This window comes from Nostoc sp., from assembly GCF_036917935.1.
Classification (GTDB): domain Bacteria; phylum Cyanobacteriota; class Cyanobacteriia; order Cyanobacteriales; family Nostocaceae; genus Nostoc.
Genome location: NZ_JBALEL010000033.1, coordinates 115,343 through 173,013 on the forward strand (window position 1 = coordinate 115,343; position 57,671 = coordinate 173,013).

Consider the following 57,671-nt stretch of genomic DNA (forward strand, 5'->3'; position numbering starts at 1 on the left):
TTCAATCCTCAGTTCATCTGTAGCGATACCTATGTTTCCAGCAATTGTTTCTACCTGAGTTGCTTGAGCTGATAAGCCTACCGGAGGTACTTCACTGCCAGTCTCAGCACCAAGCTTAGTAAGATCAGGGTACTTATTGCCGCTTAACACTACAGAAGCTGCCCTTACAATCACATCTCCAGCCGGACGTAATTTACTCAATGTACTTGCAGTTATCACTGAGTCTGTAACATTAACAGAACTGCCTATGAGGCTGATAGTAGGCGTAAACTCAATTTCTTGGCCTCCCGCACCCTCTAGTACTCTGCTGCTAATTATGCTGTCTTTAATAGCAACAGCGCCTGTAGCCTTCAAAGATATAGACCCTGGAGGCGCTTGCGCTGGTAAAATAGTTGCCGCAGTCAACAGAGAACTTTCAATTTTAATTTCGCCATTAGAAAATATTTCAATGCCATCATCTGGATTAGGCAGCAAATTACTATTCACATTTCTAACAGTACTTACACTGCTATTTTGAATAGTTATGTTGTTAGCAGTTTTTGTATTTCCTATAAAGATACGTCCAACTACACCTTCGCTCTGAATATTACTTTGATTAATCTCAATACTCTTACCATTGATGCTGATATCTCCTGCAAAACCTGAACCAGTATTAGTTGTGCTCAATCCAGCATTGTTGAGAGAAACTTTTCCTTGTGAGGAATTGATATTAATTATGCGAAAGTCACTAGAATCACTATTACTAGTGGCAGTTATGGATCTATTAATAACATTGACATCTCGAAATGCATCAATATTGACATTACCGGCTGTTCCTAAATTAGCAAAGGTTTCTATTTCACCAATAGAAATACCTCCAGCCAGAGCATTCAGGGTAATATTCCCAGCAAAAACATTCTCAGTAGAAGAGATGAGTTTGCCTGCGGTGGTGTTAATCAAACCATTTCGACTGGTAATGCTGATATCTCTTGAATTACCATTTTTTGAAAAGCTTCTGATTCCAGCAGTGGAAATATCTTTATCAGCATCCAGGATAACATTGCCTCCAAATCCAGTTACTGTAGAAGCGTCTAAAGTTCCCTCGGTAGTAATAGAACCATTTCGACTGGTAATGCTGATATTTCTTGAATCACCATTTGTTGAAAAGCTTCTGATTTCAGCAGTGGAAATATCTTTATCAGCAATCAGGGTAACATCGCCTCCAAATCCAGTTTCCGTAGAAGCGTTTAGAATCCCGGTGGTAGTATTAATCAAACCGTTTTCGCTGAATAGGCTAATATTTCCAGCATTGCCATTTTGCCCCGCGGGGACAAAGGTATTAATTTCACCAGTGGTATTGATGTCACCCAGAGCATCAACAATAACATTCCCCTGTGTAGTATTATTGATAACAATCACATTAATGTTGCCAATTGTAATGATGCCGTTTGGTAGAGCTGTTGCATTCCGGTTATAACGATTCGTAAGAAATACTAAGGAATTTGAAGAATTGTTGTTAACACTAGCAATTGAGATATTGGCAGTAGTTACTGTAGGGGGAACATCAAATTGTGGTCGTGGATTGACAGTGTCTATAACTTGATTTCCTGGAAAACCCCCAAACTGTGTCCAATCAATTCCAGACCTCACATCAAGGGTCTGTTGAGCATTGCCATTAATAGTTAGAGAAGTTCCATCTAATAAGGTGACAGTAGCCAAGTTTGGGGTTGAAGTTGGGTTAATCGTGTTGGCTGTCTTATCTGGCGCGTTGATAGTAACGTTACCAAGATTGACACTACCACCCGCCAAAATGTGTAGCGAAGCGCCTGTATAATCACCTAAAGTCACATTTCCGTTGGCTAGCACTACGGGATCGTAAGGACTAAACAAATTTCCTGGGCTACCATCCAACTGTTCAATCCGAAAATTGCCCCCCGCCCAATAGTGAGCATCGCCTCCCACTGTATTAGCCGATCGCAACACTAAATCCCCTCCCGAAAAGAGTCCACTCGAAGGGTGATTTAAAGCAAAAATATCAACTCCTTGCTTACCCTGAACTAATAACTGCCCTCCAGCTTGAGCCACAAAGGGATTCGCGACACTATCACGCACCCGTACTGTATCCCCTGCTAGCAGGTTCAAATCTCCAGTTGTACCGATCTGACTCTCTACCAAAGTTAGATTGTGATGCGCTGTGAGGGTTGCTGTCTGGGCTGTAACGTTCTTGGCTACTACATCACCATTCACTACAGGTAAGCCTGATCCCGCCAACTCCACCTGTCCGTTGCTGTTCAGCGTCAGCCCTGGATACGATCGCTGCTCACTATTTACCAACAACTCAGTCAGAGAAGACGAACCTTCACCTATTCCTATTGAAGAAGTACCAATATTTAGTAATTGTGCCGATGAATTTAGATTCACCACACTACTACCTGGCACTGCTGCAACACTAACCTGCCCTCCTGGTGCTGACAACTGCCCTGTACTCACTACCGTACCTCCTAATAGAGTCAGGTTTTGCCCTGTACCTACTGATAGGTTTGCAGAATTAGCGATCGCACTTGGTTGTTGTTGGTTAAATTGCACTCCCAAAGGTACTGCCACAGTTAGTAATGGCGGGGCTGTAGGATTGGTGGCACTAAACTCTTTCCCACCACCAAAATTCAAACTGTTTGCCGTACTACCTACAAACGAACCTTTAATATCTAACGAGGCATTGGGGCCAAAAATAATTCCGTTGGGGTTGAGCAAAAATAGATTGGCATTACCCAGTACTCCGAGTTTCCCATAAATATTTGAGGCATTGTTCCCCGTCACCCGACTGAAAATGCTTTCAATCCCAGCTGGATTGTTAAAATAAGCTCCTCGCCCTTCTCTGACATTGAATTCCAGAAAACTATGGAAGAGGTTAGTACTACGAATCGCCCCGCCATCAATGCGATCGCTCAACACACCTTTAATATCAACATTCGGTGTGACAACAGTTTTTTCAGCACCTAGAGTGTTATCAGGAACAATTTGCGCGATCGCACTATTCCCAGACAAAATCGCTCCGCTAGTTGCAGCCACCATAATCCCTATCTGCGAGAACTTGAAGATGTTGCTGCGATCGCTCAAATCACCCCTAACCATGTTTTCGGGTTGAATATTTGCCACACTCCAAAATCTGTACAATGTCTGCAAGCAACACAATTTAACCGTGATTTTCATGGTTTAACTGCCATTATGTAGATCAAATTTTTCACTGCAACTATCAGGGGAAAGAACGTTAGTGCTGTACACATGTCTTTTCCCCAACCATCAACTTCAGCTTTCAATTTATTTGAAAGCTGAAGTTGATGAATTTTTATATAGTACTTAGGCAGGTTGATAATATAGTGCCTAATGTAACTAGAAAGTTAATTTATGCTAAACTAATCAGGTTAATTTTTTATCCAACCTCACGGATATTACCATAGACCCCTGACGGAATCAAGCAGCAAATATTAGCACGCTGCTGATCCGAAGATTGTGACTATGGCTGATATGGGATTTTCTCATCCTAGTTAAATTTGGCTAAAAATTCTATAAATATTAAATATTTCATGGCAATGAATCTAATTCAAACTCGAAGTAGCAATAATCCACTTTTTAAAGCTTCATTCCACAGAGATAATTTTTGAATTTCTAGCAAAGAAAGAGGCTGATTTGCAGATAGGGGTAGCTCTTGTTGCAGAGATAGTTGCCACCATCCGACATCATTAAATCACTAAATTTATACCCAACTCCGCGAAATACACCTACAGGCGAAAAACCGACAGCCTCATGCATGGCGATACTTGCTGGGTTGGGTAAAGCGATGCCTACGGCGGGCTACGCCAACGCAGCAAAAACGTTATAAAATCCTTGAAGTTGCAGCAACCCAAAAAGGGAAGTGTACAAAGCTTTAGCAACTCCTTTTCTGCGATGTTCAAGATTTACGTACACGGATGATTCTACAGACCATTGGTAAGCAGCACGAGTCCGGTAGGGAGTAGCATAGGCATAACCTAAAAGCTCATCGTTAATTTCACACACTAGCCAAGGCATCTGCTGTTGATAGTTCTTGATGCGTCCTTCAAATTCCGTTTTGCTGGGAGGCTCTATCTCAAAAGAAATTGAAGTTTCCCGCACAACTGGTGCATAAATTGCCAGCATTTTTAACTATTACACCGTAATAGTTAAAGATTACTTCACAAAAAACGAAGCAATAATCTAGCTTCGTCTGCCAGTTCTAATGCATGGGTAATGGCGATCGCTCTCGATGTGATAATCTCGTCAAAAGTTCGCCCAAAGCGCTGCTCAAGCCAACTGTGACGAGATTCGTTGTGTACTAGTTTTAACAACCTACCTGCTATTAGACCAAAATGAAGTGCCGCGAAAGCAGCATAGGTAAAGCGCACCACACGCTCATCCCCATTCCACCCAGCCGAACGCAACCCCGCCAAGTATCCCTCAAGCACAAGTTTTTCCAGCGTTATCAGTGATGAACCATCGACGAACAGCAAGAAAACGCTGTCTAGCACAAGATTTACGATATCCTCTCCCAGCACACCATAACCAACAAAAGACCAATCGATGAGAACGGTTTGGTCATCGCCATGCACATTATGCCGAGCAAACAAATTGTTGGGCGTAATATCAAAGTGACAGAGTGTACGGGGTGCTTTCTCCACAGCGTCGAAGAGGATGTGGCGATCGCTCCATAAGTTCATCACCTGATCGGCTATAGTTGGGGAAAATATCTCTTTTAGAAGTGGATGCTGCCATATCGTCGGTTCTCGCCAAGCTTCTAGAGCAGTATTATCGATATTGGACACCCATGCTCGATGCCAGCCACGACTCAGCCAAGGCTCAGAAGGCAATGATTGCGCCATTACATAGCTTCCTTGCAAATAGCCAAGGTGACGGGCCGCCACACCAAAGCGCTCCAAGGGCCAAGCGGTGCCAGGAATGCCCTGAATCTCTTCCAACCACAGCCAGACGACATTGGCAGACGGCTCTGTAACAGCAAAGCAACGGGGGGCTACTAAGTCGCCAGTCAAATTATCGAGGATTCCCGATGTATATATCAACGCCTCGCGCTGCCAGTAATTCCAGTGTGTAGGGTCTTGAGAAGAATTGAAAATAGAGCCAGCATCCTCTGGTTGGAGGTGCAAAATTTTCAAAATTACTGACCAAGATAGTTGCTCGCTGCAATCGTCAGCAATACCAGTGATGCGTTGCAAACCAGCTGTGACATTATTAATAACATGGTGAGCGATCGCTTGAGCTTGCCATTCGCCCAGAGTGGCAGTTGTGCTGTCGAGTATGCGACGTACAACAGTTGTTAGTGTTACCTCATCAATTAGCAGATGTGCCGAAGGTGAATTCATTGGATCAATTACTTGATGTTGGTGTAGATGGAAACAATCTCTGAATACTGAATCAATAGACCTCTTGCAAAAGTCCCTAACACTCCACCCGGCTTGCTCTTAGGGGAGACAAAGCGTAGCTTTGGCGGGGTGGGGTTATTATTTTAGATTTATGCAAGAGGTCTAATGTTCTAGTAGAGTTTTACCCCTTGGTTATAAGCATCTACAAAACTCCTGTAATCATATTCGACTTGAGTTGCATAGTCCACTGCAAAGTCAACAATTTCGTCTTTGAATACAGCTGTGTTACCGCTCACAATATCAGTCACTTCTTTGTCAACGCTGACAGAAACAATTGCAGCATCGTAGTCTTGATCGGAGATTGCATGGTTCTTGGCAACAACCTTCCCCGCATATCCCATCGCATCCATGAATTTTGACTTGGTGGTTAACAACTTATAGTCAAAGTCCACTTGGTAGGGTGATTTTTCATGTACCATAAAGGGGATGCTACTGACCATAGTGTAGCCAACTAAGGGATCAGTATTGGATAGCATCGCTTTCGTGGCGATTGTCACCCTCGCCCCTTCTTGGTTTCCGTAGATTGAACTTGGCAGCAGACCTGGAACTGCGATCGCAACTGCGCTACTGCCTTCCTGCTTCATCTCCAAAATGCGATCGTTGTCGGTTGCTGAACTTGGGCCCTCAATCAGCAAGTAATATCGGTACTTACCAAGACTACCAATACCTGAACCTAATTTAAGCCGAATGTCCTTGAGGGTGTAGTAACTCTTGTTGTAGCGCTTACTGCTAGGAATTGAGGCGATGTAGCTGCTCATAGCCCCAGCAATCTCAGAATAGGTGCTGTTGGATACAGGCTGGAGTTTTGAGGCTGTCTGGAAAACGCGATTGTTACTGTTCTTTAGCAGTGTGTACTTTTTTAAAAGCTTAGAACGGCTCTTATCTGATGCCTTTTGAATCAGGTCTTTGACTACACCGTCCGTATTGCTGGATTCCAAACGGTATGACAATTCATCATTGCTTCCCTTAAAGTCGTTCATCTTGTTGAGGTAAGCATCCAAGAAATTTCGGACAATATCTTGACCATCAGTTGAGTTAAGACCATTGTTTTTAGCTGACAACAGAATGGAGACTACCATCCGTCGCAAGTCCCAAACGTAAGGGCCAAGATAGCTTTCATCAAAGTCGGTGGTGTCAAAAACGTTGTTGTCGTTGCTATCTCTCATCCCTCCAAGATTTTGCAGATGCATATCTCCTTCTAACCAGATGGCTGAGGTTGAAGAATTTACAAACCCTGAACTTGCTAAAGTCTGCATATCACGATAAAAAATGTGAGCCGTCCCCCGATAAAAGGTGAAAGGGCTAGCTATATCTGCCATCTTTTGCATCTTCGTTGCCAGTTCTTGAGGCAACGAAGATGCAAAGGGATGATTGTATTGGTAAATTTCATTCACCACCCAAGTTGAACGGGGAGTTGCAGCTTCAACTGGAGATGCAAACCCCAAAATTAAAATTAAGACAAATACGACGATTGCAGATATGTGTTTGGGCATGATAGTTTCTTAGGCGTAAAAAATAAACTCTTGTGTAGAGAGAATCATCCAACAACAATTTTTACCACCTTCAGCCATAGTTTAGAAAGTGATTTAAAGCACAACGCAACAACTGTTCATAGCAAAGGATTCAAAAAGGTAAAATTATAAAGAACCGTCAGAACGTAATCATGTCAGCTATCCAAACAACTGTGGTTCTTGCCATGACGGCCGATGGAAAAATTAGCGCCGTAGATCCTAAAGCACCTCGTGAATCGGATGCAGCCGATCAAGCACACTTGGAGTATCAAGCCTCCCTTGCTGATTTACTTCTTGTAGGAGCAGGGACAATTCGGGCTGAGGGGGGAACCTTTACAATTCGCAATCCCGAACTGTTGGCAGCACGTGAGGTTCGAGGTCAGTCTCCCCAGCCGATTACTTGCGTTGTCTCAGGTTCCCTTGACCTATCGCTGGACTTGCCTTTTTTGAATCAGGACATTGAGCGATGGATATTTACGACACGGACGGGTTTGAAGCGCAGTTCTGATACAACAACCTTGCAAAAACTGGCTGAATTAATTGATTTGGGAGATACAGACCTGGACTGGGATCGAGCCTACACCTTGATGGCAGAGCGGGGTATTCACAAAGTCGTTGCTTTGGGAGGCGGCTCTTTAACAGCTGCTCTAGTGCAGGCAGGGCGAATTGACGATTGGTGGTTGACCATTTGGCCGGTCATTTATGGAGGAAAGCACGCCCCTAGCCCAGTGGAGGGAGAGGGTTTTGTTCCCAATGCTGCTCCTCATCTCCAACTCATTGAAACTCGTCAGGTTGGAAGTCAGTTGTTTTTACACTACCGCATAGTCAACTGAAAACGCGCTGCCAGAATTAAAAAGTGCCCTCCCAATCTGGGAGAGCGCTTTTTGATTTAGTTAAACTTCACAATTAACCGTTGATAGCAGGAGCGGTTAGAGCCACAGGAGCAACATCACGAACTAAAATTGATCAACCAGGGGGCCAGTCTAACTGCCGTCCTCCCAAAATATGCAAATGTAAGTGATGAACTGTTTGACCGCCGTCATCACCAGCATTGATCACAACTCGATAACCATTTTTTAGTCCAGCTTCTTCTGCAACACGTTTAGCAGTTAACAAAAGATGCCCCAATAGAGCATGATCCTCTGATTCAGCGTCAGCTAGTGTAGCAATGGTTTTTTTGGGAATGATCAGGATATGAACGGGCGCTTGGGGATGGATGTCTTTGAATGCCAGGGCTAAATTATCCTCATAAACAATATCAGCGGGAATTTCCCGACTAATGATTTTGCTGAAAATCGTTTCTGTACTTTCACTCATGCCAATCTACCTACTAATCTGCTAGAAATTTTATATTAAGTCCGCCTAATTACTTCTCATTGACAAAATTTGATTGTGCGGGTACACCCCTATTTACTGTTCGGTTAGGTTTTTTCAGGTATAAAGCTATGAAAAAACCTGCCAATCTTTTAAAAAGACTAGCAGGTATGGCTTATCATCAATCGGAGCGGCGGGATTCGAACCCACGACCTCCACTACCCCAAAGTGGCGCGCTACCAAGCTGCGCTACGCCCCGGTCAGAATTACTATTATATAGCAAAATTTTAGAAAAATCAAGAGGGAAATTTAAAAAACCTTAAGCATCCCAGTCGCTTGCAGTAGATATGGAACAGCAGAAGCATTCCATTTACCTTCTACACATCGCCCTGTATTCAAGATGAAGCGCAGACTGTAATCATCAGCATAGCCTTCCACTTCCATCCATAATAAATCGCTTTCGGCTTCACAAGTAATTTTTTCCTCTTCCATCAATTCAGTTGCGAGTTGCTTCATGGTATCTGCTAGCTGTGCTAATAGACGACAAAAATCATTTAACTCGGCTTCGGTTAACTCAATTGCCCAATCATCTGTACCGACTAAACCTCTAAATTCATCTGCATCGGGGTTCCAGCCAATACGCCAACCCGATCCGGTTTTGACAAGGCGTTCCATAGTTTAGTTTTTTAAACGCAGAGGGACGCAAAGGAAATTTTGTCATTTTAGTAGTTCGGCACCTCCTCGTTGCGGTGGCTGTGGGGTAGTTGATCTAGTTGGATTGGGTGGAGTATTGGGGTTAGGGGATCGGGTATTTTGGGAAGTAGGATTAAATATATTGACTAAGACTTGCACTAGGGCATCTCGCTGGCTGCGGGTGAGACTCTTGATGGCTTTGCGATCGCCTTCTATGGGATTTTCCCGTAGTGAATCATTTCCTGGATAGGTAGTATCATACATAATTTCATTCGCACCCAGGTAATCAGCTAAAGTCAGCTTCCAATCCAAGCGATAAATTGGGGCACGCCCTTTGGTATAAATGTGATATCTAATTAGGCGATTTGCTAAGGTGTTGTTTTCGGCAACTTTCCCATTTTCTTTGCTGATATACTTATTTTCCGGTGGGAAATCTGGCAATTGCTGATATACTTGCTGCCAAACATCGCCAGGAGTGATTCTCTGAGCATAAGCAGGTTGGATACTAAATAAATTTGTATATATTGATTTATTCGCCCCGGAACGCAAAACAATTACACTCACTACTATTAAGGTAAGCAGTATTGGTGAGTAGTGAGTTGTGAGTTGTGAGAAAATTGATTTAAACAGAAATTTTTTCTTTTTCATAGAACAATATTTTGGGTGTTGCTGAGTGAAAATATGAATTTGCCTTATTCAGAATTCAGCACTCAGCACTCAATTTTATAGTTCGCCGATAATTTCTGGCTGAGTCAATTCATCAGACATTTCGATAATTGCCCTTAGCACTGGCTTCATCATTGCATCTTCGTTACTTTCAAAGTCTTCGTAACGCCGACGTTTAGCACGATTTGCTACCTGAACCGTAATGCGGTAACGATTTGAGGCTGCACTAATCAGATCCTCAGCACGGTGCATAATCTGAGACTGAGTTGTCTCGAACTTAGAACGCTTTAGCATAATCACTGGTTCTTGGGGTCATTCTCCAGTGTAACAGCACTAAATCAGTCTGCTGCGGTCTGTTTAATCGCCGGCAACCTCTCTATTGATAGAGGCTAAGATATTTTAGTCACTTTATAAGTAACTTGTAGTATTAGATAACGCACCTCATGGCTGACCTTGTGGAAACTGCGATCGCAGCAGGTAATTTCAATACCCTAATAGAGGCTGCTAAAGCTGTAAATTTCATAGAAACTTTGAAAAGCCCTGGTTCTTTTACACTTTTTGCACCGACTGACGAAGCTTTTGCTAATCTCCCAGAGGGAACTTTAGATTTGTTATTACAAGATATTCCCAAGCTCAGGAAAATTGTGGCGTATCATATCGCTAGTGGGGATGTCAGGTCTGATGATTTGGTACAAATTAACGAGGCAGAGACGCTTGAGGGGTCAATTGTAGCCATTGAATCTGCCAACGGTAAATTTAAGGTGAATAACGCCAATGTCCTGAAAACAGATATTCTAACAGACAATGGCGTGATCCACGTTATTGATGCAGTGTTGATGCCTGCAATGGTGGCGGGAAGCTAATTTATGGGGCATGGGGCATGGGGCATTGGGCATTGGTTATTCTCCTAGTCTCCCTCATCTTCCCAGTCCCCAATCCCCAATCCCTACTCCCCTACTCCCAGAATGCACCCACTGCGTGCCGGAACAGTCAATGACAACTGCTGAGTTTCTCCTTTACCATTCCACTCAATTTCAGCATTACCATATAAAAGCTTGTTGGGTTGAGTATGCAAAGTGGCGACATATGCATTCGCTGTTGCCGAACTTGTACCAGCGTTGACAGCAATTATCAATTCTTCTGTGCCCAAAGTTCGCGCAAAGATATAAAGTTGTCCTTGAGCATGGAGAACTTGGTAATCACCTGTACGCAAGGCTGGGTAAGTTTGACGTAGGGCAATTAATTGACGGTGAGTATTAAAAATTTCTTGATTCCACTTGGCTTCTAAAGGAAAGCCACGGCGTGAGTCGGGATCTATGCCACCAGGTAAACCAACTTCATCACCGTAGTAGATGCTGGGGGCACCGGGAAAGGTGAGTAGTAGTAGAGTTGATAATTCTACACTGGCTATATCGCCGCCTGCAATCGTCATCAATCGGGCTGTATCGTGACTTGCGAGCAAATTGAGTTGAGTTAGCTGAATTTCCCAAGGGTAAAGTTGCAGTACTTCTTGGATTTTGGTGGCGTACTCGGTGGCAAACAAGGGTGGATAAGGTTGATAGTCGCGGCTTTGGACTTGTTCTAAGACTACGCGATCGCCAGCTGCAAAAGCAATTGTCGGCCCGGCAAATAGATAATTCATCACGCCGTCAAATTGCGTTCCATCTAGCCACTGGCGGGAATCTCCCCACACTTCACCCACAATGTAAGCATCGGGATTGACTGCCTTAACGCGATCGCGAAATTCCTGCCAAAAGCCAGGAGTTTTTATTTCAAATGGTACATCCAATCGCCAACCATCAATGCCGAATTTAATCCAATATTCGGCAATTTCCATAATATATTCTCGTACTTCTGGATTATCGTGGTTAAATTCTGGCAAGGCACGATTTCCAACCCAACCCGTGTAGTTAGCAGGGAATTCCCCATTATATGGGGCCAGAGGCCAGCCTTCTATTTTGAACCAATTTACCCAAGGTGAATGGGGGCCATTTTCTAAAACGTCGTGGAAAAAGAAAAAGCCTCGGCTGGAATGGTTAAACACTCCATCCAGAACAACTTTGATATTCCGTTGATGGGCTGCATCAAGCAATTCTTTAAAAGCTTTGTTGCCCCCTAACATCGGATCAACTTGATAATAATCGTGGGTATGATAGCGGTGATTGCTGGCGGATTGAAAAATGGGTGTGAAATAAATCGCGTTAATCCCCAAATTCTGGATGTAGTCTAAATCCTCCATGATGCCCCATAAATCGCCGCCTTTATAACCTTGTAGGGTTGGCATTGAGTCCCAATCTTCCCAACGGGCTTCCTGTAATAACCGTTTACGCGGCTGTTTGCTTCTGGCAAAGCGATCTGGGAAGATTTGGTAGAAAACAGCGTGCTTAACCCAGTCTGGTGTTTGAATTTGCATGAATAACTTTTTGTACCTTCAGAAGCGATCGTTGCAAATATTAGCTTCTTTATGGCTCTTACTTATGATAGAGAATCTGTCATTTGTCAGTATTCATTAGCTATTTAGCCTTTTTCATGCTGTTTTATACGCAAATGTTATCAGTCTTAACTATTTTGACTACAATTTGTTTTAGTTTTTAACAGATCAACAAGATAGACGCGCCACTGATTGCATTCTGACTACTAAATTCTGCTTCAATAAATTTATCTTTTTTATTTATTACTTAATTATTCTTAATTTTATTTTCTTCACTTTGTCCGTAATGATTTAAGCAGACAATGGATTAGTTTAATAGCTTCCTAAAAATTACCTGTTACCTCAGACTTGGGTAATTCTTAGACGCAACTGATCAAAGATGTCTCATGACCCACAGAAAATCACTATGAGGGATACGTATTTTAAGAATATGAGTTATGAATTAGCAATTGTATTAGGAATAACTCGCGCCTCCTAAGCTTATTTGATGTTATCTATTTTTTTATAAGTAGGTAGGCACAAATAAACCTAACTATGTAACGAAAAGTAAAATCGGTGAAAACCTTGCGATTGCTTCACTCCACTCCGTTGCGTTCGCAATGACATAGTTATAAATTTTCCCGCCCACCTACTTAGATAACAATAGTCGCATCAAATAATCAATCCGAAAAAACTACATAGTCTACGTTAATGCTAGAGCGACTTATCCTGCTAAAATCACTACTTCGTTGACAGCAAATAAATTTAATTTGAGGTAAAAATGAGACACGAAAAACTTTCTCCTGGACTACTTTTGGCATTTCAAGACTATCAAAATGAAGGAGATAAAGCTTTAGTTACACACAAAAAATCCCTTGGGATCATTGCCCACAAAAGTCCGGTCAAGCCTACTAAGAGTGTCGTTTTTATTTACTGCGACCCGGATGCAGACTTAAGTTACCTATCACAATATAATATTGAAGTCAATCAAAACTCTGGGAGTGTGCGGACGGCTTTCTTACCATTAGATAGTTTAGATGTCTTATCTGAAGAAGATGTGATCCAGCGGATTAAGCCATCACGCAAACTTCATTTGAGGATGGACACTGCAATGGGAACAGTCAAACTACCGGAGTTTAAGAATCAAACCGGATTGACTGGTAAAGGGGTAATCATCGGCATTATAGACAGTGGCATTGATCCGAAACACCCCGCCTTTGCTGGACGAATTTTACACATTTGGGATCAAACACTGCCAGGGCCAGGAGTCACAGAGGGCGGCTATGGGGCTGAATTTGCGGGAGCGCAACTGACAATTTCTCAGGATACTGGCGGTCATGGTACTCACGTTGCTGGAATTGCCGCCGGTGCCGATGTTAGCTATGGCGGTGTCGCACCAGAAGCGGAATTAGTTGTCGTCAGGTCAGATTTACAGGATGCCCACATTGCTGATGGTGTGCGTTACATTTTCCGAGTTGCTAGAGAGTTGGGACGCCCAGCAGTGGTAAATCTCAGCTTGGGTGGACACGCTGATGCCCATGATGGTAGCGACTCCTTATCAAAGGTGATTGATGCCGAAACTGGCCCTGGAAGAATTGTTTGCTGTGCTGCGGGTAACGAAGGAAACGATAACATTCATGGAGAAGCGACGATACCCAGTGGACGCACTCGTGGTATGCGCTTTAATGTTCCTTTGAATCAAGTAGGCATAGTTTGGTTAAACGCTTGGTATGCCAAAGACAGCGAATTGGAAGTGTCTGTGCGGAGTCCTAACGGTTTTGTCACCCCCTTCCAAAAAATAATTACTGACGGTAATGCTGCCCAAGATTACCAGTTACCGGATGCACGGGTGCAATTAGCGACACCAGGGCCAGACTTAGCCAACAGCGACCATAATTTCTTTGTGCAAATACGCGGTATCGGCCCCTCGCAAGTCATGGGAGGTGTTTGGCAGCTGCGAGTCCGCAACCCTTCTTCAACTGACACACGTTTAGATGTGTGGACACTAGATGACAGTTCATCAGTGTTTTTCACAGGTAAAAGTGTGAAAGATGCGTTAAAAATTGGTTCGCCAGGAGCCGCCAGCAGTGCAATTACAGTTGCCGCCTATACTACTAAAACCAAGTACACAGATATTGATGGCCAAGTGCGAGAAATGGGCTTAGAATTAGATACTATTTCGGAATTTAGTAGTGAAGGGCCTCTACGCAATGATGGACATAAGCCCGATGTAGCAGCACCAGGAGCAATGATTATTTCCACCCTTTCCGCCGATGCAAATTTTGACCGCTCATCGATGATTAATTCTAAGTTTGTGGTGCAGGCTGGTACGAGTATGGCGACACCGTTTGTTAGTGGATTAGTGGCACTGCTGTTGCAGCGAGATCCTCAACTTGATTCGGCTGCTGTAAAAGACTTGCTACGTAAAAATAGTGCAATTCCCGGAAAACCCGCAGGCACATTTGATGACAAATGGGGTTATGGAGTGATTAACGCTTTAAATCTGTAATTAGACTGAGAAAGGTGGATATTATTTCTGTACAAGGGTAGGCAACAACAACCTATAAATTTGATAAGTTAGGGTAGACAATTTTTGCCTACCCTCTTTACCAAGGAATTGCTGGTGAATTATCAGAAACTAGATGCCGCTCTTGCTACAGCGCTAAATGATCTTCAAGATTTAGAAGAATCTAGTTTAGCGGTTTTCATCCATACCGAACCAATTTTAGATTCAGCTGCAACTGCTGTTTTAGAAAGTTTAGGCGTTAGTGGTGTTAGCAGTGGTAAAGATATTTTCACGGCAACACTATCAGCCAATGCCATTTCCCAGTTATCTGAGCAATCTTGGGTGAAATATTTGAAGCGATCGCAGCAATTAGGTTTGGTTAATAGGAGAATAAATACAGGGAAGTTGGGCATTTAATAAACATTGCCTACCCTTACACTGCGCCGATAATTTTTTGCAGTTACTGTGAATCAGGTTTTGGTTTTTCTGGAAACTTACACTTCACCTCAATTTCCAGATTACTTTCAGCAGAGCCTTCGGTAATGTAAGGAATACCTGCTTTACCCCCTAGCTTAATCCCAAATTTAAGTCTTACCTCCTCAATCTCCGCAGTATTGAAGTCTTTAAAAGCACTAAGAGCATAGATAGTATAAGAGCGAATCATTTGGCGAGCTTGTTGCATCCGAGCGATCGCATCTGTTCGCACATCCTTGTATTCTATGCCATCGTCGTCCTCCTCAATTTCGTCAGTTATTTCGGTGGCTGTGACGTTAATCTCAATCTGCTCAATCTCCCCGTCTGCTTGGAAAAATAGTTGCTGTACTTCTGACATAAGCTACCTCGATTAAGTTTTGTAACCTATCTGAATAAATTTCAGCTTGCTTGCAGAAAAGTAACAGATGGTATTGTTTCTACTAACACAGCCATTGATTGTGTCTGTCAAGATTATCCCGCATTTACTAACATCAGGTGTATTAAATGGCACGATACGCGCTTGTTATTGGCATCGCCGAGTATCTCAGCCCATCATTATCGCGTTTGCCGAAGACTATCAATGATGCTGAGGCTATAGCGCAACTCCTAGAGCAATATGGTGATTTCCAGTCTGTGCAAAGACTACCGCAGCGCTGGAATAAAGATAAAAACGGCTATGAAATGGCAGCGTCAAAAGTTACTGGCGCTGAAATCGGTGAAAAACTCAGAACATTCCTGCTAGACCAAGCAGCTAATAATGAAGCGCTGATTTATTTTAGCGGACATGGTTTTACTATTTCCGACAACTTGGGACAACAAAAAGGATATTTGGCAAGTTCCGATTGTCAGATTGAACTTAAGGAAAACGAAAATGTTGAACAAAAATATGGCATTCCCCTGGATAGCCTTAACGACTTAATTCGAGCTTCGCAATTGAGTAATTTAGTGATGCTACTCGATTCCTGTAATAGCGGCTATTTCTTAGAAAGACAATTAATCCAAAAAACTCTTAACGCTTTCAGTTTGCAAAAGGATTATTACTTAATTACAGCTTGTCGTAGCTTTGAACGCGCCGCAGTAATTAAAAGTGAAGAATACAGCATTTTCACAGGTGCAGTTGTTAAGGGATTGATGGCAGAAAATGTAGGTCGTAGTAGGCGAATAAGTGGCGATCGCTTGTTTGATTTTGTCAGCAACGAACTGAAAGGTTCAGTCCAGGAGCCGATTCGCATGGGTTGGGGACGTTCGATTACTCTGGTGACTTATCCCCAATTAGATATTCCTACAGCAGAAAAAGTTGCTTTGAATCAGGAAAATCCATACCGGGGACTTTATGCATTTGAATCAGAACAAGCGCAATATTTTTGTGGACGAGATGAAGCAGTTCGCACACTAATTTCGCGTTTAGCAGAGAGTCGATTTTTGGCGGTAATTGGCTATTCAGGTAGTGGTAAATCTTCGTTAGTAAAAGCGGGTTTGTTACCACAACTGAAAGGCGATCGCCTCCCTGGAAGTAGTGAATGGGCGATCGCATCTTTTACACCAGGAGAACATCCTTTAGGTAAATTGGTTGATATTTTGACTCGACAACAACAGCAAAATCAGCCGCATCTATTATTTATCGATCAATTTGAAGAAATATTTACCCTTTGTCAAGACGATGAGGAACGCAAAACTTTTATCCGCTTAATAGCACAGGAAGTAAAAAAGGCTGAGGTAGAAACGCGGATAATTTTGACAATTCGGGGTGATTTCTTAAATCGTTGTGCTGACTATCGAGAAATTATTACTCTCATTAATAATATTCCTCCCACATCATTTATCATCACACCGATGTCTTTTGCTGAGTTAGAAGAAGCAATAGAAAAACCAGCAAAATTACATGGGGTAACATTTGAGCGTGGTTTAGTTTCACAAATCTCCGCCGATGTAGTCAACCGTCCTGGTGTATTACCCATACTCCAATATGCGCTTAAAGAATTGTGGCGAGTTTGCATTGAAGAACCTGAATCGCCAGAACCGCTTTTAACTCGTAAAGGTTATGAGGAAATTGGTGGAGTTAAAGGAGCTTTAGACAAACGAGCGACAATTTTGTATGAAAGTTTAACAACTATAGATCAAGCATTTGCGCGTTGCTTGTTTATAGAATTGGTGCAGTTAGGTGAAGCTGGAGAAGTGACGCGGCGGCGTGCTAGCTGGGAGAGATTAGAAGTAGTTGCAGATTCTCCACAACAATTGCAAAGGGTTGTAGGATTACTGGCAGGTTCTCAACAACGTTTAATTATCACCGATGAAAATACTGTAGAAGTTGCTCATGAAGCGCTTTTATCTGAGTGGAAATTATTAAATAGTTGGATTGCTGAAAATCTGGAGAATATTCGTCTGAGTCGTTCTTTAGAGGAAGATTGCCAAGAATGGCTACAAAGATTTAATAAATTAGATGAAGCACTATTGACGGGTGCAAATTTGGCTGTAATTTCTGAGTGGGTGAATAAGATTCAGCCAAGACTTACGCCATTAGAATCAGAATTTTTACATAAGAGTTTGGAGAGGCGAGATAGAGAAATTCAAGCTCAACTAGAACAAGCACAACGACTCCAACACCAAGCAGAAGCCAAAGCCAAAGCTGAATCACAAAGAACTAGATTTGCGATCGCTTCTGCAACACTTGTAGCTTTATCTCTGGGATTGGGACTACTGCTGCAACAACGGACAGTAGAGAAGAAACAAGGAGATGCGATCGCTTCTGGAGCATTAATTACAATACCTCAGCTACTTTTTCAAATGGATAATCAGCTTGAGGCAATGATGGCAAGTGTCCAAGCCCTCAAGGATTTACAGGGTTTGGGTGGAGACAATTATAAAGCACTCAATCAACTGAAAGAAGTAATTTATTCAGTGAAAGAGCATAATCGATTAGAAGGTCATAAAGATAGGGTTTGGGGTGTGAGTTTTAGTCCTGACGGTAAAATAGCCTCTTCTAGTTCCAACAACCAAATCAAGATTTGGGATAAGAATGGCAAATTCTTATACGATCTGGACGGACATACTGCTGGAGTTTGGAGTGTAAGATTTAGCCATAATGGTAAATTTCTGGCTTCTACAAGTCAAGATACAACGTTCAAGCTTTGGAATATAGACGCGAAAGAACATAAACCGATAAAAACTTTTACAGGTCATAATAATACTGTTTATGATGTTAGCTTTAGTCGAGATGATAAAATCATTGCTTCTGGCGATCGGGATGGAATCATAAAAGTTTGGCATACTGATATTCAAGAGAATCCACCTCAACCGATTAACACATTAAATGTCAAAGAATTACTTAAAAATGAGGGATATGATGTAAGTGGAAGACATCAAGTTAATAGTCTAGACATTGACCCTAATGACAGTTCAAAAATTGCTTACGTCGATGATGATGGTAGTGTCAGAATTTGGGATTGGCGAAAAAATACTCCCCCAGAAAACATTGGTACACATGGTCAAGAAGCTTTGTACATAGTTAGATATAGTTTAGAGAGAAAAAACTTACTGGCTTCTGCCGGTGAGCGTGGTAATATATATATTTGGAATACTAAAAATAAACAGAATAAACCGATAGCAACAATTAATAACGCTCACCCAGGTATAATATACGGCTTAGATTTTAGTCCTGATGGTAAAATGCTCGCTTCTGGCGGTATTGATGAAACTGTAAAAGTGTGGGATGTAGATAAAGTTATTAAGGGAGAAAGTTCTGAACGTTCTTTAATAACAACTCTAAAAGGACACACTCAGCAAGTTAATCGGCTAGAGTTTAGTCCTGATGGCAATATAATTGCTTCTTCCAGTAATGATGGAACTGTAAGACTCTGGAAGTGGCAAAGCAGTTCTAGAACAGATGTTACCCCCAAAGTGGAAAACTTGTTAAAGTACAGCTGTAAATTTTTAGAAGAATATTTACAAACCAATAAAAATATACCCGATTTGTTGAAGAACCAATCTGGTATATGTTCTTTTAAATAAAAGTGAACAACTTAACTATTTAGAATGCTGTTTTAGTTGTGAATTTAATCCTTTTTTTTGTTTATTTTGCCAATTCCTTGGTTGTCTTGTGATTGAGTATGTTCATTGGGATCTCTTTGATTATTTTGATCAGAACCTCCGTTTAGGAGAATACCATCCCTAGCCAGAGAACCAAACTGCCCCTCATCAATCCACTCATTCTTCAGTAATGACCACCAGTCAGTTGCTAACCCCTTTAACACATACTCATAGGGTAGCCAACCATAACCGTCCTTACCCCAATCCTCACCCCAGCAATTTCTAATTAGGAAAGCTCCTTGAGTTGGAAAATTTTCGTCAGAATCGTTAATTGACTTATAGTTGGGATGGTCAATTACCTTATTGTCGTCATAACCAACGGCAACAACTGCATGACCACCTAGCATCTTTTCGCCTATACTAGGATAAGGAATTTTCCCTGTTTTTACAACTTTCTTATTAAAAAGAGAACTATAGGTTGTAAACCCAAACATTGCAGGGAAGCCAGCATCTAAAAAAGCTTTAATTTTCAATAAAACTTGCTGTTTTGGAAGTTGAGGTAAGTCGAGCCTAAAATACTGAAGTGCTTGATAATTCTGGGCATAGGCATAGCAGAATGCAGGTGGTTCTTCGTCAAAACTCTCAATTTCATAAGGCCAATATTCCTCTGGAAGTATGCCGAAAAGTGCCATTGCTTTCATTGTGAAGCGCGTGGATACTCCAGTGTCTCCAGTTAATTGCATCAATTTTCGTGCAACTTTGTAGAGAAAGAGGCTGGAGGCATCTATATATTCGCCCATTACCTTCCTTTCAAAATATTCTACTAAGGCAACGCCAGCTATTGCTGTGCATGACTTGAGGTTTCCTTGCTCCTCAATTGGAGAACACCATTCTCGCAAATCGACATGAGAAGGTAAACGTATATTTATTAGATATTGCAAACTTGCCGAACTTTGGTCTGTTGGTTCTTTGAAAGGTAAGATCAGGCAAGTTTGCTTTTTCTCTTTTCTGCCGTTCTCTTGAACCTCTGTTTGTAACCTACGATGAAGTAAAATTGCTTTTTCAAGTCTGATTCTTTCTTTGTTCTTAGAGTCTTCGATTATCTTATCTGAGGAATAGTCTCTAAAATCTGGACGATCTGGCAACCAACCCATTCTAAAGTTTGGCATCTGTCTGTACCCTGTTTTAAATATCTTAAGAAGTTCGCTTAATAGCTAGCTTTTAGCTGACTGTAAGTTAATACACTCTAAAAATATTGTTTTACGGATTACACACATAACTTTTTTAGATTTATTTTTATAACGAGGTTTGTCACAGACTACTTACCTCTTTCCCTTGCAAGCTGCCTCTCATAGAGATAAAATTCTACGCGAGGGCGGTGTAGTCGAAACTTAACTATACTTTTCACGTAAATTAATACAAATGTTCTATTTATCTCCTTATCAGCCGCATTATCCATCACCAACCGCATTCTGTAAAATTCATCCCAAAGAATCGCACATCCCCCTTACCTGTGGTGGCAGACAGTCCTAAACTGAAGATGAGAGTTGAAAGGCAGTCGGGAGAAATTTTGTGAAAAAAGTATTATCAATCATTCTTGGTGGTGGCGCGGGTACTCGACTTTACCCCCTAACGAAACTACGCGCTAAACCAGCAGTACCAGTAGCGGGGAAGTACCGGCTAATCGATATCCCTGTCAGTAACTGCATAAATTCCGAAATATTCAAAATCTACGTCCTGACACAATTCAACTCAGCTTCCTTGAATCGCCATATCGCCCGTACTTACAACTTTACTGGCTTCAGCGAAGGATTTGTGGAAGTGCTAGCCGCACAACAAACACCAGAAAACCCCAATTGGTTCCAAGGTACAGCCGATGCTGTGCGTCAGTATCTGTGGTTGATGGAAGAATGGAATGTAGAAGAATATCTAATTCTCTCAGGCGATCACCTCTACCGCATGGATTATCGCCAGTTTATCCAGCGCCATAGGGAAACGGGTGCTGATATTACTCTCTCAGTCATCCCCATTGATGAGCGCCGCGCCTCAGATTTTGGCTTGATGAAAATTGACGATTCTGGTAGAGTCATCGATTTTAGCGAAAAACCCAAAGGTGAAGCGTTACACCAAATGCGCGTTGATACAAGCGTACTGGGATTATCAAAAGAACAAGCCGAATTACAGCCATACATCGCCTCAATGGGGATTTATGTCTTTAAAAAAGAGGTTTTGTTCAAGTTGTTAAAAGAGGGTATAGAAAGGACTGATTTCGGCAAAGAAATTATTCCTGATGCCTCTAAAGATTACAACGTTCAAGCTTACCTTTTTGATGACTACTGGGAAGATATTGGAACAATCGAAGCATTTTATCATGCCAACTTAGCCCTAACTCAGCAGCCTCAGCCACCTTTTAGTTTCTACGATGAAGAAGCACCAATTTATACCCGCGCTCGTTACTTACCTCCGAGTAAACTTTTAGAGTGCCAGATCACAGAATCAATTATTGGCGAAGGTTGTATTTTGAAGAATTGCCGCATTCAACATTCAGTATTGGGAGTGCGATCGCGAATTGAATCTGGTTGTGTGATCGAAGAGTCCCTACTCATGGGTGCAGATTTTTATCAAGCTTTTGTAGAACGCCAATGTAACGTAGAAAAAGGTGACATTCCTGTAGGTATTGGTACTGACTCGATTATTCGCGGTGCCATCATCGATAAAAACGCCAGTATCGGTCATGATGTCAAAATCATCAATAAAGATAACGTGCAAGAAGCTGACCGCGAAAGTCAAGGTTTCTACATCCGTAGTGGTATCGTCGTTGTGCTGAAAAATGCTGTAATTCCTGATGGAACTATCATTTAGTCATTAGTCATTAGTCATTAGTCATTAGTCATTAGTCATTAGTCATTAGTCATTAGTCATTAGTCATTGGTTAATAGTTACAAGTAACAAAGGACAAATGACAAAGGATAAATGACTAATGACTAAACTCATTTTGTTGATTGGTCTTCCAGGTAGCGGTAAGTCAACTTTGGCAAAACAATTACTGGCAGAATGCCCCCAAATGGCGCTAATTTCTACAGATGCCATCCGGGGGCAATTGTTTGGTTCCCAAGTTGTTCAGGGGCCGTGGCTGCTGATTTGGCGCGAAATAGAGCGGCAATTTCAGCAAGCTATTTCCACAACTAATACAGCTATTTTCGATGCCACCAATGCCCAGCGCCGCCATCGTCGTGAAGTCATTGCTTTAGCCCGTGACTTGGGCTTTACCCACATTAAAGGAATTTGGGTGGATACACCAGTTTGGCTCTGTTTGGCACGGAATAAAAGGCGATCGCGCCAGGTTCCAGAAGAAATTATTTTGCGGATGCACCGTCAACTCCGGGATGCTCCCCCAAGCCGGGAAGAAGGACTAGACAGCCTAAGCCGCTTATCAGAAAAATCGGAGTACGGGAATTGCGATTGCTTGGTGAGCGAGAACCACACTTGATTTTCTATATTTTTTGTTAATTTAATATCAGATTCTTTTTGTTTGGCACTATACCAGGCAAATTAAACATCTCTCATCTTAAAAAAAAACATAACGGGAATTTCTATAGGAGGCTGGTAGATGGCTGCAACCGACTTCAAGGACTATTACGCTATTTTGGGAGTCAGCAAGACTGCCAGTCCAGAGGAAATTAAACAAGCCTTTCGTAAACTAGCCCGCAAATATCACCCTGATGTCAACCCAAACAACAAACAGGCAGAGGCACGCTTCAAAGAAGTTAGCGAAGCCTATGAAGTTGTATCAGACCCAGATAAACGCAAAAAGTACGACCAATTCGGTCAATATTGGAAACAAGCTGGTGAAGGTTTCCCATCTGGTGGTGTTGGCCCCGATATGGGTAACTTTGACTTCAGTCAATACGGCAATTTTGATGAGTTCATTAATGAGTTGCTAGGACGCTTTGGTGGCCCTACCCCTCGTGGTGGGCGACAAAATCAGTCACGAAGTTACTCTTACCGCACTTCTCCAGGTACGTCAACTAATTTTAGCAGCAGCTTTAACGATTTTGGGTTTCAAGATGGAGGTGCGGGTGGTACCCAGGATAGTGAAGCTGCGATCGCTCTAACTTTTGCTGAAGCATTTAATGGTGTGCAAAAACGCTTCAGTTTAGGTAATGAAACAATAGATGTCAGCATCCCATCTGGGGCTAAAACTGGTACTCGCCTACGGGTGCGGGGCAAAGGTCAAATCAACCCCATGACTCAACAACGGGGGGATTTATACTTAAAAGTAGAACTTCAGCCGCACTCGTTCTTCCAAATGGAAGGCGATAACTTGGTGTGCGAAGTGCCGATCACACCAGATGAAGCTGCCCTGGGAGCGTCTATTGATGTACCTACTCCCGATGGTTCCGTTAATGTCAAACTACCAGCAGGAGTACGTTCTGGTCAATCTCTGCGTTTACGTGGCAAAGGTTGGCCTCTAGCTAAAGGTGGACGCGGCGATCAGTTGGTGAAGGTGGCGATCGTGCCACCAAAAGACCTAAGTCAACAAGAGCGGGAATATTATGAAAAAATCCGGGCTATACGTACTTATAATCCCCGTAGTCATTTGAATCAGGTCAGGCTTTGACAAGCAAAAAGAGAATCCCCATAATTAAAATCTCGTCATTACCCACATTTTTGTAACAGTCAAAGTATTATCCTGAACCACATCCTGCCCATAACTTAACTTAAGTTCTGCGGCTTTGAGCTACTGTTCAATAAAATGGACTTGAATTGTTGTTTAATCCTCTTATAGCGTTTCCTAATCATACAAGATACATCATAGTCCTCTCCTCGCCTACTGTTGGAGGGTTGGGGGTGGGGTTCTTGTACCTTACAAGGGCCGAGAACCGCTATAAGATAACTTCAACTATTAGCCTTGGAATTCTTCCCAAGGCGGGATAGCAATGAAGCCAAAGATTAAAAAGATGTGGGTAACGACGAATAATAAGAATTAGGGGAGTCAATTGAATTGTTCTAATAATGTCTCAACACTAGCATTGTGATCCAGAAAAGAAAATAAATGCCAGTAGCGGAGTTTTCCTTCTTTATCTAATACAAACTGTGCTGGTAAAGGCGCTCCCAGTGCTTGTCCTACTTGATATGTCCGAAACAGTCGACAACTAGGATCACTCAATAATGGCATTTTTAAGCCTAAATCTCTTACAACTATTTGACTCTGCCGTTCATCGGTGCTAGTAATCATTAAAACTTCTATACCGCGATTTTTGAATTGTTCGTACTTTTCATTCAAAGCTTTGATGTGAGGAAAACAAAAAGGACAATATTGCTTTTCGGTAAAGATGCGAGTAAAGGCGAGTAACACTGGTTGCTTGCTTTTATAATCAGACAACTTTACTAAAGTTCCGTTGGTAATATCTGGCAATTGAAACTCTGGTGTTCCCACTCCTAATCTGAGTTTATTGCTAGCTGGAACTGGTAAAAAATTGCGGAAGAATCGCTCATTTAATAAGCCACTAAAATCAGTTGAAGTCAGCATATTTTTAACCTTGATGATTTAAATACAATTTTATAAAAAAACCACAGATCTATACGGAGGATGACATTGTTGAATGCGTATCTCTGTTTATTTATCTGTGGTTTTCATTGATTTTGCTTTCAACTCCAAAAGGCTGGATTAGAGTTTCCTAGCTAGCGAAATTTAGACAGCAGAGAAGTAGACTTTAGACTTCACTGGGTCAGGATTCATTGTCTTGTCACCAGGTTGCCAACCAGCTGGGCAAACTTCGTCGGGGTGAGACTGAACATGCTGAATTGCTTGTAATGTCCGCAGGGTTTCATCAACGCTGCGACCGAAAGCTAGATTGTTAATAGTGGCGTGCTGTATGATACCATCTTTATCGATGATGAACAGACCACGCAAGGCAATGCCTGCTGCTGGGTCAAGAACGTTGTAAGCGGCGCTAATCTCTTTCTTGATGTCGGAGACTAGAGGATAATTTAGGTCGCCAACGCCACCAGACTTACGATCTGTTTGAATCCAAGCGAGGTGAGAGAATTCACTATCAACGGAAGCCCCAAGGATTTCCGTATTAATTTTATTGAATTCTTCGTGGCGATCGCTAAATGCTGTGATTTCAGTCGGACAAACAAAGGTAAAGTCTAGTGGGTAGAAAAACAGGACGACATACTTACCGCGATAATCGGAAAGTTTGATTGTCTTAAATTCTTGATCTACCACAGCCGTTGCGGCGAAATCGGGAGCTTGTTGACCAACGCGGAGGCTTCCTTCGGTTCCGTAAGTAAGGGACATTAACCTAATTCTCCTTTATCGGTTTAGTAGCGTTGGAATTCGGGTCAAGTAAAACTCACCCATCCACGCTCTCACAGTTTAGTTACGATCTGTTACGACTATATCATACTCATAACGATTTTGAGTAGCAAATGGCTGATTTAGATACAAGAGAATGGTTGCTTACTAATGGCTTGGGAAGTTTTGCTAGCGGTACCGTTTCTGGTGTCCGCACGCGCACTTATCATGGTTGGCTGTTTGCCGCGACAAACCCACCTTCTGGGCGGACTCTGCTGTTTTCGCACCTAGAAGCTAGCTTGGAAGTATTAGGGAACGTCGTGGCGCTGGGGACAAATTCTTGGGGTAACGGTCAGATTGAGCGGACAGGCTACGAACTGCTACGCCATTTTGATATTAACCCAGTTCCCAAATGGATTTGGGGTCAAGATAACTGGCAGTTAACTAGACAGTTGGTGATGCCAATTGGGTTGGTGGGGACTGGGGATTGGGCACAAAAGGGGATAAGCAATGCCTCATGCCTAATCCCCAATGCCCCTGCCCAATTTTGCCATCGGATTTTAATCCAGTATCGCTACGAGGGAAGTCATACCGCGATTTTACGGTTGCGACTGTTGATAGCAGAACGTGACTTTCACCACCAGCAGATTGCTAGTGAAGAATTAAAGTTCTCACAATTGCTAGGGCAACAGCAAATCTGTCTACAAGCAATCAATTCTGGGCATTTCGGTATACCTTGGCACTTGCGCTGGACACAAGGAAATTATCAACCAGATGCAGTTTGGTATTGGGATTATGGATTGTCTGAGGAGACGAAACGGGGATTAGGCGACAAGGAAGACCTGTACAGTCCTGGTTACTTGATAGTCACACTCCAACCAGGCGATGCAGTGACTCTAGAAGCACGAGTAGGTTTTCCCGACTCGGTGTCAGGTGTTCTCACCCCCGAAACCTTTGCAGAAGTAGTGGAGGCAGAGCAAGAAAGGCTCTCACAGATTTTTGGATGGAGTAAAGGAGGGACTGGGGGCTGGGGACTGGGGACTGGGGAAGTGTTTTCCAATACCCAATACCCAATCCCCATTACCCCTTATCCCCAGAGGGGGCCCCACCTGACCCAATCCCCACTCAGCCAACAATTACTCAAAGCAAGCGATCAGTTTATCGTCTATCGAGCCTCAATTGCAGGACCCACGGTCATTGCTGGCTATCACTGGTTTAATGACTGGGGACGCGACACATTAATCGCCTTACCGGGGTTGGCACTAGTTCCACAGCGCTTTGACCTAGCAAAAGGAGTATTGCGAACTTTTGGGCATTATTGTCGCCACGGTTTGATTCCGAATGCATTTCCTGAGGTCAATGGCGAACCAATTTATAACAGTATTGATGCGGCTTTGTGGTGGATTGAAACTTTAGGACTTTATTTAGAAGCTACCCAAGACTGGGAATTTTTGGCAGAGCAATTTCCCCTAGTACAGCAAATCTACAAAGCATTTGTCGGTGGTACGCATTTCAATATCCAGGTCGATGCTACTGATGGGCTAGTTAGTTGGGATGCTCGTGGTGTAGCCCTGACTTGGATGGATGTGGTAATTGGGTCACTCCCCGTTACTCCCCGTCATGGGAAGCCAGTGGAAATCAATGCGCTGTGGTATTCTGCTTTATGTTGGCTGACTCAGTGGGCGGAGCGCTTGAGCCAGCTGGAGTATGGGGAGCCAGTACGTCTCAGCAAACAAGCACAGCGTTATGCTCAACAAGCACAACTCGTAAAAACCTCGCTGCAAAAGTTCTGGAATCCTCAGCTAGGTTATCTGTACGATACTATTGAGCCGGACGATCGCCGGAATTTTCAAATTCGTCCCAATGCCGTTTTAGCACTGTCGCTGCACCATTGCGCTTTTTCTGAACAGCAAGGGTGTCAGATATTAGATTTGGCAACTACGAGCTTGCTCACCCCTTATGGTCTTCGCAGTCTCGATCCAGGAGATCCCGAATACAAAGGTAAATATGAAGGCAACCAAGAGCAACGCGATCGCGCTTATCACCAAGGCACTGTTTGGGCTTGGCTAATTGGGCCATATATTCGGGCTTGGCAACGTTTTTATCCACAACAATCGCTGCCTTTTGATTGGCAACCCCTGCTAGATCACTTCCGGTTTGACGCTTGTCTTGGTTCTATTTCTGAGATTTTTGATGGCGATTCACCTCACACACCCAGAGGTGCGATCGCTCAAGCTTGGTCTGTTGCCGAAGTCATCCGCCACATTCAATAGTGCTGAGTGCTGAGTTTTCAGTCCTGAGTATTAGAGATGGCTATATCTCAGCCACTCACTACCTATAACTTTAAAAATGGCTCAGGTCGGAGTTGAACCAACGACCCCAGGCTTATGAGTCCCGTGCTCTAACCAACTGAGCTACTGAGCCAGATTTATTCAAGTCATTAACCAGTATAGCATACAAATTTGCTCAAGACTAGCCCCTTTTGCAATTTTGTTAGATACTTCTATCCCTGTTGAGGTCATAGAAAGCAAAAGAGGGAGGTTAACTCCCTCAACTAACAAAGCAATGATTTAGTTACAGACAACTAAGAATTACAGGCGTTGCGGTAGGAAGGCTATTGGGTTAACAGCACCCTTGCCTGATGGATGAATTTCAAAGTGGCTGTGTGGGCCAGTACTGTGACCAGTAGTACCCATTAAAGCAATTGTTTCTCCTTGATGTACCTGCTGACCCGGTTGCACCAGAATCTTGCTGTTATGAGCATAGCGAGTGCTGCTGCCATCAGGATGGTGGATTTCGACCAAGTTGCCGTAGCCACCATTGTTCCAGCCAGCTTTTTCTATCGTACCGTCAGCTGAGGCGACAACTGGGGTGCCTGTGGAATTAGCAATATCAATTCCCTTGTGCGGTCTTCCCCAGCGCATACCAAAGCCAGAAGTGAGAGTACCCTTCGTCGGCCAGATATAAGCCAAGGTTGAAGTAGATGGAGGAGGTGTAAGTTCGTCAATGGGTCTGGGTAGATATTGATCCACTGCTGCTAAAGGCGGCATTATCTGTGGAGAAACTGTGGTTCCCCGCATCTTTCCTAAAGAGTCAGAGGCATTTACTCTTCCAGAAGGCATTGTAACCCTTGTGGCCGATTGAGTGCCAGAGGGAGTCCACTGACTAGGAGAACCTAGATTAGGCAAGAACTCTGGGTTTACTGGTTCGGTAGGGCGTACAGTAGTACGGAATTGGGACTTAATTGGCTGAACGCTATAGTTAGCCCGAATGGGTGTAGGTACTGGAATTGGTATTGCTACACTATTCGTTCTAGATACAGAGTTAGGTGCGGTGAAATTATTGGGCGTAGAAATAGGAGTGAGCATCGCAGCATTATTAGCTTCGATCGCTGCTGGTGGCACAACTAAGTTACCAGACTGTTGAGCGCGATATTTCTGCTGTAACCTCTGAATTTCCGCTTGTAAGCCCCGCAAGCGGTCATTATTGTTATTATTTACCCTTGCTACCCTATTTGTTGGTGTTTTAGGCTGTTGCATTTCAGCAAAAGCTTGTGGCACTGCAATGTCACCACCGACGCCATAAGACTTAGCAGTGGGGGGGGCTGTTTCTAAGTCGGTTGCACTATTTGCCTGAATCTGCACAGTTACCGGTGTAGGGGCGGCAACGCTACTTTTGTCGGCAATAGTTGGTGATTGTGAACTAGGTAGATATGAGTTGGCACTACCAATATTGATCAGGGAGGTGGCAACATGAGCAGTTTTGCTAGACTCTACAAAAGTGGGCTTACTCGCTACAGTTGCCTCAACTTGAACAGCAGGAATAATCAGTTTTTGACTAATTTGCAGTTCATTTGGATTATTGAGGTTATTTGCCTTAACTAGTTCTGATACTGAAGTCTTGTATCTGCTGGCGATCGCTGCTAGTGTATCTCCAGGTTTAACTTGGTAGGCTGTATGGGTCGAGGAGGCAATAACTATTGGCCTTACCGGTACAGATGCACTCGTCTGTGTTTTCTGTTTTAACCTCGATATCAGGTTTGCTTTGCTTGCATCGCTAGAAGTGTCCTTCTGGGGTGCTAATGCAGTCTTTTCAACCACAGTTGTCGGTTGCGCCAATTCTATATCAGCTTGTGATAAATTTTTGGTGTCCTCAGACCGCAACTGTGCCAGACTCTTTCTTAAACGGTTCGATTTTTCTTGTAAGCGATTTAGTGCGAACTCTTGTTGCGCCTTAAGTTGTGCATTTATTTCACTATTGGCTGCGCCAGATGTTGCCACTGTTTGTGGCTGGGCAGTTAGTGATGCGTTTGTACTACCAACACCATCAGCACTATAGTCAGACAGATTATTGACTGTTGGAAAACTAGTTTCGGCTAAGGTATTGTTCAATCCCTGTGCCACTTGGGGCTTCAGGTTAGTGGAGTTTTTATAACCTACTGTTGCTTGAGAAAATGCATTTGATGCAGGAACTTGCAAAGACATTCCACTTGCCGCGACTTGCCATTTAGCTTCAAGCCCAGGCACTTGTGAGACTGCCGTTGGTTCCACGATCACAGGATTTTCCGGCACGCTCGCTGATGAGACTGCTTGGGACTCTAGCTTTGTGGAGGCAAATTTCACCTCAGTGTCAGGAACAGCAGGAATCGAGGAAGAAGCCTTTTGGCTGCCTACTGGCACCGCTGCTTGGGCTTGATCGCTTTGTCGAGTCACCAAAAGGCTGGTTGCTCCCATAGAGATTGCCAAGCCAATCATCGCGGCTTTTGTCCGCACCCGGCGGTTAACTTTTGGATTCATTACAACATTTAGCACTTCTACCGGGGCATCATCGCTGCTGGGGTTATTGTTCAACACAGCTTTTACTCTCTTTTTTAATGCTCGTTTCAAAGACGACCTCCTATGATCACTAGCGCTTAACTGACCTCGATTTTTCAGTTGGATACTAGTCAATGATTTAGATCACAACGAACGATAGATCAAGATCACATTCACCAGAGATGCTTACGCAAGATTAACCTGCTTCTCTGATTTAAACAAGTTCACATCTGTTAGCAAAACTTAAAGTTTGCTGTGTTTACTTGTCCGAACCACTCCTAACACCACTTAGGACGTTTTACTTCTTTACCATTGTCCGCGCTTGTCTTGCGTCAATCGCGGGGACTGGACAAACTAAATATTTGCCAAGTCCATAGTCGCTGCTGAGAATTAAATTACGGCGACTTCTGGAAAAGTTATGCCCCCTGCTGTAGATATCTTCAAGATATTTCTACCCCATCAGTCTTCTCAAGACGAGACTTTACGTTGATTATTCCCTAAAAAACAACCGTATTAACTATCGGCTACTTTTGGGCTACTTTCTGTCCTTGATTGAGCCAAAATAGCTCAAATGTAATACATGACTGGGTTCTAGCGATTTAGTTCCCAATTTAGGATGTTTGAAATTCATCAAAATCTATCATTCAAATTTGGCAATATCCCAAGTTTTATATACAAATTTCTTATAATAACCTTCCTATACTTGTAAGTATCTTCCACTACATTTTACGAATAAACCTGACTTTTAGTATATTGTTTTACATATTATTGCTGTACCCAAGAAAAATTTTGTCGTCAAAAATAAATCGTATAATAGGTTTCGGGACAAACTCTAAGTAAATACACTTATAATCATGAAGGTAAGCAACTATTGTAAATAGCCTAACTGACGACGGGTTTCAAATAAGCCAATTGCCACACTGACTGACAGATTCAAGCTGCGAACTCCCGGTTGGCTCATGGGAATATAGAGGGTAGCATCGCAATCTGCCAGAATTGCTGGTGGTAAGCCCGTGGTTTCACTACCAAACAGCAGCCAATCATCAGGTTTAAACTGAAAGCTTACATAATTACAATTTCCACCAACCGTATAACCCAACCATCTGCCACCACGCTCCTGATGTGCGGTTTTAAAGGCTTCGAGCGATTCGTGATAGTGTAGTTTGACATAAGGCCAGTAATCCAAGCCGGCTCTTTTGAGATAGCGATCGCTAATTTCAAACCCCAAAGGCCCCACCAAATGCAACTCTGTACCTGTAGCTGCACAAGTACGGGCAATATTACCTGTATTAGGAGGGATTTGCGGGTTAACTAAAACTACCTGAGGCATTATCCGTACAATTTACGTATTGTATAAAACAATTTATTGTCAATGTTAAATCTACCAAAAGGTAGAGGCTATTCATAGGTTTTGTTAATAATAATCAAGCATCCTCTATCGATTAGATTTTTAAAACGAAGTACAAACCCTCCCAGAGCAATGCCTGAGAGGATATTCGGCTAAAATCGGTAAATATTAATTTTTGTGTAGAAAAACTAAGTGTTTGTGTCTTTTAGGGATGGTAGTGCCCGGAAGAAAATCTACCACTTGTATGAAAACGTGAGTGGGGAGTAGAGGAGATGAGGAGGAGATGAGGATAAGTTGCAGTAAGTCTTTCCCATCTGCCCAATGCCCAATGCCCAATCCCCTTTACCTTTTGAGTTAACCCAGCAGAAACGAACACAATTTGTCTTCGAGTTCGATTTCGCGCTCTTGGGTGGCGATAATAGCCTGAGTGATGACGCGCTGGCTGTCAAAACCGACTGCGTGTAATTGCAACCACTGTTGAGCTTCATTGCCTTCGCGGAGGATTTTGTGTAAAGGGGAAAGGAAACAGCTAAAGCCTCGTTGCTTGGCGATCGCCCAAACATCTTGGTAAATTTGAGCAATCCAATCTCTCGCTACAATGCTTCTGCCATCTTGCCAATGCCTCAAATGAGCATCAAGACTACCAGCAGCCGCCGCCGCTTCGTTGTCAGCAGTCAAGGTTACGAGTTCTTTAGCAGAAAAGGTACTTTGGGTTAACGGATCGATGCTAGGATTTTCGATTACTTGCAATAAACGCGCTTCTAATAAGGCAGTAATCGCCAGCAAGGCAATGGGATCTGTGACTAAATCACAAATTCGCAATTCTAGGCGATTGAGGTCGTAGGGACGGCGATCGCCATTTGGTCGGACTGATGCCCACAAATGCCGCACGTTTTGCATGGTTCCGGCAACGAGTTGATCTTCCACCCACTGAATATGATCGGCGTGGCTGGCAAATAACGGCACATGGCTAGGCGTTTGTGGGAAGACGCCCCAACGAGTGGAGTGATAGCCAGTAGTTTTGCCATCGAGGAAGGGAGATGAGGCGCTGAGGGCGAGAAATAGGGGTGCTTCCATACGGATGACTCGACACGCCCGCATTAATACTTCTGGGTCGCTGATGCCGATATTAATGTGTACGCTAGCGGTGACTACTTTTGTGCCGTAGGTGTTCTCAATGTAGTCATGATAGGGGTTTGCTGGATCGGAACGTAAAAAGCGATCGCTCCCACCCAAAGATAAAGTACTCCCCGGTATCAGGGTGTAATCGCCCAAGCGATTAAGATAGTTTCGCAACTCTCGCCGGGGACGCACCAACGCACACAATAAATTCTCGTAATTTTGAGATGGTTCGGTTATATATTCGACGTTGCGGCTATCTGGCTCCCGCATAAATCCAGGCAAAGCGGCAACAATTTTGTCGGAGAGACCGACGATTTCACCTTGAGGCGTGCCAGTGTACATCTCAATCTCAAAGCCTTTTAATAAGACCACCTTGTTCTCCTTCGCCTCTCTCTACATATAAATTGTATCCAATTAGACGAATATCTGGATCTATCTTTCAGTCAATCAAAGGTTAAGAATAATTTAATTGCCAACTCACGCGAAATTCTGACGACAGATTTCTTGGTTGTCATCCCAAAAATTATTACTATTGAAGTATGAAAAATATTTTAATATGTGTTATTAAGGCACAGAATAAAATCATTGGGTGAATCAGTCTCTGGAACAATATTGAGACGTAGAAAATTCGCCCATACTTCATCACTAAGTAAGTTTAAAGCAGTTTTAGGATTGTGACTTGCGATCGCGCCAATAACTTTACGCCATCCCTGCTGTAATGACTCAACAAAAGCTTCTTCAATAGAAATCTGATTCAATAACGAAAGTGCTGTTTTAAAAATTGCTGAATCAGCTTGTATATTCTTAGACTTTAACCCCGGAAGTGCCACATTTAACCACACAGGTAGAAGTTCTAGCCAGTTGTTTTGCTGTATCTCTTTGAGTGCAATATCTTCCATACCTAGCGCACCCCAAATGCACAAACACTCTACAGCCAGCTTAGAATCGTGGTTTTCTAGAGCATTTTGCCATAATTTTTGAGCGTAATTTTGGAAACGATGAGCGAGAAATTCATAAGCTTCTTGGACTTGATGGGGAATTGTAACTTTATAAACTGACTCGCCTCGTGGTAGGTAATCACCACGATAAGATAGCCAGTTATGAGATCCACAAAGATGTATTTTCTGATCAACTATTACTTCTTTTACATGAGAATCTCCCAACCAAAGAACCTGTACAGATGGTAAACCATCAGGTGTTTTTACCGCTCGAAGTTTTTTCTCTACTTCTGGTGGAATTGGTTTATCTTCATCTTCTTGTCGCCGCGAAATTCCATATCCAATTAAAATCCAAACTCCGCGATTAGCTAATTTCTGTAACAGAGTTAGAAATTTTTCATTTACAACTGCCTGATTCACCCACGGAGAATAAATTAGAACCTGACTGGTTGCCGAATTTAAAACTTCTAGAAAAGCTTGGCTAATTTGTCCATCCCGTAACTGTATAGCTTCACCTCCCACTGTTTTTACACTGGTTTTTGTGGCATTCTCTAACGCCTTTTGGCGAATTTTTTCCAGTCTAGCTTCTATTTCAGTATTTTTCTGGTTAAGAGTGGCTTCACGTTCAAATTCGATGGTTTCAGTTGACAATTTACATAATATTTGCAACGATATTTTGCCTTCAGCGTGTAGCACATCTAACCAATTTGATGCTGACTCTAAAATTTGCTTTCCATTTCTTATTTGAATACTCAATTTATCTTCAATAGCATCAAAGATAACGAAAAGCGATATCTTTCTCCAAATTTTTTGAGTCGAAGCTAGTACCTTACAGGAAGTGACAATTTTTCCCTCTTCTGGCACATGAAGTGCTAAACCTGAAGCTTGAAGACTTTTTTGGATTTCCTCAAGGGGTAAGGAAGCAATATCGGCAATTGTATGATCAATAGTTATAAAGTCTGCCAAATCGGGCAGGTTTATCACTGTCTCATTTAAAGATTCAGATTGAAAGTTTATCTTGTCGCTTAAAGGGTCTGTAATAGCATAAATTTGTATAGGATATGCCGGCTGTGGTACAGACCCTTTTTCATAGAATAAACGCCCTTCAGGAGTAACTGTAATTGGCGATGTTGCTGATAGAGTTTGTAATGTCCGAAGAGTTGCAGTAGTAGTTTTAATAAATACATAATCAAGCCCAAGTACAGATGCTAATTCATCCTCTGTGGGCGGAGGTTTAAATTCAATAGCAGCGCGGATAATAAATTCTTCGAGTACGTTAAACTGGCGGGGTTCTTTGATGTTTAGTTCTACAGGAGTTTGACGCAAACTATAACGGAATTGACGCGCTGCTAAAACTGATAAACTAGAGCTTTGCACTTCTATTTCGTCTACCAAATTTTTGAGATTGTCATCAATAGGTTTAGATGAAGAGGCGAGAAACATCAATGAAACCTCCATGTAGACGCACGATGTTTGAAACATTGGAGTACATACTCCCAACTTGTCCAGATTCTTTGATAATTTTGCCTGCTAAATTATGTGCGCGTTTTTTATCCGGCTCCAAAATACCACATTCTAGTTTACCATCATAAAACTGATTGATTGCACCCATAATTATAGGATGCATTCGATATTGAATATTTAACATTTGTTTGATCCTATCATTAGCACTTTCAAACTGAATTTTAAAGAGTGATTCTTGCAATAATTGTAATTCTGTATTTGTGCTGCCAATCTCTTGAGAAACTTCCTCTAAAGTCTTGGCGTCAAGCATGGGTGGTAATTGTCGATGATCGCCTACCATGACTAGTATTACCCACCAACAATAAAAATCCCAACTCCTTAGCAAAGTCGGGAATGTGAGCGTTTCAATTTTCACAAATCAAATAGTTACAAATCACGCAAAACGGCAACTAAAGTAATTCGATAACAATACGAGGTAGACTTCATGAAATAGGAGTGGTTGTATCTACTTCCTCCAAGGATGATGAAGATTCAGAAGGACTAGCGCTACTTTCTGGTGTTGAAAGCTCATGACTTACAATTCCATCCCATGAATAATTGCAGATTTTAGTGCGAAGCAATGTACCAAACATTAGGTTAATTGCCAGGGCGAAGGAATCGATAAAAATTAGATTTACAAAGCGATCAATCATTAGACCCCCTTGAGCTAAATTGAGCATCAAGTGATATTTGCTATAGACTACACATGCCACAATGTCTTTTCCAGAAATGTATGGGTTCTCAATACTTCTCGGTTAAAGGGGAAAGGGGGAATGGGATTGCTGGTAAGGGTAAGAGGAAAGAATTCAATTGTTTATCGCTTGAATTTTAGGAAGAAGTGACGCCATCCGAGAGACTTTATTTTATCAGTATAAGTGCCACAAATGATGCAGATTACTGGATAACATCTACTTAAATGGGCTAATTTGCCGAGTAGATAGCCTCAATTCCTTCTACAAAATCCTTGAGATTGTCATCAATAGGTTTAGCAGAAGAGGCGAGAAACATCAACGAAACCTTCATGTATACTGACAATATTTGAAACTTCCGAATACATACTTCCGACTTTACCTGCTTGATGGGTAAATAAATTATGACAACCCACAATTATTAGCAGTTCTTGAGCGCGAGAAAATGCAACATTAACTCGTTCTGGTTTTTTAGCAAATCCTACATCTCCTTTGCTATTGTTGCGAACCATACTGACAATTACAACAGGTCTTTCCATACCTTGAAATCGGTCTACTGTACCTGTACGAATTTCTAGAGAAGGGAAAATTTCAGATTGCAGACGTTCATCGATTTTTCTTAATTGAGCGCCATAAAATGTAATTACGGCAATTTCTTTTTTTGGTTCACCATTCGCAACTCTAGAAGCCCAAGTAGTCTCGAACTGCTGACACAGACGTTCAATCGCATCAATTTCTTGAGTATTAAAGTAAGAAGTTCCATTTCGTTGCTCTAAAAACTGATTTTCGATCGGCGTTTGTACCCAGAGAATATGCTGAGATTCTTGAATGATTTCCCCTGCTAAATGATGTGCGCGTTTTGTGTCTGGCTCCAAAATACCAGATTCTAGTTTACCATCATAAAACTGATTGATTGCACCCATAATATAGGGATGCATTCGATACTGTGTAGTTAGCATTTGTTTGATGCTTTCATCAGCAGATTCAAACTGACTTTTAAACAGTGATTCTTCTAAGAATTGTAGTTCGTCTCGTGTATTGCCAATTGTTTGAGCAACTTCTTCTAAAGTGCTAGTATCAAGCATGGGTGGTAATTGCCGATGATCGCCTACCATGACTAACTTTTTGCCTTTCAAAGCTGGGATTAGTAACTCTGGTGGAGTACACTTACTAACTTCATCAATAATGACGACATCGAAAGATTTGAATTCTTCTGAAAAACCTCTATTGGCAGCTTGGACACAGGTGATACCAACGACATTGGCATTATCTAAATATATGCGCCTTAAATCGTCGCGTAGGCGTAGCCCGCCGCAGGCATCGCCTTCGGTTGGCTGTCTTAATTTTGCTATCCAATCTTGCACAAAATTCTGATATTTATTGAGATAATTTTCGTCTTTTTGTAGTTGCTGTTGCCAAGATTCAAACTTAGTATTAATACTGCGTAATAGCTCTAAATCAAACAGGTTAGTGGCAGAATTTTCTGGTTTAAATTTATCCGGTATTCTTTGCCATTCTGTCAACCACCAGTTTCTTTCTCCGATTAAGTTTTCTGATGGCTGTGGTTGTAATTTTTGTTCTATTTCGCGGAGGCTAATTTGTAACTTTTGAAGCTGCTGTAGAGAAATTTCAGTTTCTTCTTGTAGTTTTGATAAATGCTCATGTAGAGAATTTCTAATTATCTCCAGCACAGTAAAAGGTTCTAATGATGAAATTAAGGTTTCAAGCTGATTGATACAAGTTACCGAAGAATTCACTTGATTTAAAAATTCTTGGGGTTGCTCCCAAATATTTGATTGTGTTGCAAGATATTTTTCAACTACAATGCGTAATTGAACAGGTATATTTTGTTGATTAAGTTCTTGCAAAATATTAATAACTTGTCCAAGTTGCAAATTAGCATCCTGCTGCGCTTTTTCTACCTCAGCTTGAGTAATGAATATTTGCTGTTGGGTAACTTCATTTTTCTGAAGTTCATTTAATAGTCGTTGCAGATGCTGAAGCTGTTGTTCAGTTTCCGTTTTTACCTTTAAAACGCATTGACGTGCATTTGCAAGGATAGTATCTAGTAATTCTTGTGTAATGCGGGTGAGAGTAGAGTCAATGTTATTCCATTCCCATGATGCACCATAGGTTTTTTGCATTCTAATTAAAAAAACCTGGGTATTCTCAACTAATAATTTTCGCTGTTTGGGGTTGAGTAGCTGATAATTGTTAAACTGTTGATAGGTTTCTTGCCATTGGGTGCGATCGCTCTTTGATAGCACCATTGGAATCTGACTAAAATTTTGTTGTAAAAAATAGCTAAAATTATGCTGTTTACCTCGTCTGTCAGCAAAACCTCCGTCTATTTCATAAGCGATCGCCTTTGTTAAGACTTCCCATTCTGGTAAGTTAATTTTGTATATCTTTGGTAATATTGGTAATTTTAATGTATTAGCAAACATCAACAAACCTAGCGGCAAGTCCACTAAATTTTCTGTTAATGGTAAACCTGATTGCTGACAATCTTTCAAAGTTTGATACAGATGAGAAGGTGCTGTAGATTTCCATTCCTTAACTGCTGAGATAATGTAATCCATTTCCCGTTTGCGGTTTTCCCAAATCTGGATTGTTTGTTGTAGATTTTGCAGTTTGGTAATATATTGCTGATAATCTGGTTCTAGCTGATTTAACGAGGCGAAATTTTGTTGGACAATCTGTACTGATGCTGCAACTTCTGATATGGCTTTACTTGCATCTTGAGCAGAAATCAAAGCAGTTTTAAATTTAGAAATTTCTGTTGCTACAATTTCACGCAACCAAACTGCTAAACCAAAAGCACCAAACGCCGGACGCAGAAAGCCAAGTTCATTAGTATATTTGATAGTTTGACGAACATTTGTTAAAAATTCTTCTACTAAATTGTTACCTTCTGTGTATGGCTTAAGAAGTGGCAAAAAATCTGTAACTTCTGAAGCTTCCCAGTTGATATTTGGTGCAGTATTTAGTATATTTTCTAGCCCTGTAAGTAGTGATTCAACCTCGTTCTGTTTTTCTACGGTTTCGTTATAAGATTTTTCTTGATTTTTAAAGTTTACCTCTAGCTTTACCTTATTTTTAGAGAATTTCTGTTGTTGCTGATTGAATTCTTCCTCTGCTTGAAAGTAGGCTGTAAATCTTTGTGATGATGCCAGTAATTGACTGAAAGTTTGGATATTTTCGAGTCGTTGAGTCAGATTTTTTTCGCAGTCAGTAGCAGTATTTTCTAGCCATCTGCCAATCACTTGATCTTCTAGAAATGGCTGTCCTTCTTCCCCAACTTTCTCGGCTCTCCCCTTGCGTACAGCCCGAATCACTGGGTTGTGAACTAATCGACTTAGGGCATTATCTACTGCTAAATTGGCTTGAGATGCAATTAAAGTGCGTCCACCTCGAAGAGCAATTTGATAGCAAATCTCGGCAATTACGGTAGTTTTACCAGTACCTGGTGGCCCTTGGATCAGAACAAGATCCTTTGCAGCAAGTACCTTTTCTACTGCTGCTTTCTGACCAGGATTAGCAGAAGATAATAACAAATCTTGTGGTTGAAGTTCGATAGTTGTTTTGATTTGTCTAGCCTGAGAAGCATCGAATAAAAAGTTACCTAAATACGGATTTTGGGTGTAACCATTATTCAAATCATCTAAAGCTTTTTTCTTCCGCTGAATCTGCTGAATATCGCCAACTGCCTCGAAACACAAAAATCCTGTAGCTGGTAATTGATAACGCTCTGCTGCCATGTGTTCAGCTAACTCGCGTTCTAGCCTGAGAGTCATAATACAACGGTTGGGATCAACTTCCTCAACAGTCCCTAATTGACGACCGCTAATCCAATTTTTGCCGATAGGAGCAGTTTCAAAAAGCTTCAAATCTTCATTTTTTGTGCGTCTTGCTCGTTCCCAAAAATTGTCCACGTCGAGTGAATTTTGATAGAAGCCGTCAAGGGTGGCTGAGGCTACATCAATTTCAAAACTGATTCGCCTTTTAAAATTATAGTTATGACCTACGTAACGCACACAAAATTGACGCGCTTTCGCAATTTTTTCCTCAATCTGCAAAAACGCTTTCCAAGCTTTAAGCTGATCTTCTGTAGGTACATGATCGCCACACATTGGCGCGGCTGCGATGCGTTTCAATGTTGCGGCTGGAATGTCGAGATGATGCTGATGATTAGGCAGCAAACGCAAGCGACAAGGTACAGCATAGCTATCGGCGTGTCCCCGTGAGGTTTGTAACAACTGAGCCGATAGTATTTTTAAACCGCCGCGTCCATCTTTTGGTACAGCCGCTCTAAATCCTAATGTTTTTCTGAGCTTCTCAAGTCTTGCGGGTAATGGAAAATCATCGGCGTCTGTTGCTATTGTCAAATCCCAAATTTCTTCTCTTGTCTCTTTCCCCGCGCCTTTGCGACGCACATAAAATAGAGAAGGCTTTTGACCGACACATTCATACATTAACTTATTGGCGCGATCGCGCCGCTCCCTAAAATCGGGATATGATTTAAGGGCGGTTTCACCTTCAAGATGGCGGATAAAGCTATCAATTGCTGAAGCTATAAACATATAGCCCCAATCTTCAGAGTTTGTTTTAGTTTTCGAGGATTTTGCTGTTAGTTTATTTACCGCTAGACGAATTCGTTCTGCGTCAGATTCGGAGATGCTGCTGGTATGGCTTTTGACTGCAATTTTGAGTTTTTCGCAAATTGCTAATAGCTTCTTGCTATCCAAATTCAATTCTTTTGCTAGTTCGTAGATTCTGAGTTTGCCGTTGTTCATCCACTGCTGCCTTTGCCAACAAAATAGGGTTAGATTTAAACGCAAAGGGGCGCAGAGGTAAGCGCAAAGGAGCGCAAAGTTTATTTTAGTCCTATTCGCTACGAATTAAATTTGGCAATACTCTGCGTACCTTTGCGTTTACTTTGCGTTGCTCTGCGTTTGAAAACTCGACGATTTTAAATAGTATTATTTACTAAATGACTATAGTTTATACTGCTGGTAAACTTCACTGGCGGCACGATGCAGCAGTGAATGTCGCCAGACTAAAGATTTCATATCATCAGCATAACCCCCACCAATAACGCAGGCGACTGGATAACCGCTACTCATACAGGTACTCAAAACCTGCATTTCTCGGCGAAAAATCCCAGCATCGGTTAGGGCTAATTTGCCCAAGCGATCGCCTATATGAGGGTCAACACCAGCATCATAAAATACTATATCGGGCTTGACTTTAGATAATAAATCTGCTAGGTAATTCGCTAAGGTTTGTAAATAGGCGTCATCCTCCATTCCCACCGGCAAAGGAACATCCAAATCGCTGTTTTGTTTAGTACCGGGAAAATTGACTTCGCAGTGCATGGAGAAAGTAAAAACACTGTCGTCATCTTGGAAAATAAAAGCGGTGCCGTCTCCTTGATGGACATCCAAATCCACAATTAGGATTTTTTGGACGAGTCCGAATTTTTGTAAAACGCGACAGGCGATCGCTAAATCGTTGAAAATACAAAAACCAGACCCATAACTAGGAAAGGCATGATGAGTTCCACCAGCCGTATTACAAGCTAAACCCTGACTTAGTGCCAGTTTAGCAGTGAGTATCGTACCACCTACCGCAACACAAGTACGATTCGCTAATGCTGGACTCCAAGGTAAACCAATACGTCGCTGTGCTTTGGGGTCTAGGGTTCCTTCGCAATAAGCTTGAACGTAGCTTGGGGTGTGGACTAACTCTATCAACTCTGGCGCGGGACGTTCGGGGGTGTGAAATTGTTCTTGATTCGCTACACCATCAGCTAACAGCAATTCGTAGAGTTGTCGGAACTTAGACATCGGGAAGCGATGTCCTTCAGGTAGGGGCGCAATGTAATCTGGGTGGTAAATAATTGGCAAGTCCATAAAGAAAGAAAATCTCAAGCAGCTAATCCGACAACAAGGTAAAATTTAGCCATAATCACAGTAAAAATGCTGCTCTCCTAAGTCTAAAACTCCAAATTTAAAATTGATATGATGGAATGGATTCCGCCGATTGCATTTATTCTAGCTGGCTTACTGGCTGGAATAATTGGTGAAAAAGTTATCTTCAAAAAACTGGAAACCTTCGTTAATAATAAACGAATTGCCGGGGGTAATATTATATTTTACTCTCTGCACCGCATGACTTTTATTTGGTTTGTCATTAGCGGTTTCTTTTGGGCAATTCTGAGTTCTCCCCTCAAGCCAGATATTGCGATCGTACTGCAAAAGGTTCTGATGATCGCATTGCTGTATTCAATAACCCTAGTCTTAGCCAAACTGACTGCTGGTTTTGTTAATTTATTTATTCAGAGAGCAGAAGGGGTTCCCACATCACTACTTTCTAACCTTAGTAAGACTATTGTTTTCCTTTTAGGAACATTAATCATATTGCAAACGGTGGGTATTGAAATTACGCCAATAGTCACGACTTTAGGTATTGGCGGTTTGGCAGTTGGTTTGGCACTTCAAGATACACTTGCAAATTTATTTTCGGGTTTTTACTTAATTATTTCTAAGCAAGTTAGAACCGGAGACTATGTAAAATTAGATGCTGGGCATGAAGGATATGTTATAGATATTTCTTGGCGCAGTACGACTATTAAAGAAATTTCAAATAATGTCGTCATTGTTCCCAATTCTAAGTTATCTTCTGCAATTTTCACAAATTATCATTTACCCGCAAAGGAAATTACTTTAACAATGGATGTGGGTGTCAGTTATGATAGCGATTTGGAACAAGTTGAAAAAGTGACTGTAGAAGTGGCCATTGAAGTGATGCAAGAAATTGCACCGGAATTAAAAGAAAGCGAACCATATATCAGATTTCATACTTTTAATGATTTTAGTATAGATTTTACGCTTTATATGCGCGTAAGTGAATACTTTGATCAGCGTATTGGTAAACATCTATTTGTCAAAAAATTACACAAACGCTATCAGCAAGCAGGAATTCAAATTCCTTTTCCAATTAGAGAAGTGTATATGCAAGAGAATTCAGCTATAGAACGAAATTAGAAGTCCTGGCGACTAGAAGTCGCGGCTACACGAGGCTTTACCCGCCTGCGCGGGTTGGAAAACCTTTAATTTTGTGTTAGTCCGCGTGGGCGGACTTTGTTTGTATAGCCGCGATTTCTAATCGTCTGGTGCAAGACGTGAGCTAACTTAGATTGCTAATGCTCGTTTTTCTAATGATAATTCAAAGCGATCGCCTGGTTTTGGCTCAAGTACCCGCGTCGAAAGATTGTTTTTCTGAAGTAACGAACGAAATTCCTCAGCATTTCCTTTAGTCTGAATGAATTTCATCAGCAATCCCTCAAACGCGACATCCCCACCAGCCGCTGTAGGTATTATTACTTGAGGTTGTAACGACTTTACTACTTCCAATGCACTATTTTTTCCTTTAATAATCGGCCCAAGCAAAGGTAGGGTCATGTCAATAAACGGTGTAATCACTACATCGATAGGTGCAGCTTGCAAAAGTATAGGAGAATGATACCCGTGAGGCTCGTAGTATAGAGTTAAACCACTCTCCAATTCTTTGAATAGATAACTATTTTCTACCAAAGTGGGGCCAATTGGAGAACCGGGGAAAGCCTTGATTTCAACTTGATTATTTAAAGTGAAAGTTTCACCATGAGCCAGAGTAGTTACTTGGGTGTAACCTAACTGCTGTACTACCTTGGCAGCATTGGGAGAAGCTACAACCTTGATGCTGTGATCCAGCAACTTGAGCGTTGGTGGGTGAGTATGGTCTTCTAAACCCTGAGACAGCAGGATCAGATCAATATTATCTGGAATTGGGCGATTTTGCGATCGCGAACCTTTAAATAGCCAATCCAAATTGCTGAAAATTAACGAACCAACCAGCCAAGGGTCAATTAGTATTCGTTTTCCGCCGATTTCCAGCAGCCAAGAATTGCTGTCTAACCAAGTTAAAAACATAAATTTTGTGAAGATAACGCCTATCTTCATTATCAATCGTGTCAGCTTTCTTAGAGTCGAGCAAGCTAAAGACGCGATTAATCGCCTGAGACTCTTATTCCCCCTTTTTTAAGGGGAGCCAGCGCGGGAACAGGGGGTTTCCCCCATGAGCGACTGGCGTGGGTTAGGGGGGATCAGCAAATATCTCATACTTCTCAAACATCCTCTAAGCGGTGCCGTAATCATCTCAGAGCAGTACGTTTTTATATACTTAGATTGTCATTGAGAATGAAGCAAAGGCGAACACTCCATTTCATTCCGCTCGTTTACACATTGGGGATGCTCCCCCTGCCTCCTGCCTCATCATTGTGGCTCGATGATTGAACCCATAAACAAAACGCTTCCCGTCTGATTATTCCTAATGGCACAGAAGAAGGGACGATCGACAATCATTCGGAATGGTTCTGGTTCTTCTCTCAAAGATGTTGCTACTATTCCCACTGAAGTAGCCGCCGCAGCTTCGGTGCCTTCTTCGTTCACTTCAACAAAAGTTTTATGCTTAACTTGGCTAATGGCAAAATTTTTACCCATGCCAGAAAAATTAGCTTTGTTACTGAAAGCCTCTTCCATGCCTAGACTTTTCAAAGCATCATTGAGTGTAATATCGTAATCTGTTTTGAAGCGGGGTAGGCGAATAAACCCTTTTTGTTTGTTGAACTGATTCATCCATTTTTCCCAGTTCTCAACATTCAAGTTTTGATAGAACGCTTTGAGGTTAGAGTTCTGTTTGGGCAGGAAGATATAAAAACTGATCTTACCATCTTTCCCATAAGGTAAACTAACTGCCTGAAATTGTTCACTTTCATAGTATTTATAATCACCCTTCTGTGACATCATTGGGTGTTGTTTTCGCCTGCCAGATGTGATGTAAAAAGGGTGTGGAGCAGTTTGTTTTTTGTCAAACTCGTTACTCCAATTACCTTTAAAATATATGGCATTAATCAGAAATAATACCTGATCAGGTTCAATTTTTCCAACTATTTTAGTGATTTTGCCGTTAGTATTTTCTTTTACCCAATTATTGATAATATTAGATGCGGCGGCATCTTTAAAGTTTAAATTGCTGACCTTGGCTTGATAGAACTCCTGGGTTCTCTTGAGGAAGTCTGGCGCAAAGCTAACATCTTGATTTGCCCAAAGTGAGTTAGCGATCTTTAGTTGGACTTTCGCATCCGAATTGTCTAAAAGCTGTTTTAATGCCGCCGCGTAAGAAGAGTTGATTTCTGGTAGATTCATCCCCTGTAATTCCAGGGTTTTTGCCATTGCTTGTTGAGTCGAGCCGCTAGCGCCGTTGTAAGTCATAGCTAGTGCGATCGCAACACTCGAAGGTGAGATAAAAATATTCTTCTCACCCCGATCATTTTTCAGAACTTCTGAAAACAGTTTGAAGCCAAACTTATTGCTAGACTCAACGATTTTTGTATCAGTGTTGACTGTTTTTTTTTGCAATGGATTTTCTGGCTGAGGTAAACTAGATTGAGCAAGGGCACTTTTATTACTATCGACTTGAGAACACCCTAATACACTGAATAGAACAACACTTGCAGCGGCCAGAGCATAACGTCTGCCTAGACTAACACCGTAACGTCTTTGCAGGAAGTTTTCTTTTGCATCACTAAGTTTCTGACGATTCATTCTGCTACCTCACTTGCCAAAGATTCCCGATTTTTGCTCAGAGTTGACGCAGATACTGTGTCAATGACTAACTATTGCATTTGCTCCAATAGAAAAATGCGACTGTTACAGAAACTGTAACAGCAAGTTAGTAGCTCGGAGGAATTAAACACAACTTGTGAGAGTTACTAATTCCTGATTTAGGCAGCGATGCAGACGATTTATGAAAAATTCTTATTTTTAGGAGTTTTCCTATTTATCTATAAACGTATTATAAGCTACGTAGTCAGAAAATAACCATTTATATTGGGTTTTTATAGATATATAGCAATCCTGAATCATTCGCGATCAAGCAGATCCCCGACTTGGTAAAAGTTGTCGCCGATATGAGGGTTGCAATTCTCACAAATCAAATAGGATTGCTATAGGACTTACGCAAAACTACACGCGGTAGGGGCAATTCATGAATTTCCCCTACCTAAAAATCACTCTTTTCGGCTATTGTTTGCCTAATTACTGAGATAAAATAAAGTTTCTTAATTGCCCGAAATGCAGAACTTTTGTAGGGACACACGGCTCTGCTGTGCGCCCCATAGGAGATTCTGGCAATTTGCAATTCGTAGAACTTACGCATTGACAGAAAAATGATATTATGCGGTCAATTCCAACTTCTGTGATAGGTGTTCTAAAATAAAGTCACGAGCTACTTGAAGAGATAAATTTCTTTGGAGTTCATACCAATTTTCAATTAACTCTTCTACCCGGATTAATTCTAATTGTGTAAAAGCTCGAATTGCGTTAAAAAAGTGAGTTCTAATTGCCTCAAAATAAATTGGTAAAGAATTTAAAGTTATTGGAGAGGAGACAAATTAATGGACAGACTTGATTTGTGGGCTGAAATTATCCCTGGAGTTTCCGCAGCAGGATTTAGTATTGGACAACATCTTTCATCAATACCTGATCTTAGCGAACCTAATCTGGTTATCAATCTCCAAGAAGAAAGAAAAAAGAGAGAAAAAAGCTTGGAATCAATTAATATCAACGAAGCTTTATCTAAGTCGGATGGCTGGATTTGTCAAAAAATCTCCTCAGATTCTGAGAAGTTAGATGGACATAAAGTTTTCTATTATAAAGACAGGATTGTACTTCTTGAATTCAATTCAGATGATATTCTCTTCGTGATTTTTGTTTTTGAGGGCTATAAAGGAAAATTTTTAGACAAATTTGAAATTGGCACTAGGCTTTCGGATTTAAGAGAGCATTTTGAACTTGACTATGATAGTGGGGATGAATTAAATTATCCTTCTGAATCATCTTCAGTTAAAGGTATTGCCTTCTATGGTGCAGAAGAATCTTTAGAAGACAATCCCGAACAAAAAATCATGGGTTTTTGCGTACATAACTGGAGTTTACAGGTATAGATATGAGCGTAGGGTAAGCTCAGGAAAAGAATTATCTGCTCGAAAGGGTAATGCGAAAGTTCTGCAATAGTATGATGCCAATAGTCAAGTTTTAACAAAGTATTTTTACGGCTTGGGTTTAATTTAGGACTTACGCATTGACAAGAAATACTAAATATGAATAAGTTTAAAAACCACATCTTTTGTAAGAGGTTGTTTGAAAAGTCCTCTTGTCGGTATCAAAACATTTTAGATCCCCCTAAATCCCCCGATAAAGTGCCTAAAATCACAGCCAAATACTTTTAAAACATCCTCTAAGGGCACAGCATTGCTGTGCCCCTACAGCATGGTCTATTTACGATCGCAGGATTAATTAAGAAAAGCCTGAAATAACCTATTTTAGTTAATCCACATCACGATGCATTTGTACAGTGCGTAAGTCCTAATTCGGACACACGGCTCTGCTATGCGCCCCATAGGGGATTCTGGTTCAAATAAATGAAAACACGCTGTAATTTTACACAGATACTTGTGCTACCGTATTTCAATTAATAGGTACACTCCACCAAGCTAAACTATAGGGTTGAGTAGCTTCATTGAGCTTTTGACGAAACTGAACACGGATTTTGTAATTGCCAGTAGCAGCAACGGGGCAGAAAATATGTTCTACACTATCGATTTGGCTGATTGAAGAGCAAACAGCACCAGTATCTGAATTTTGAGCATCAGCTTTTACTAAGTATAGGTCGAGATTATTCAAGCCGCGATCGCGAAAATTTTCCCCTACATCATATTGCTGGTTTTTATTTTTATCGTTGAGTTCTACCAATCGATCCCAACTCAGAGTGACAGCAACAAAACTCCCTTGCTTTAACGGTTTTGCTAATATATAGTCAACAGATGCTCCAACATTGACAGTGCGATAATCCCAACCAATAGCTGGCACAGCAGCTGATGTCTGCCATTGACCAGCACTAAACTGCTGATAAGCGCGAAATGCGTTCAAATGACCCGCTCCCATTTGGGCATCCAAGGGAATCTTTGGATCTTTATAAGCATCAGAATCTAGCCAGTTTTGATTTTGTTTATCAATTAGTGTCCGGCTCATTCCCAACAGCAAACCATCGCCGCTATCTAGGATTTTGTCTGCTGAATTCAGCAATACAGCTTTCATTACTTGATGACGACGAGAATCAATGCTCCAGTGGGGTTGTTTTGTCCGCATCTGTCGGTCAGCAAATTCCTGCAACAGAGCAACAGTAGCTGTAACTTGAGGCGCTGCAAAACTCGTACCTGTAACCTTGTTCCATTTGCCATCTGGATTGAGCAAGGGAATATTATTCCCAGGAGCAACTAAACTAATAGCGCGACGCCCACCAAGATCAAATTCCCTTCCAGCGAGCCTTTCACTCACTCCTTGGTTAGCACCTGCCAGATTAGCCACGTCTACTTTGTTAAAAATTCCCCCTCGACGGGATGAAAAAGCCACGTTCACTCCGTTAAAATTGTCTGTAGGAATGGGAATACCACCCTTACCCTGGTTGCCTGCGATCGCATACAAAACATCATGAACGCGACTAGACCAGTCAACACATAAAGTTAGTAAAGCATTGCCGTCTAAAGTCGCATCCGGCCGAGGATCGCGGCTCAGAGGTTCACCAAAGCTAAAGTTAATCGCCCGGACATCGCCACCATTTTGTAGGGCTACGTGCTGTGCCGATAAGCACTCTTCTGGCTGACCCATGTTTTTAGTGGAACCCACTGCCGATGAATACAATCGCGCTCCCGGAGCAATTCCTGGCAAGGCTTTGTCTTGACTCACCATCACACCAGCGACATTGTAGGCGTGAGAGTCAACACCAGTATTAGATTTAGCTGGCCCATTGCGTAAAAAAACTGCCGCTAAAGAGATGGCACGATTTTTAGAAACCGCCTTATCCCACCCAAACATTCCCGGCCGACCAATTTCCACTTGACCAATAGCAATCTTACGACCGATCAAATTATAAGGAGCTTGGTGTAGCTTCAGAGCATCAATACCGTTAGTTCCTAGTGCAGATTCTAAAGCTGAAGCAATTACCGGCACACTCAGACAAGAAGCACTTAATCCCCAAATTATCCAGGTTAGTTTTTTAGTCATTAGTTATTAGTCATTGGTCATTCAATTTTAGATTTTGAATTTGGGATTTGGGATTAAAGGAAAAATCCCAAATCTAAAATCCCAAATTTCAAATTATGAGTCTTGCTCAATGTTTTGTTACAATGCGTACAGACGAGGACGCTTAAAAAGCCACTAGCCATGACCCAAAACCTATCTCAAAAACCCATTGTAATTTCTCCATCTATACTATCAGCCGATTTTAGTCGTCTGGGTGACGAAATTCGTGCCATAGATGCGGCCGGAGCAGATTGGATTCATGTTGATGTAATGGATGGTCGTTTTGTACCTAATATTACGATAGGCCCTCTGATTGTGGAGGCGATTCGTCCGATTACAACCAAGCCACTGGATGTCCATTTGATGATTGTGGAGCCAGAAAAGTATGTAGAGGGATTTGCTAAGGCGGGTGCTGATATTATCTCCGTACACTGCGAGCATAATGCTTCCCCACACCTGCACCGCACTTTGGGGCAAATTAAAGAGCTTGGTAAGAAAGCTGGAGTTGTACTTAATCCTGGCACCCCTCTAGAGCTAATTGAATATGTTCTAGATTTGTGCGATTTAGTACTGATTATGAGCGTCAACCCTGGTTTTGGTGGTCAAAGCTTTATCCCTGGTGTATTACCCAAAATTCGCAAGCTGCGTCAAATGTGTGATGAACGTGGTCTTGACCCCTGGATTGAAGTGGATGGGGGACTGAAGGCAAATAATACCTGGCAAGTTTTGGAAGCGGGAGCCAATGCGATCGTCGCCGGTTCAGCTGTGTTTAACGCTAAAGATTATGCTGAGGCTATTACAGCAATTCGTAACAGTAAGAGTCCTACTCCAGAATTAGCCAAGGTTTAATTCATTTTTGAATTAACCATTAAACATAGGAGTGAAAAAGAATGTAAAGACGTAGTAGTGCTACGTTTCTACAAGGGTTCTGGATTAATTTCACTCCTATGTCTATTCTCCACAAAAAATCAGGTAGGCAATTTGCCCACCTGATTTTTATATACAGATAAAAAACTGGAAGCTATTCAAGTTTTGAACTTCCAGTAGTTGCTATATAAATTGAAAGTTTAGAAACCAAAGATAATCCAGGTTGGGAGGACTAGGATTACAATAGTCGAAAGAGAAGCGTATCAGCTACTAGTTCTACCAGCCAGGACAACAATTTCACCGTAACTTTTCTATTTCTGTTCCTGGGATTGATGTTAAGCGTTTGCTTTATTAACTAAAGCAACACCAACCACAGGGAAGGAAGTTTTATAAACATTACTCGCATCGTCTGCAGTCGGTGAAAGTTGTATAAAATTTGGATTGGGGGAATCCACCTCACCAAATTTTCTTTGCTCAGACTTCCTCAGAAAAAGAACCACCAGTCGCAACGGTTGGATCATCGGTCTTGGTCGAATGGCACTAAGTTAAGATACAGCCCTTGCCCTAACTGGTTCCCAGCCTAGAGGCTGGGAACCCATCCTGGGAGGGCTGCTGCCTCCTCTTTCTTGACGAGAGGCAGAGCCTCTCGGAATACATTCCCAGTCTTAAGACTGGGAACGAGGCGACACAAGCCTTTGGGCTTTTCTTAGTGCTATTCGGTCTTGGTCTAGGAGTTATTTACTCCATGAAATGTTGACTACTTTTGTAATCAGTTTGATTTATTTCATAGTCAGAACTATAGCGTTTCCTAATCACATGAGGTACATCATAGTCCCCTCTCGAAGAGCGGGGAGGGGGTTGGGGGTGGGGTTCTTGTACCTCACTTAAGCGAGAACCGCTATAATCATTGATTTTATTTTTTTAAATTAACTTGCTTGCCAATCACCTCTATGTTGGTTTAAGTTGTAGTTGTTATTAGTTTACCAATGTAGTCAGTATATATTTGCCAATTTGGCAGATTTTTGTAAAAAATTATCAAATTAATGACTGCTATAGAAAACCTGCCATGCCATAAATTTTAAATTAGCATAGCAGGTTTTCAGACACTCAATTAACTCTAGGGCAGAATCTATTGATTCAAAATAGTTTTTAATTGAATCCACAGGATTTCAAGGAAATGTCTTGAGCATTTTCTGGTTTTAATGGCGATTTGCCTGATTGATGTTCGTTCATTTGTTGTGTCAATCTCTGGTCTAAACTACCACCACGAATTTCTGCTTTTTGCTTTCTAAGTACTTCTAGATAAGTGAGGTCTTTAATTTTGCTTAAGCAGCTTGATGGCACATTATTATCAGACTGGGAATCATGAGCATGTTTCAGCATTTTTAGATTTTCACTTTGCTGTTGTTTTGTCCTATCGGCTTGAGAGTTTTCTTTGAGCAATCGATTGTAGGTGCGATATGGAATGTAATGGAGAGGATTATAACCACCAAATCGCAGCATTAAAACACATGCCCAGGAATACTTTCCAGCAAGAATTGCTTCAACTACTTTGTCAAATTGTTGAGCTTTCACTGTCTTATCTAAGTTACTACTAATACCAGCAATGTCTTGATTCATCATAGTGTTTAGTTATCTTGGATGAAGTAAACTATTTTCCTGCAATCGTTGGTGTTTCAATTGAGGTGTACAGACTGCACTAGCCTTTTTGTAGCTGTTGAATTGCTTCTGCGAAATTCTCAGCAATGGAACGATGTTGGATGTTTACGAGGGATAAAAATCCATAATTGAATAAATTTTCTTTGTTCACAGGCTTGTATTTCTTACTACTGTTGAATTAGGCATTTTCCGGGAAATTTGCATATTCTTTTAGACTAGGAGAGAAAATTTATTTATCTTTGAGCGTTAACAACACTCTTCGTATTTATACTATTTTTCGTCGTTAATGTCATCTACTAAATTAGCAGATTTATAGGTCAAATTTACTGAATCTATTCCGATACTTACTTGTGCATTGTGCAACTTTTAGTTTTGTCCCTCTTTACTCATTCTTGAGGGGTCTTACCCCTCACCCGATATCATTTTAAAACCTTTATTATTGTCGAGTCACTAGAAAATAGTACCATTAACTAGAATGTAAAACAACTTATAAAAATAGTAGAAGATAGAGAATAAAAAACGTTCGCAGCCAGAGGATTGAACATATTTTTTCAATAAGTTCAATTAGCTAATGTTACTTATTAACCTTGTATTTTTTGATTTTCAAAAAAATACGACTTTAGCGTATCTAAATAAAATCGCTGTAAAGCGCTCATGAATATTTCCTAATTATCAGCAAGTAATTATAAATAGCCCAGTTGTGAAATAAAATTACTGGTTAGCGATAATATATATAGATAGTTTTAATGAGCGTTACCTGAGTCAAGTAAAACACTCGTGAATGGATGCTTTTATTCCAAAAGTTGTAGCAAGCTAAGTCTGGATAATATTAGATAATTTAAGAATAGAGATAAAACTATAGGACTTACGCAAAATATCTCTCAAACTCTGATTTCTCTGTGCCCTCTGCGCCTCTGTGGTTCGTTATTCCGTAACTTGTGCGTAAGTCCTAAACTAATTAACACAGAAGATTATTAAGTTGATTCAGCAGTAATTTTTATATGTATTAATATCTAACAGATTTATAAAATTGAGATTATAAATGCAGTAGTAGTTAGGCTAAATAGTGGTAAAAGATCAGAAATCAAGATGCGATCGCCTTTATCTCTCCAGACAACTACACAATGAATTTCTTGCCAATTAGCTATCCACGGGTTATAATATGAGTCCAGCTTACTAAGACTCGCCCTCACTGATAGCGCTTCATATCCCGAAGTTTGGGCTGCTTCTGCTAAAGGCTGGAAAGATGCACCTGCGCGGTCTACTAGCGCTAAGTTACGTAAACTCTAGAGTGTTTAAGCGTATGCCCCATTATTGGCTAATCATTGCCAAACACGCAGCGCCACAAACTGATAAACTTTGCTGTTGAGTAAAGGAATAAGGCACGTCATAACCTAGCTTTTGATTGTGAACGTAGTCTGGGAAGTACTAGCAATATTTATAGCTAAAGCTAGTAATATTTGCATTTTTTGAAACAGTAGTCTTAAATTCTCAATCCTTCAACTCTTACCATTACTGAAATTTTCCTTCGCTTCCGGAAACACTCGGAAAATAAAATCACAAATCTAAACTCTGCTTTCTCAGATCAAGACGGGCTAAATTGGGTAACGCACATACTATATGTGGAATACGACCGTTCGTAGGGGCGCACAGATGTGTCAACTTCAGGTAGTAATGCCCTCAGCCCCAGCCCTTCTCCCAATATTGGGAGAGGGGCTGGGGCTGAGGGTAAAACTCATACACTCGGAAGATTCCATCTGAAATTGACACCAATCCACAGATGTATGACGCCCCTACGTGTGTTGCATTCAAACGAGAACCGCTTTGATAGCCAATCAATTAATAACTAAGTAAATTCCCCAAATCGCCATTGGTCGCAGGTAAGTGCTAGCACGAAAAGTACTAGTCGCGGTGATAGCTTCCGGCGTGCGAAATTGCAGACCATTGTCATAAATTTGCTGCACCACAGCTTGCGTCAACCTCAACGCTTCATCCTTCATTCCCATCTGCACGAGAAAAGCTGCCAATCCAAAGTTTATCCCCGTCCAAACTTCTAAGGGATGAGTAGCTTGGGGATTTTCTGGTGAACCATCACGACGAACACCATTAGCAGCACCAAACTCACCATTGCAGAATTTCAAAAAGCAAGCATCATAAACAGTTTTCAGGGCAGAAAGGGCGCGATCGCTCGGTACAATATCAGGTAAGTCCAGCAGACGGGCGTAGAATTGTCCGCACAATTGATCTGCCATTACCACATCGGAACCACTTTCACTATCAAGTTGGTAATATTCCCCATTCCAGAGTTTTTCGTCGTAGATAGGGCGAGATTGTTTTAACCAAGCTTCATAGATGGATTTTTGCGCCGCCAATTCTGTTGTATTACCTGTATGGTAAGTTAATAAAATATCGCTGATTGCGATCGCAGCTTCTAACGCCGCCAACCACAACCCCCCACAATAGGCGCTGACACCTTGTAACCGCCAATCATCAAAAGTTTGGTCAGGCGCACCAGAATTTTCCGGAATCCCATCGCCATCAAGGTCAAAGGTTTTCAGGTAGTCGAGGGTTTGAACGATCGCATTCCAACAATCTGCCAAGAATTCCACATCGTCAGCACCCGTAAGCAGAAAATCACGGTATACTTGCAAGACAAAATCACTACCCAAATCTTTCCATAAATTGCAGTCTTGATAGCTGGTGTAGTTGGTTTTCTGCCAAACGTGTTCATTTGGTGCGCCTAAATCGTGGGGTGTTGCACCTGCAACTTTGCGAACTGCAATCGGGCTTTCTGCCTTAATTGTCATATAATAGCCAATGATTCGGGGAGTATCATCACCTTCAGGAATCGCCCGTGCAAATGCCCGCATCACCGACTTTTCTAATTCTGGAAACAGCATCAGCAGGGCAAAAGAGCCATACAACCGCACATCTAGACTTTCATACCAACGGTAATCTAAGCACTCTAGCACCGCAAACTGACCGATGGGGTCAAGTTCTGATGCAGCACTCCAGAGAGTACCGCCGCTGGTGAGGTCATAAAGCTCATTAAATAGAGCCATTTTAAACCAGTTGGGTAAATCTTCCCGGTCGAGAATGGGTTTTTGCCAACTTTGAATTTGCGATCGCCAACTTTGATATTCTTGTAACGCAGTAGATGCGATCGCCCAGGCGTTGTTTCCATTTTTACCAAAAAAATCTGTATATCTGCGGTAATAGTTAACTCCAGCCGCAAATTCTGTGATCGGTAAATCCCAAGCGAGGACAAAGGGGATTTCAAGAGTTTCGCCTGGTTGGAGAGTGAAACGAAGTGCGATGGCAGCCCCTAATTGTGTATTCTCTGTTGTTGGAGTCGTATCAACATAATTGGGCAAAGAACCATCTTTAGCAAAGCTTTCCCACACTTCCTCACCCGTCCCTTCAGGATTCCATTGGCTGTGGTGGAATACCTCTACTTGGGGATGCTTCAGCGTGGCAATACACCAAGTTCCATCGCCTTCTTGCAAAGGTTCATCACTACCAACCCGACCTAAAAAACAGCCAAACTGTTGTATATTTTCAACTATCTGGTTATAGTTTCCTTGACTTTCACTCCAGCGCGGTTGGTATTCGTAAACCGGACTACCATCATCGCGCACCCGCACTTCGGGAGATTTGAGAGAGTTTGTAAACCAGCCCACCATATTTTGCCAAGTGAGCATAATGCCCAGAGTCATCGGTGCATCTGTGGGATTATGAGCATTCCAGAGGAATATTGCCACAGGGTAACTAGTTTCTTGATAATTGCCAGCCCAGACTGGGGAAAACTGTTCACACGTCAACTGTGCTTGAAAGACATTTTCATACACAAACCAGCTACGTGGATATAGTGCGTGATAATTACCTGTTCCCTCTGTGCCGGCAGTTGTCGGATACCATTGCCAAGCCTTGAGAGTGCCATCATCGGGCGCTTGGGTAGATAAAGCGTAGGCTTGGGTAGATGTGCCATTGGATTCAAACACACTGAATTGACAAGCGGGAACGTTTTTGAAGGTATGCTCACCACCGTCGATGTGCCACAGGTTAAAATCTCCCCGTGAAGAACGACCGATGCAACCTGCACCAAAGCCGCCCAAAGGCATACCATGCCAAGGGCCATCATCGATATTACTTGCGTAGCGAACGGTATAAGGTTTGTCCCAGCCCAAGCCGATGGGACGGCTCCAAGTACAAGAGGGAATTTTCGAGGAGAGTTGATTTGTCATCACCTGATGTTACAGCGTGCAGTTACGTCAATGAAGACTAGCGCGATGTGCGATTTTTCTCAACTAAAACGCGAAGGAATTTGAAACCCACCTGCGTGGGTTTTGTCTGTATAGGCTAGGGATATTTGACAAAAGTGAACGCCATTCACTCTCTAGGTTTAAGCGCAATACCTGGGAATTCCTACAGCCGATGAAGCAGACAGGAAAACCCCTAGTGCTAACAGTTAATCGCAAAGCCGAACTTGTGCTTTAGGATGCAGAGTCGAATGGCACTAAGAAAAGCTATAAGCTTTGCCTTAACTGGTTAAGAGCCTGGAGGCTGGGAAACCATTCTCGGAGGCTCCGCCTCCAGTGGCTTGACCAGAGGCAGAGCCTCTTGGAATACATTCCCAGTCTGAAGACTGGGAACGAGGTGACACAAGCCTTTCGCCTTTTCTTAGTGCCATTAGATGCAGAGTCTTATAGGACTTACGCAAAAACACCTCTCAAACTCTCATTACTCCGTGACCTCTGCGTCCTCTGTGGTAGCTAGCCGGCGGCAAGCCGCTTCTCTGCGAGAGGCTTCGCCAATGCGTCTACGTTTTCCGTTACCTTTGCGTAAGTCCTATCTTAGCAAAAACTGCTGGATGCGTCGGAGACATCGCTGATTACTAGCGGACTGTAAGGTATAGAGGTTATCCCAGTTACCAAGACTTTCATGTTGTGCTTCTACCGCGTGTTGCTCAACTGCTGCTAAAATTTTGAATCTAGAGTTGTTAACTATACTGAGGAAATTACTTGTTTATTTGGGTAATTTAGTAGACATAGGATATTTACCCAATAGTTTTAACAAAACAAGATGACACAATACGCCCTTGTCGTTGAAATTGCTCACTATGACAACAGTTTAGGCAGCCTGACTAAACTTACTAATGATGTCGGAAATCTTCCTGGCAGAGAAAAATTTTTGCTGGTGGTAAATCAGTTTGAAAAAGTATTTACAGTTTGTGTAGAAGAGCAAGAACGGCAGACATTCATTGAACTATTGACTCAGGTAGTAGAGATTCATGATTCGCGGTTAGCAGTTGTAATTACTATGCGAGCAGATTTTCTTGAACCCTGTTTAGATTATCCCTCTCTGACTCACCTGATTCAAACCCAGACAGTTTTTATGCCGCCTTTAACTGGAGTTGATTTAAAAGAGACAATCACCGAACCTACCAAGCTTCAGAGTCATAGTGTTGAAAAAGCCCTACCATTAAAAATTCTCCCAAATGTTAAACAAAAACCAGGGAGTATGCCTTTGTTGGAGTTTGCCTTAACTAAACTCTGGGAGAAACGCGATCAAAAGAAACAGCAACTCACCCTAGAAGAGTATGAGAAGTTGGGAGGATTAACTGGAGTGTTAAATCTCCATGCAGAAAATGTTTATCACTACCAAGATTATCAGAAAGAATCCCCAACCCAAGAACGCAGTCAGCAGGAAAAAGAATGGATTAAGCAGATTTTTCTGCGGTTAGTGCGAACGGGAGAGGCAAAAAAGGATAGCCGACAGCGCCAACCAAAAGCCACACTCTTAAATATTGCAGGTGATGATGCCAATCAACAGCAACAACTCAGTGAATTACTAGATGGTGAAGCGGGATTGGTTAAGGGACGCTTATTAGTTACTGGGAAAGATGAAGAAGGAGAAGCCTGGATTGATTTAGCCGATGAAGCTTTAATTGAAAGTTGGCAGCAGTTTGCCCAGTGGCGACAACAAGACCGAGACTTGCGGCCGTTGAGTGATACATTAGAAAATACCCGGCGAGAATGGTTGAACGAAAGGCCAGATGACAAATATTTAATGCAAAAGGGATTGCTGTCTCAAGTGAGGGATAGCTGGCAACAATTCCAGCCCCATTTGCAATTACCCCAACAAGATGAAGGTTTTTACCAGCGCAGCGATGCTGATAAAAAAGACCGTATTGCCGATCTGGAAAGGG

At 41.9% G+C, this 57,671-nt stretch carries 38 protein-coding genes, 2 tRNA genes and 4 pseudogenes (2 of these 44 running past the window's edge); 14 read left to right on the forward strand and 30 right to left on the reverse strand.

All coding sequences use genetic code 11. The features are described from left to right. The 4 genes from V7K62_RS14250 to V7K62_RS14265 all read right to left on the reverse strand — a co-directional run. Positions 1-3,135 carry the 5' portion of a two-partner secretion domain-containing protein gene (locus V7K62_RS14250; RefSeq protein WP_334864955.1) on the reverse strand. Its footprint begins 891 nt before the window's first position, so the window shows 3,135 of its 4,026 coding nt (coding positions 1-3,135); it begins with the start codon at positions 3,133-3,135; its stop codon lies off the left edge, out of view. Between the two features lie 696 nt (positions 3,136-3,831). Beyond that, positions 3,832-4,155 carry a GNAT family N-acetyltransferase gene (locus V7K62_RS14255; RefSeq protein WP_334864957.1) on the reverse strand — a complete coding sequence of 108 codons (324 nt, stop codon included), beginning with the start codon at positions 4,153-4,155 and terminating at the stop codon, positions 3,832-3,834. A gap of 35 nt (positions 4,156-4,190) precedes the next feature. Continuing rightward, a complete protein-coding gene (locus tag V7K62_RS14260) occupies positions 4,191-5,372 on the reverse strand; it encodes a phosphotransferase (protein ID WP_334864959.1) in 1,182 nt (393 codons plus the stop codon). A gap of 170 nt (positions 5,373-5,542) precedes the next feature. Continuing rightward, on the reverse strand, positions 5,543-6,925 hold the full coding sequence (locus tag V7K62_RS14265; protein WP_334864961.1) for a DUF2252 domain-containing protein: 1,383 nt from the start codon (positions 6,923-6,925) through the stop codon (positions 5,543-5,545). A gap of 170 nt (positions 6,926-7,095) precedes the next feature. On the opposite strand from V7K62_RS14265, the gene V7K62_RS14270 reads away from it, so the two are divergent. Then, positions 7,096-7,776, forward strand: a complete 681-nt coding sequence (locus tag V7K62_RS14270; RefSeq protein WP_334864963.1) for a RibD family protein — start codon at positions 7,096-7,098, stop codon at positions 7,774-7,776. Positions 7,777-7,909: 133 nt separating this feature from the next. Here V7K62_RS14270 and V7K62_RS14275 read toward each other — a convergent pair whose 3' ends face one another. The 5 genes from V7K62_RS14275 to V7K62_RS14295 form a co-directional block, all read right to left on the reverse strand. Then, positions 7,910-8,260 carry a histidine triad nucleotide-binding protein gene (locus V7K62_RS14275; protein WP_334864964.1) on the reverse strand — a complete coding sequence of 117 codons (351 nt, stop codon included), beginning with the start codon at positions 8,258-8,260 and terminating at the stop codon, positions 7,910-7,912. 182 nt (positions 8,261-8,442) lie between these two features. Continuing rightward, positions 8,443-8,516: transfer RNA gene (locus V7K62_RS14280), tRNA-Pro, on the reverse strand. 50 nt (positions 8,517-8,566) lie between these two features. Then, positions 8,567-8,932 carry a DUF1818 family protein gene (locus tag V7K62_RS14285; protein ID WP_334864966.1) on the reverse strand — a complete coding sequence of 122 codons (366 nt, stop codon included), beginning with the start codon at positions 8,930-8,932 and terminating at the stop codon, positions 8,567-8,569. Between the two features lie 42 nt (positions 8,933-8,974). Beyond that, positions 8,975-9,598 carry a hypothetical protein gene (locus V7K62_RS14290; protein WP_334864968.1) on the reverse strand — a complete coding sequence of 208 codons (624 nt, stop codon included), beginning with the start codon at positions 9,596-9,598 and terminating at the stop codon, positions 8,975-8,977. Positions 9,599-9,673: 75 nt separating this feature from the next. Further along, positions 9,674-9,910: a DNA-directed RNA polymerase subunit omega gene (locus tag V7K62_RS14295; RefSeq protein WP_094351515.1), complete on the reverse strand. Its 237-nt coding sequence runs from the start codon at positions 9,908-9,910 to the stop codon at positions 9,674-9,676. Positions 9,911-10,059: 149 nt separating this feature from the next. Here V7K62_RS14295 and V7K62_RS14300 point away from each other — a divergent pair, with 149 nt between their 5' ends. Further along, positions 10,060-10,479: a fasciclin domain-containing protein gene (locus V7K62_RS14300; protein ID WP_334864970.1), complete on the forward strand. Its 420-nt coding sequence runs from the start codon at positions 10,060-10,062 to the stop codon at positions 10,477-10,479. 83 nt (positions 10,480-10,562) lie between these two features. Here V7K62_RS14300 and V7K62_RS14305 read toward each other — a convergent pair whose 3' ends face one another. Beyond that, positions 10,563-12,029: a glycoside hydrolase family 13 protein gene (locus tag V7K62_RS14305; RefSeq protein WP_334864971.1), complete on the reverse strand. Its 1,467-nt coding sequence runs from the start codon at positions 12,027-12,029 to the stop codon at positions 10,563-10,565. Positions 12,030-12,807: 778 nt separating this feature from the next. On the opposite strand from V7K62_RS14305, the gene V7K62_RS14310 reads away from it, so the two are divergent. Further along, entirely contained in the window at positions 12,808-14,535 is a 1,728-nt protein-coding gene (locus V7K62_RS14310; RefSeq protein ID WP_334864972.1) for a S8 family peptidase, read from the forward strand. 114 nt (positions 14,536-14,649) lie between these two features. Beyond that, on the forward strand, positions 14,650-14,949 hold the full coding sequence (locus tag V7K62_RS14315; RefSeq protein ID WP_334865033.1) for a hypothetical protein: 300 nt from the start codon (positions 14,650-14,652) through the stop codon (positions 14,947-14,949). 43 nt (positions 14,950-14,992) lie between these two features. On the opposite strand, the gene V7K62_RS14320 is transcribed toward V7K62_RS14315, so the two are convergent. Further along, positions 14,993-15,364: a CU044_2847 family protein gene (locus tag V7K62_RS14320; protein ID WP_334864974.1), complete on the reverse strand. Its 372-nt coding sequence runs from the start codon at positions 15,362-15,364 to the stop codon at positions 14,993-14,995. Positions 15,365-15,510: 146 nt separating this feature from the next. Between V7K62_RS14320 and V7K62_RS14325 the strand changes: the two genes are divergently transcribed. Further along, the gene (locus tag V7K62_RS14325; RefSeq protein ID WP_334864976.1) at positions 15,511-19,014 is read left to right on the forward strand and encodes an nSTAND1 domain-containing NTPase; all 3,504 of its coding nucleotides are present in this window, start codon (positions 15,511-15,513) and stop codon (positions 19,012-19,014) included. A 44-nt stretch (positions 19,015-19,058) separates the two neighbouring features. Here the strand turns inward: V7K62_RS14325 and V7K62_RS14330 are convergent, their stop codons facing one another. Beyond that, positions 19,059-20,201 (reverse strand): C1 family peptidase, encoded by a 1,143-nt coding sequence (locus V7K62_RS14330; protein WP_334864978.1) that lies wholly within the window; start codon positions 20,199-20,201, stop codon positions 19,059-19,061. Positions 20,202-20,604: 403 nt separating this feature from the next. Between V7K62_RS14330 and V7K62_RS14335 the strand changes: the two genes are divergently transcribed. The 3 genes from V7K62_RS14335 (at position 20,605) to V7K62_RS14345 (ending at position 23,653) form a co-directional block, all read left to right on the forward strand. Continuing rightward, positions 20,605-21,894, forward strand: a complete 1,290-nt coding sequence (locus tag V7K62_RS14335) for a glucose-1-phosphate adenylyltransferase (RefSeq protein ID WP_334864980.1) — start codon at positions 20,605-20,607, stop codon at positions 21,892-21,894. Positions 21,895-22,012: 118 nt separating this feature from the next. After that, entirely contained in the window at positions 22,013-22,522 is a 510-nt protein-coding gene (locus V7K62_RS14340; RefSeq protein ID WP_334864982.1) for an AAA family ATPase, read from the forward strand. A gap of 120 nt (positions 22,523-22,642) precedes the next feature. Further along, positions 22,643-23,653, forward strand: a complete 1,011-nt coding sequence (locus tag V7K62_RS14345; RefSeq protein WP_334864984.1) for a J domain-containing protein — start codon at positions 22,643-22,645, stop codon at positions 23,651-23,653. A gap of 375 nt (positions 23,654-24,028) precedes the next feature. On the opposite strand, the gene V7K62_RS14350 is transcribed toward V7K62_RS14345, so the two are convergent. Both V7K62_RS14350 and V7K62_RS14355 read right to left on the reverse strand, forming a co-directional pair. Then, on the reverse strand, positions 24,029-24,565 hold the full coding sequence (locus V7K62_RS14350; RefSeq protein ID WP_334864986.1) for a peroxiredoxin family protein: 537 nt from the start codon (positions 24,563-24,565) through the stop codon (positions 24,029-24,031). 162 nt (positions 24,566-24,727) lie between these two features. After that, positions 24,728-25,339 (reverse strand): peroxiredoxin, encoded by a 612-nt coding sequence (locus tag V7K62_RS14355; RefSeq protein WP_334864988.1) that lies wholly within the window; start codon positions 25,337-25,339, stop codon positions 24,728-24,730. A gap of 131 nt (positions 25,340-25,470) precedes the next feature. Here V7K62_RS14355 and V7K62_RS14360 point away from each other — a divergent pair, with 131 nt between their 5' ends. Further along, positions 25,471-27,609: an amylo-alpha-1,6-glucosidase gene (locus tag V7K62_RS14360; protein ID WP_334864990.1), complete on the forward strand. Its 2,139-nt coding sequence runs from the start codon at positions 25,471-25,473 to the stop codon at positions 27,607-27,609. A 77-nt stretch (positions 27,610-27,686) separates the two neighbouring features. Here V7K62_RS14360 and V7K62_RS14365 read toward each other — a convergent pair. The 9 genes and pseudogenes from V7K62_RS14365 to V7K62_RS14405 all read right to left on the reverse strand — a co-directional run bounded on the left by V7K62_RS14365 (position 27,687) and on the right by V7K62_RS14405 (position 41,665). Further along, positions 27,687-27,760 (reverse strand) — tRNA-Met (locus V7K62_RS14365). 167 nt (positions 27,761-27,927) lie between these two features. After that, positions 27,928-30,222 carry a peptidoglycan DD-metalloendopeptidase family protein gene (locus tag V7K62_RS14370; protein ID WP_334864992.1) on the reverse strand — a complete coding sequence of 765 codons (2,295 nt, stop codon included), beginning with the start codon at positions 30,220-30,222 and terminating at the stop codon, positions 27,928-27,930. Between the two features lie 796 nt (positions 30,223-31,018). Next, complete coding sequence (locus tag V7K62_RS14375) at positions 31,019-31,480, reverse strand: tRNA (cytidine(34)-2'-O)-methyltransferase (protein WP_334864994.1); 462 nt, start codon at positions 31,478-31,480, stop codon at positions 31,019-31,021. A 372-nt stretch (positions 31,481-31,852) separates the two neighbouring features. Beyond that, the gene (gene gshA / locus V7K62_RS14380) at positions 31,853-32,992 is read right to left on the reverse strand and encodes a glutamate--cysteine ligase (protein WP_334864996.1); all 1,140 of its coding nucleotides are present in this window, start codon (positions 32,990-32,992) and stop codon (positions 31,853-31,855) included. A gap of 179 nt (positions 32,993-33,171) precedes the next feature. Continuing rightward, positions 33,172-35,001: a hypothetical protein gene (locus V7K62_RS14385; RefSeq protein ID WP_334864998.1), complete on the reverse strand. Its 1,830-nt coding sequence runs from the start codon at positions 34,999-35,001 to the stop codon at positions 33,172-33,174. A 70-nt stretch (positions 35,002-35,071) separates the two neighbouring features. Continuing rightward, positions 35,072-35,368: pseudogene (locus V7K62_RS14390) on the reverse strand (AAA domain-containing protein); the annotation flags it as partial. A 136-nt stretch (positions 35,369-35,504) separates the two neighbouring features. Beyond that, positions 35,505-35,774: a hypothetical protein gene (locus tag V7K62_RS14395; RefSeq protein WP_334865002.1), complete on the reverse strand. Its 270-nt coding sequence runs from the start codon at positions 35,772-35,774 to the stop codon at positions 35,505-35,507. Positions 35,775-36,046: 272 nt separating this feature from the next. After that, positions 36,047-40,546: a translation initiation factor IF-2 N-terminal domain-containing protein gene (locus V7K62_RS14400; protein ID WP_334865004.1), complete on the reverse strand. Its 4,500-nt coding sequence runs from the start codon at positions 40,544-40,546 to the stop codon at positions 36,047-36,049. 201 nt (positions 40,547-40,747) lie between these two features. After that, a complete protein-coding gene (locus V7K62_RS14405; protein WP_334865006.1) occupies positions 40,748-41,665 on the reverse strand; it encodes a histone deacetylase family protein in 918 nt (305 codons plus the stop codon). 108 nt (positions 41,666-41,773) lie between these two features. Between V7K62_RS14405 and V7K62_RS14410 the strand changes: the two genes are divergently transcribed. Beyond that, entirely contained in the window at positions 41,774-42,799 is a 1,026-nt protein-coding gene (locus tag V7K62_RS14410) for a mechanosensitive ion channel family protein (RefSeq protein WP_334865007.1), read from the forward strand. A gap of 147 nt (positions 42,800-42,946) precedes the next feature. On the opposite strand, the gene V7K62_RS14415 is transcribed toward V7K62_RS14410, so the two are convergent. The 3 genes and pseudogenes from V7K62_RS14415 to V7K62_RS31560 form a co-directional block, all read right to left on the reverse strand. Then, positions 42,947-43,726, reverse strand: coding sequence for an MBL fold metallo-hydrolase (locus tag V7K62_RS14415; protein ID WP_334865009.1), 780 nt, complete (start codon positions 43,724-43,726; stop codon positions 42,947-42,949). Between the two features lie 342 nt (positions 43,727-44,068). Next, positions 44,069-45,400 carry a serpin family protein gene (locus V7K62_RS14420; protein WP_334865011.1) on the reverse strand — a complete coding sequence of 444 codons (1,332 nt, stop codon included), beginning with the start codon at positions 45,398-45,400 and terminating at the stop codon, positions 44,069-44,071. 629 nt (positions 45,401-46,029) lie between these two features. Beyond that, positions 46,030-46,203 (reverse strand): annotated as a pseudogene (locus V7K62_RS31560) (IS701 family transposase); the annotation flags it as partial. Positions 46,204-46,251: 48 nt separating this feature from the next. On the opposite strand from V7K62_RS31560, the gene V7K62_RS14425 reads away from it, so the two are divergent. After that, a complete protein-coding gene (locus V7K62_RS14425) occupies positions 46,252-46,800 on the forward strand; it encodes a hypothetical protein (protein ID WP_334865013.1) in 549 nt (182 codons plus the stop codon). Between the two features lie 523 nt (positions 46,801-47,323). Here V7K62_RS14425 and V7K62_RS14430 read toward each other — a convergent pair. Further along, positions 47,324-48,919 (reverse strand): S8 family serine peptidase, encoded by a 1,596-nt coding sequence (locus V7K62_RS14430; RefSeq protein ID WP_334865014.1) that lies wholly within the window; start codon positions 48,917-48,919, stop codon positions 47,324-47,326. Between the two features lie 159 nt (positions 48,920-49,078). Here V7K62_RS14430 and rpe point away from each other — a divergent pair, with 159 nt between their 5' ends. Further along, on the forward strand, positions 49,079-49,786 hold the full coding sequence (gene rpe, locus V7K62_RS14435) for a ribulose-phosphate 3-epimerase (protein WP_334865016.1): 708 nt from the start codon (positions 49,079-49,081) through the stop codon (positions 49,784-49,786). A 1,167-nt stretch (positions 49,787-50,953) separates the two neighbouring features. Here rpe and V7K62_RS14440 read toward each other — a convergent pair. From V7K62_RS14440 to V7K62_RS14450, 3 genes and pseudogenes are all read right to left on the reverse strand, one after another. Further along, the gene (locus V7K62_RS14440) at positions 50,954-51,424 is read right to left on the reverse strand and encodes a HetP family heterocyst commitment protein (protein ID WP_334865035.1); all 471 of its coding nucleotides are present in this window, start codon (positions 51,422-51,424) and stop codon (positions 50,954-50,956) included. Positions 51,425-52,539: 1,115 nt separating this feature from the next. Continuing rightward, positions 52,540-52,843 (reverse strand): annotated as a pseudogene (locus tag V7K62_RS14445) (cysteine peptidase family C39 domain-containing protein); the annotation flags it as partial. A 455-nt stretch (positions 52,844-53,298) separates the two neighbouring features. Continuing rightward, on the reverse strand, positions 53,299-55,707 hold the full coding sequence (locus V7K62_RS14450; RefSeq protein WP_334865018.1) for a GH116 family glycosyl hydrolase: 2,409 nt from the start codon (positions 55,705-55,707) through the stop codon (positions 53,299-53,301). Between the two features lie 121 nt (positions 55,708-55,828). On the opposite strand from V7K62_RS14450, the pseudogene V7K62_RS14455 reads away from it, so the two are divergent. Both V7K62_RS14455 and V7K62_RS14460 read left to right on the forward strand, forming a co-directional pair. Continuing rightward, positions 55,829-55,957: pseudogene (locus tag V7K62_RS14455) on the forward strand (type II toxin-antitoxin system Phd/YefM family antitoxin); the annotation flags it as partial. A gap of 588 nt (positions 55,958-56,545) precedes the next feature. Continuing rightward, on the forward strand, positions 56,546-57,671 hold the 5' portion of the coding sequence (locus V7K62_RS14460) for an nSTAND1 domain-containing NTPase (protein ID WP_334865020.1). It continues 2,138 nt past the right edge of the window; the window shows 1,126 of its 3,264 coding nt (coding positions 1-1,126); it begins with the start codon at positions 56,546-56,548; its stop codon lies off the right edge, out of view.

Coding starts and splice junctions, on each gene's coding strand:
- V7K62_RS14270 (WP_334864963.1), top strand. CDS start 7,096: ATGTCAGCTATCCAAACAACTGTGGTTCTTGCCATGACGGCCGATGGA.
- V7K62_RS14350 (WP_334864986.1), bottom strand. CDS start 24,565: ATGCTGACTTCAACTGATTTTAGTGGCTTATTAAATGAGCGATTCTTC.
- V7K62_RS14285 (WP_334864966.1), bottom strand. CDS start 8,932: ATGGAACGCCTTGTCAAAACCGGATCGGGTTGGCGTATTGGCTGGAAC.
- V7K62_RS14400 (WP_334865004.1), bottom strand. CDS start 40,546: ATGAACAACGGCAAACTCAGAATCTACGAACTAGCAAAAGAATTGAAT.
- V7K62_RS14360 (WP_334864990.1), top strand. CDS start 25,471: ATGGCTGATTTAGATACAAGAGAATGGTTGCTTACTAATGGCTTGGGA.
- V7K62_RS14425 (WP_334865013.1), top strand. CDS start 46,252: ATGGACAGACTTGATTTGTGGGCTGAAATTATCCCTGGAGTTTCCGCA.
- V7K62_RS14265 (WP_334864961.1), bottom strand. CDS start 6,925: ATGCCCAAACACATATCTGCAATCGTCGTATTTGTCTTAATTTTAATT.
- V7K62_RS14450 (WP_334865018.1), bottom strand. CDS start 55,707: ATGACAAATCAACTCTCCTCGAAAATTCCCTCTTGTACTTGGAGCCGT.
- V7K62_RS14255 (WP_334864957.1), bottom strand. CDS start 4,155: ATGCTGGCAATTTATGCACCAGTTGTGCGGGAAACTTCAATTTCTTTT.
- V7K62_RS14415 (WP_334865009.1), bottom strand. CDS start 43,726: ATGTTTTTAACTTGGTTAGACAGCAATTCTTGGCTGCTGGAAATCGGC.
- V7K62_RS14420 (WP_334865011.1), bottom strand. CDS start 45,400: ATGAATCGTCAGAAACTTAGTGATGCAAAAGAAAACTTCCTGCAAAGA.
- rpe (WP_334865016.1), top strand. CDS start 49,079: ATGACCCAAAACCTATCTCAAAAACCCATTGTAATTTCTCCATCTATA.
- V7K62_RS14410 (WP_334865007.1), top strand. CDS start 41,774: ATGATGGAATGGATTCCGCCGATTGCATTTATTCTAGCTGGCTTACTG.
- V7K62_RS14260 (WP_334864959.1), bottom strand. CDS start 5,372: ATGAATTCACCTTCGGCACATCTGCTAATTGATGAGGTAACACTAACA.
- V7K62_RS14305 (WP_334864971.1), bottom strand. CDS start 12,029: ATGCAAATTCAAACACCAGACTGGGTTAAGCACGCTGTTTTCTACCAA.
- V7K62_RS14345 (WP_334864984.1), top strand. CDS start 22,643: ATGGCTGCAACCGACTTCAAGGACTATTACGCTATTTTGGGAGTCAGC.
- V7K62_RS14385 (WP_334864998.1), bottom strand. CDS start 35,001: ATGTTTCTCGCCTCTTCATCTAAACCTATTGATGACAATCTCAAAAAT.
- V7K62_RS14340 (WP_334864982.1), top strand. CDS start 22,013: ATGACTAAACTCATTTTGTTGATTGGTCTTCCAGGTAGCGGTAAGTCA.
- V7K62_RS14375 (WP_334864994.1), bottom strand. CDS start 31,480: ATGCCTCAGGTAGTTTTAGTTAACCCGCAAATCCCTCCTAATACAGGT.
- V7K62_RS14310 (WP_334864972.1), top strand. CDS start 12,808: ATGAGACACGAAAAACTTTCTCCTGGACTACTTTTGGCATTTCAAGAC.
- V7K62_RS14320 (WP_334864974.1), bottom strand. CDS start 15,364: ATGTCAGAAGTACAGCAACTATTTTTCCAAGCAGACGGGGAGATTGAG.
- V7K62_RS14290 (WP_334864968.1), bottom strand. CDS start 9,598: ATGAAAAAGAAAAAATTTCTGTTTAAATCAATTTTCTCACAACTCACA.
- V7K62_RS14325 (WP_334864976.1), top strand. CDS start 15,511: ATGGCACGATACGCGCTTGTTATTGGCATCGCCGAGTATCTCAGCCCA.
- V7K62_RS14440 (WP_334865035.1), bottom strand. CDS start 51,424: ATGAATCAAGACATTGCTGGTATTAGTAGTAACTTAGATAAGACAGTG.
- V7K62_RS14430 (WP_334865014.1), bottom strand. CDS start 48,919: ATGACTAAAAAACTAACCTGGATAATTTGGGGATTAAGTGCTTCTTGT.
- V7K62_RS14330 (WP_334864978.1), bottom strand. CDS start 20,201: ATGCCAAACTTTAGAATGGGTTGGTTGCCAGATCGTCCAGATTTTAGA.
- V7K62_RS14355 (WP_334864988.1), bottom strand. CDS start 25,339: ATGTCCCTTACTTACGGAACCGAAGGAAGCCTCCGCGTTGGTCAACAA.
- V7K62_RS14405 (WP_334865006.1), bottom strand. CDS start 41,665: ATGGACTTGCCAATTATTTACCACCCAGATTACATTGCGCCCCTACCT.
- V7K62_RS14300 (WP_334864970.1), top strand. CDS start 10,060: ATGGCTGACCTTGTGGAAACTGCGATCGCAGCAGGTAATTTCAATACC.
- V7K62_RS14295 (WP_094351515.1), bottom strand. CDS start 9,910: ATGCTAAAGCGTTCTAAGTTCGAGACAACTCAGTCTCAGATTATGCAC.
- V7K62_RS14275 (WP_334864964.1), bottom strand. CDS start 8,260: ATGAGTGAAAGTACAGAAACGATTTTCAGCAAAATCATTAGTCGGGAA.